This is a genomic window from Pseudomonas fluorescens, from assembly GCF_000968015.1.
Lineage (GTDB): Bacteria > Pseudomonadota > Gammaproteobacteria > Pseudomonadales > Pseudomonadaceae > Aquipseudomonas > Aquipseudomonas fluorescens_W.
Map to the genome: position 1 here is coordinate 3,124 of NZ_LACH01000037.1, position 47,815 is coordinate 50,938.

Annotated in this window: 48 protein-coding genes and 1 pseudogene; 20 read left to right on the top strand and 29 right to left on the bottom strand. The window is 59.8% G+C overall.

What is annotated here, in order from left to right:
• The first annotated feature begins 172 nt into the window (after positions 1–172).
• From VD17_RS17215 to VD17_RS32220, 7 genes and pseudogenes are all read left to right on the top strand, one after another.
• Complete coding sequence (locus VD17_RS17215) at positions 173–688, top strand: flavin reductase family protein (RefSeq protein ID WP_046054826.1); 516 nt, start codon at positions 173–175, stop codon at positions 686–688.
• 11 nt (positions 689–699) lie between these two features.
• Positions 700–2,379, top strand: a complete 1,680-nt coding sequence (locus VD17_RS17220; protein ID WP_046054827.1) for an FAD-binding protein — start codon at positions 700–702, stop codon at positions 2,377–2,379.
• On the top strand, positions 2,367–3,122 hold the full coding sequence (locus VD17_RS17225) for a glucose 1-dehydrogenase (RefSeq protein ID WP_046054828.1): 756 nt from the start codon (positions 2,367–2,369) through the stop codon (positions 3,120–3,122). The genes VD17_RS17220 and VD17_RS17225 overlap by 13 nt, the downstream gene beginning before the upstream one ends.
• A gap of 13 nt (positions 3,123–3,135) precedes the next feature.
• A complete protein-coding gene (locus VD17_RS17230; protein ID WP_046054829.1) occupies positions 3,136–4,218 on the top strand; it encodes a ferredoxin--NADP reductase in 1,083 nt (360 codons plus the stop codon).
• A gap of 225 nt (positions 4,219–4,443) precedes the next feature.
• Positions 4,444–5,190, top strand: coding sequence for an SDR family NAD(P)-dependent oxidoreductase (locus tag VD17_RS17235; protein ID WP_046054830.1), 747 nt, complete (start codon positions 4,444–4,446; stop codon positions 5,188–5,190).
• 72 nt (positions 5,191–5,262) lie between these two features.
• On the top strand, positions 5,263–6,843 hold the full coding sequence (locus tag VD17_RS17240; protein ID WP_046054831.1) for a FadD3 family acyl-CoA ligase: 1,581 nt from the start codon (positions 5,263–5,265) through the stop codon (positions 6,841–6,843).
• 153 nt (positions 6,844–6,996) lie between these two features.
• Positions 6,997–7,248, top strand: a pseudogene (locus VD17_RS32220) (AMP-binding enzyme); the annotation flags it as partial.
• A gap of 154 nt (positions 7,249–7,402) precedes the next feature.
• Here VD17_RS32220 and VD17_RS17250 read toward each other — a convergent pair.
• Both VD17_RS17250 and VD17_RS17255 read right to left on the bottom strand, forming a co-directional pair.
• Positions 7,403–8,314, bottom strand: a complete 912-nt coding sequence (locus VD17_RS17250; RefSeq protein ID WP_046054833.1) for an SDR family NAD(P)-dependent oxidoreductase — start codon at positions 8,312–8,314, stop codon at positions 7,403–7,405.
• Positions 8,311–10,053, bottom strand: a complete 1,743-nt coding sequence (locus VD17_RS17255) for an FAD-dependent oxidoreductase (protein WP_046054834.1) — start codon at positions 10,051–10,053, stop codon at positions 8,311–8,313. The genes VD17_RS17250 and VD17_RS17255 overlap by 4 nt, the downstream gene beginning before the upstream one ends.
• A gap of 265 nt (positions 10,054–10,318) precedes the next feature.
• Here VD17_RS17255 and VD17_RS17260 point away from each other — a divergent pair, with 265 nt between their 5' ends.
• From VD17_RS17260 to VD17_RS17270, 3 genes are all read left to right on the top strand, one after another.
• On the top strand, positions 10,319–11,896 hold the full coding sequence (locus VD17_RS17260) for a DUF1302 domain-containing protein (RefSeq protein WP_046054835.1): 1,578 nt from the start codon (positions 10,319–10,321) through the stop codon (positions 11,894–11,896).
• A 23-nt stretch (positions 11,897–11,919) separates the two neighbouring features.
• Positions 11,920–13,299 (top strand): DUF1329 domain-containing protein, encoded by a 1,380-nt coding sequence (locus VD17_RS17265; protein WP_046054836.1) that lies wholly within the window; start codon positions 11,920–11,922, stop codon positions 13,297–13,299.
• 78 nt (positions 13,300–13,377) lie between these two features.
• Complete coding sequence (locus tag VD17_RS17270) at positions 13,378–14,355, top strand: 5'/3'-nucleotidase SurE (RefSeq protein WP_046054837.1); 978 nt, start codon at positions 13,378–13,380, stop codon at positions 14,353–14,355.
• Between the two features lie 207 nt (positions 14,356–14,562).
• Here VD17_RS17270 and VD17_RS17275 read toward each other — a convergent pair whose 3' ends face one another.
• From VD17_RS17275 to VD17_RS17285, 3 genes are all read right to left on the bottom strand, one after another.
• On the bottom strand, positions 14,563–15,021 hold the full coding sequence (locus tag VD17_RS17275; RefSeq protein ID WP_046054838.1) for an REP-associated tyrosine transposase: 459 nt from the start codon (positions 15,019–15,021) through the stop codon (positions 14,563–14,565).
• A gap of 233 nt (positions 15,022–15,254) precedes the next feature.
• Positions 15,255–16,193, bottom strand: coding sequence for an alpha/beta hydrolase (locus VD17_RS17280; protein WP_046054839.1), 939 nt, complete (start codon positions 16,191–16,193; stop codon positions 15,255–15,257).
• Entirely contained in the window at positions 16,180–17,019 is an 840-nt protein-coding gene (locus VD17_RS17285; RefSeq protein ID WP_046054840.1) for an SDR family NAD(P)-dependent oxidoreductase, read from the bottom strand. Before VD17_RS17285 ends, VD17_RS17280 begins: the two co-directional genes overlap by 14 nt.
• A 145-nt stretch (positions 17,020–17,164) precedes the next feature.
• Between VD17_RS17285 and VD17_RS17290 the strand changes: the two genes are divergently transcribed.
• The 4 genes from VD17_RS17290 to VD17_RS32225 all read left to right on the top strand — a co-directional run bounded on the left by VD17_RS17290 (position 17,165) and on the right by VD17_RS32225 (position 20,920).
• Positions 17,165–18,208, top strand: a complete 1,044-nt coding sequence (locus VD17_RS17290; RefSeq protein ID WP_046054841.1) for a Rieske 2Fe-2S domain-containing protein — start codon at positions 17,165–17,167, stop codon at positions 18,206–18,208.
• A gap of 135 nt (positions 18,209–18,343) precedes the next feature.
• Positions 18,344–19,474 (top strand): helix-turn-helix transcriptional regulator, encoded by a 1,131-nt coding sequence (locus VD17_RS17295; protein ID WP_046054842.1) that lies wholly within the window; start codon positions 18,344–18,346, stop codon positions 19,472–19,474.
• Positions 19,475–19,561: 87 nt separating this feature from the next.
• The gene (nudE, locus tag VD17_RS17300; RefSeq protein WP_046054843.1) at positions 19,562–20,167 is read left to right on the top strand and encodes an ADP compounds hydrolase NudE; all 606 of its coding nucleotides are present in this window, start codon (positions 19,562–19,564) and stop codon (positions 20,165–20,167) included.
• A gap of 585 nt (positions 20,168–20,752) precedes the next feature.
• Positions 20,753–20,920 (top strand): hypothetical protein, encoded by a 168-nt coding sequence (locus VD17_RS32225; protein ID WP_185753171.1) that lies wholly within the window; start codon positions 20,753–20,755, stop codon positions 20,918–20,920.
• A 54-nt stretch (positions 20,921–20,974) separates the two neighbouring features.
• Here the strand turns inward: VD17_RS32225 and dmpG are convergent, their stop codons facing one another.
• From dmpG to VD17_RS17320, 4 genes are read right to left on the bottom strand one after another with little or no spacing between them, the layout of a single operon-like run.
• Positions 20,975–22,009 carry a 4-hydroxy-2-oxovalerate aldolase gene (gene dmpG, locus VD17_RS17305; RefSeq protein ID WP_046054844.1) on the bottom strand — a complete coding sequence of 345 codons (1,035 nt, stop codon included), beginning with the start codon at positions 22,007–22,009 and terminating at the stop codon, positions 20,975–20,977.
• Positions 22,010–22,022: 13 nt separating this feature from the next.
• Positions 22,023–22,931 carry an acetaldehyde dehydrogenase (acetylating) gene (locus VD17_RS17310; protein WP_046054845.1) on the bottom strand — a complete coding sequence of 303 codons (909 nt, stop codon included), beginning with the start codon at positions 22,929–22,931 and terminating at the stop codon, positions 22,023–22,025.
• A gap of 18 nt (positions 22,932–22,949) precedes the next feature.
• The gene (locus VD17_RS17315) at positions 22,950–23,741 is read right to left on the bottom strand and encodes a fumarylacetoacetate hydrolase family protein (protein WP_046054846.1); all 792 of its coding nucleotides are present in this window, start codon (positions 23,739–23,741) and stop codon (positions 22,950–22,952) included.
• Positions 23,738–24,580, bottom strand: a complete 843-nt coding sequence (locus VD17_RS17320; RefSeq protein WP_046054847.1) for an alpha/beta fold hydrolase — start codon at positions 24,578–24,580, stop codon at positions 23,738–23,740. The genes VD17_RS17315 and VD17_RS17320 overlap by 4 nt, the downstream gene beginning before the upstream one ends.
• 162 nt (positions 24,581–24,742) lie before the next feature.
• Between VD17_RS17320 and VD17_RS17325 the strand changes: the two genes are divergently transcribed.
• Both VD17_RS17325 and VD17_RS17330 read left to right on the top strand, forming a co-directional pair.
• A complete protein-coding gene (locus tag VD17_RS17325; protein ID WP_046054848.1) occupies positions 24,743–25,516 on the top strand; it encodes an SDR family oxidoreductase in 774 nt (257 codons plus the stop codon).
• Positions 25,517–25,533: 17 nt separating this feature from the next.
• Positions 25,534–26,019, top strand: a complete 486-nt coding sequence (locus tag VD17_RS17330; protein WP_046054849.1) for an SRPBCC family protein — start codon at positions 25,534–25,536, stop codon at positions 26,017–26,019.
• A 262-nt stretch (positions 26,020–26,281) separates the two neighbouring features.
• On the opposite strand, the gene VD17_RS17335 is transcribed toward VD17_RS17330, so the two are convergent.
• Genes VD17_RS17335 through VD17_RS17360 form a run of 6 tightly spaced genes read right to left on the bottom strand, consistent with a single transcriptional unit; the run spans position 26,282 to position 31,526 of the window.
• Positions 26,282–26,671 (bottom strand): steroid Delta-isomerase, encoded by a 390-nt coding sequence (locus VD17_RS17335; protein WP_046054850.1) that lies wholly within the window; start codon positions 26,669–26,671, stop codon positions 26,282–26,284.
• On the bottom strand, positions 26,672–27,874 hold the full coding sequence (locus tag VD17_RS17340) for an acetyl-CoA C-acyltransferase (RefSeq protein ID WP_046054851.1): 1,203 nt from the start codon (positions 27,872–27,874) through the stop codon (positions 26,672–26,674).
• Positions 27,875–27,905: 31 nt separating this feature from the next.
• Positions 27,906–28,364, bottom strand: a complete 459-nt coding sequence (locus VD17_RS17345) for a MaoC family dehydratase (protein ID WP_046054852.1) — start codon at positions 28,362–28,364, stop codon at positions 27,906–27,908.
• A gap of 2 nt (positions 28,365–28,366) precedes the next feature.
• Positions 28,367–29,149 carry an SDR family oxidoreductase gene (locus tag VD17_RS17350; protein ID WP_046054853.1) on the bottom strand — a complete coding sequence of 261 codons (783 nt, stop codon included), beginning with the start codon at positions 29,147–29,149 and terminating at the stop codon, positions 28,367–28,369.
• 14 nt (positions 29,150–29,163) lie between these two features.
• Positions 29,164–30,357, bottom strand: a complete 1,194-nt coding sequence (locus VD17_RS17355; protein ID WP_046054854.1) for an acyl-CoA dehydrogenase family protein — start codon at positions 30,355–30,357, stop codon at positions 29,164–29,166.
• Positions 30,354–31,526, bottom strand: a complete 1,173-nt coding sequence (locus tag VD17_RS17360; RefSeq protein WP_046054855.1) for an acyl-CoA dehydrogenase family protein — start codon at positions 31,524–31,526, stop codon at positions 30,354–30,356. Before VD17_RS17360 ends, VD17_RS17355 begins: the two co-directional genes overlap by 4 nt.
• 415 nt (positions 31,527–31,941) lie before the next feature.
• Here VD17_RS17360 and VD17_RS17365 point away from each other — a divergent pair, with 415 nt between their 5' ends.
• Together VD17_RS17365 and VD17_RS17370 are read left to right on the top strand one after the other, a co-directional pair.
• Positions 31,942–32,226, top strand: a complete 285-nt coding sequence (locus VD17_RS17365; RefSeq protein ID WP_046054856.1) for a hypothetical protein — start codon at positions 31,942–31,944, stop codon at positions 32,224–32,226.
• A gap of 135 nt (positions 32,227–32,361) precedes the next feature.
• Positions 32,362–33,255, top strand: a complete 894-nt coding sequence (locus tag VD17_RS17370; RefSeq protein ID WP_046054857.1) for a LysR family transcriptional regulator — start codon at positions 32,362–32,364, stop codon at positions 33,253–33,255.
• Between the two features lie 36 nt (positions 33,256–33,291).
• On the opposite strand, the gene VD17_RS17375 is transcribed toward VD17_RS17370, so the two are convergent.
• From VD17_RS17375 to VD17_RS17425, 11 genes are all read right to left on the bottom strand, one after another.
• Positions 33,292–34,470 (bottom strand): (R)-mandelonitrile lyase, encoded by a 1,179-nt coding sequence (locus tag VD17_RS17375; protein ID WP_046054858.1) that lies wholly within the window; start codon positions 34,468–34,470, stop codon positions 33,292–33,294.
• Positions 34,471–34,488: 18 nt separating this feature from the next.
• The gene (locus VD17_RS17380) at positions 34,489–35,544 is read right to left on the bottom strand and encodes an alpha/beta hydrolase (RefSeq protein WP_046054859.1); all 1,056 of its coding nucleotides are present in this window, start codon (positions 35,542–35,544) and stop codon (positions 34,489–34,491) included.
• Positions 35,545–35,604: 60 nt separating this feature from the next.
• Positions 35,605–36,699 carry an alpha/beta hydrolase gene (locus tag VD17_RS17385; RefSeq protein WP_046054860.1) on the bottom strand — a complete coding sequence of 365 codons (1,095 nt, stop codon included), beginning with the start codon at positions 36,697–36,699 and terminating at the stop codon, positions 35,605–35,607.
• Positions 36,700–36,847: 148 nt separating this feature from the next.
• A complete protein-coding gene (locus VD17_RS17390; protein ID WP_046054861.1) occupies positions 36,848–37,285 on the bottom strand; it encodes an SRPBCC family protein in 438 nt (145 codons plus the stop codon).
• A gap of 111 nt (positions 37,286–37,396) precedes the next feature.
• A complete protein-coding gene (locus VD17_RS17395) occupies positions 37,397–37,783 on the bottom strand; it encodes a nuclear transport factor 2 family protein (RefSeq protein WP_046054862.1) in 387 nt (128 codons plus the stop codon).
• A 60-nt stretch (positions 37,784–37,843) separates the two neighbouring features.
• Positions 37,844–38,224, bottom strand: a complete 381-nt coding sequence (locus VD17_RS17400; protein WP_046054863.1) for a nuclear transport factor 2 family protein — start codon at positions 38,222–38,224, stop codon at positions 37,844–37,846.
• Positions 38,225–38,297: 73 nt separating this feature from the next.
• Positions 38,298–39,041 (bottom strand): SDR family oxidoreductase, encoded by a 744-nt coding sequence (locus tag VD17_RS17405; protein ID WP_046054864.1) that lies wholly within the window; start codon positions 39,039–39,041, stop codon positions 38,298–38,300.
• A 79-nt stretch (positions 39,042–39,120) separates the two neighbouring features.
• Positions 39,121–40,227 carry an alkene reductase gene (locus VD17_RS17410; RefSeq protein ID WP_046054865.1) on the bottom strand — a complete coding sequence of 369 codons (1,107 nt, stop codon included), beginning with the start codon at positions 40,225–40,227 and terminating at the stop codon, positions 39,121–39,123.
• A 57-nt stretch (positions 40,228–40,284) separates the two neighbouring features.
• Positions 40,285–40,866, bottom strand: a complete 582-nt coding sequence (locus VD17_RS17415; RefSeq protein WP_046054866.1) for a TetR/AcrR family transcriptional regulator — start codon at positions 40,864–40,866, stop codon at positions 40,285–40,287.
• A gap of 109 nt (positions 40,867–40,975) precedes the next feature.
• Positions 40,976–42,235: a cation:dicarboxylate symporter family transporter gene (locus VD17_RS17420; RefSeq protein WP_046054867.1), complete on the bottom strand. Its 1,260-nt coding sequence runs from the start codon at positions 42,233–42,235 to the stop codon at positions 40,976–40,978.
• 113 nt (positions 42,236–42,348) lie between these two features.
• Positions 42,349–42,774 (bottom strand): VOC family protein, encoded by a 426-nt coding sequence (locus VD17_RS17425; RefSeq protein WP_046054868.1) that lies wholly within the window; start codon positions 42,772–42,774, stop codon positions 42,349–42,351.
• A 206-nt stretch (positions 42,775–42,980) separates the two neighbouring features.
• On the opposite strand from VD17_RS17425, the gene VD17_RS17430 reads away from it, so the two are divergent.
• Complete coding sequence (locus tag VD17_RS17430) at positions 42,981–43,856, top strand: LysR substrate-binding domain-containing protein (protein WP_046054869.1); 876 nt, start codon at positions 42,981–42,983, stop codon at positions 43,854–43,856.
• A gap of 85 nt (positions 43,857–43,941) precedes the next feature.
• Here the strand turns inward: VD17_RS17430 and VD17_RS17435 are convergent, their stop codons facing one another.
• Positions 43,942–44,505, bottom strand: a complete 564-nt coding sequence (locus VD17_RS17435; RefSeq protein ID WP_046054870.1) for a TetR/AcrR family transcriptional regulator — start codon at positions 44,503–44,505, stop codon at positions 43,942–43,944.
• Between the two features lie 150 nt (positions 44,506–44,655).
• Between VD17_RS17435 and VD17_RS17440 the strand changes: the two genes are divergently transcribed.
• Positions 44,656–45,357, top strand: a complete 702-nt coding sequence (locus tag VD17_RS17440; protein ID WP_046054871.1) for a glutathione S-transferase — start codon at positions 44,656–44,658, stop codon at positions 45,355–45,357.
• 107 nt (positions 45,358–45,464) lie between these two features.
• Here VD17_RS17440 and VD17_RS17445 read toward each other — a convergent pair whose 3' ends face one another.
• Together VD17_RS17445 and VD17_RS32625 are read right to left on the bottom strand one after the other, a co-directional pair.
• Positions 45,465–45,815, bottom strand: coding sequence for a copper-binding protein (locus VD17_RS17445; RefSeq protein WP_046054872.1), 351 nt, complete (start codon positions 45,813–45,815; stop codon positions 45,465–45,467).
• Positions 45,812–47,815, bottom strand: a 2,004-nt coding sequence (locus VD17_RS32625; RefSeq protein ID WP_259674566.1) for an efflux RND transporter permease subunit, incomplete at its 5' end; no start/stop codon positions are given. The genes VD17_RS32625 and VD17_RS17445, both read right to left, overlap by 4 nt.

Consider the following 47,815-nt stretch of genomic DNA (forward strand, 5'->3'; position numbering starts at 1 on the left):
CGTAAGGGCGAAACCCTAAGTGGCCGTTACCGCAGGAATGGATATGTACCCAGACAACCAACAACCTGGTCGGCCCAAAGGCCGCCAAGGCCTAGTCCCCTCGGACGATGTTACGGAAGGGCGTCAGAGCAAGAATCCATCGCACTCCATGCACAACGAAAGGGCTAGTGCGATGAACGACATCAATTTGAAAGCCGACATGCTCCAGGCCATGCGCCGCTTGGCCAAGTCAGTCACCATAATCAGCACCAGCAACGGCACCGAGCGCTTCGCCATGGCCGCCACGGCAGTCGACTCCCTCAGCACCGAACCACCCTCGCTACTCATCTGCATCAACAAAACCGCCTCCCCCCATGCCGCACTGGCGACCGGCGCAGACTTCTGCGTCAACATCCTCGGCGTCGAACAGCAAGACCTCGCCCACCTGTGCAGCGGCGCAATCAAAGGCGAAGCACGATTCGACCGAGGCAACTGGCTCACCAGCGCCGGCGGCATTCCCTACCTGGGCGACGCCCAATCGGCAATCCTCTGCCGGCAAGACGGCCACTTCAGCTACGGCACCCACACCGTCTTCATCGGGCGCATCCTGCAAATCCACACCAGCGAAGCGATCACCCCGCTGGTCTACCTCGACGGCACCTACACCACCACCGCCAAACCCGTCCCCTCCTTCGCTGTCGCCGGCTGAGGCCTGAAAAAATGGACAGCCTGAACGGGTTGACGGCGTTGCGAGTGAGCAGCGCCGACCAGCTGAACTGGGATGACCGCTGCGACTTGCTGGTGGTCGGTTTCGGCGGTGCCGGCGCCTGTGCCGCCATCGAAGCGGCCAGTCGCGGATTGACGGTGCTGGCGCTGGATCGCTTTGAAGGTGGCGGCGCCACCGCGCTCAGTGGCGGAGTGGTGTATGCCGGTGGCGGCACGCCGTATCAGCGCCAGGCCGGCTATGACGACAGCAGCGAAGCGATGTTCAACTACCTGCGTCGGGAAGTCGGCGAGGCTGTCAGTAGCCAAACTTTGCGGGAATTCTGCGAAGGCAGTTGTGAACAACTGGCGTGGCTTGAGCGTCAGGGTGTCGCGTTCGAATCCAGCGTGCCGCCGCATAAAACCTCGTACCCGAGCGATCAGTACTACCTTTATTACTCCGGCAACGAAGCCGTGCCGGCCTATGCCGCCATTGCCAAACCGGCACCTCGCGGTCACCGCACCAAAGGCCCCGGCATGTCCGGCGCCAGCCTGTTCGCCCCGCTCAAGGCCAGCGCCTTGCGTCACGGTGCGCGCCTGCGCAGCCAGTGCGAAGTGCGGCGGCTGGTGCTCGATACCAGCGATCAAGTGCTGGGGGTCGAAGCCTGGCAGCTGCCGCCTGGTAGTCGCGCAGCCCGTCAACATGCCCGGCTTTCGCGCTGGGCCAGCGCCATCCACATGTACGCCCCGGCATTGGCCGACCGTTTGCGCGCTCGCTTGCGACGCATCGAACAAACCAGTGCCGAACGCCAGCTGATTCGCGCCGAACAAGGTGTGTTACTGAGCAGCGGCGGTTTTATCTTCAATCGCGGGTGGGTCCGCCAGCATGCGCCGCAGTATCTGGCCGGTTTGCCGCTGGGGACCACTGGCTGTAACGGCAGCGGAATCGCCCTGGGACAGAGTGCCGGTGGCAGCGTGGCGCGGATGGACAAGGTCAGCGCCTGGCGTTTTATCAATCCACCACTGGCCTGGGCCCGAGGGCTGATCGTCAATGCTCGGGGTCAGCGTTACGCCAACGAAGAAATCTACGGTGCGACTCTCGGCCACGCGATGGTCGAAGAGCAGGACGGTCGCGCGATTCTAATTCTCAACCGGGCACTGGTGCGCGAGGCATTGCGTCAGGTCGGGCCGGGCAAGGTCTGGCAATTCCAGCGCCTGCCGGTGCTGCTCAATTTGCTGTTCAACGCCCGGCGTAGCAACAGCTTGACGACGCTGGCCAAGCGTTGCGGATTGCCCGTCGAGGCCCTGCGACAGAACCTGGAAACCTATAGCCGCGCCGCGCGAAGCGAAGTCGTTGATACCTTCGGCAAGTCGCAAGCCATGCTCGCCGACATGGACCAGGGGCCGTGGTACGGCCTCGATCTGTCCTTCGCCAGCCGCCTGTTTCCCTGCCCGGTCATCACCCTTGGCGGGCTGAAAGTCTGCGAGCACAGCGGTCAGGTGCTGGACCACGCCGGTCAGCCGATCCGTGGTCTTTACAGCGCCGGCCGCAATGCAGTCGGGGTCGCTTCCAACCTTTATGTCTCCGGCCTGTCGCTGGCCGATTGCATCTATTCCGGTCGCCGGACCGCTGCCCATCTGGCCGATCAAGTCGCACTTCAAACCACACGCTCAGGAGAACAACAATGCAACGTGTAGAAGGCAAAGTCTGCATCATCACCGGCGCCGCCAGCGGCATCGGTCGCGAAGACGCCCTGCTGCTGGCCCGCGAAGGTGCCAAAGTCGTGCTGACCGATCTCAACGAAGAAGCCGGACGCCAGGTCGCCGCAGAAATCGGCAGCAATGCGCTGTTCATTCGCCATGACATCGCCAGCGAAAGCGATTGGCAACACGTGATCAAAACCACCCTGGAACACTTCGGGCGCCTCGACGTTCTGGTGAACAACGCTGCGATTCTGGCCTTGGGCAGCATCGAAGACACCACGCTGGAACTGTGGCAGAAGGTGCAAAAGATCAATGGTGACGGGTACTTCCTGGGCTGCAAATACGCGATCCAGGCCATGAAGGAAACCGGCGGCGGCTCGATCATCAATATGTCGTCGGTGGCGGCGCTGGGCGCGATGCCGATGTTCTGTGCCTACTCGGCGTCCAAGGGCGCGGTGGCGGCAATGACTCGCTCGATTGCCTTGCATTGCAAGCAACAGGGCTACCGCATTCGCTGCAACAGCGTGCACCCGGATGGTGTCAACACGCCGATGACCCAAGCCTTGACCGGCGGCCAGCCGATCCCTCAGGAAGCCCTCGACCAAGACCCGATGAATCGTATGTGCGCGCCCCGGGACATTGCCAATGTGGTGCTGTTCCTCGCCACTGACGAGTCACGTTTCGTCAACGGTGCCGAGATCCGCGTCGACAACGCCCAATTGATCAGCGGGCTCTGAGGCCGAGGTGAACATGGGCACGCAACAGCAGAACCTGACTCCGGCCGAATCAGCGACGGGAAGCTACTCATTGCAAGTGTGCGCGGTGATCGACGAGACCTTTGATGCGCGCTCGCTGGTGCTGGATATACCGCCGCCACTGCGTGAGCGCTTTCGTTACAAACCGGGCCAGTTCCTGACCTTTCGCGTGCCCTGCGCTGGCAAGCTGTTGACCCGCTGTTACTCCATGGCCAGCTCGCCGCTGTCGGATGCGCTGCCCAAGGTCACGGTCAAACGGGTCGAGGGCGGCCGGGTGTCGAACTGGATGAACGAGGTACAGGTCGGTGACTGGCTGGAGGTGTTGCCGCCGGCGGGGCATTTCTGCCTGAACCAGGAGCAATCGGTTGATAGACCGCTGGTCCTGTTCGGTGGAGGGTCGGGCATCACTCCGGTGTTTTCCATTCTCAAATCGACGCTGCGCAGCAGCCTGCGGCCGATCAAGTTGATCTACGCCAACCGTGATGAAGCCTCAGTGATTTTCAAGGATGAGCTGCGTCAGTTGATCAAGGCGCATCCTGATCAACTGCACGTGGTGCACGTCCTCGACTCGGTCCAGGGTTTCCTGACCGAGGCCCAGGTGCGTCATCTGCTGCGTGGCTCGGCTGGCGGTGACCACTACATCTGCGGACCGGGGCCATTCATGGACACCGTGGAGCGCACGCTGCTGGAACAGGGCGAAGCCGCCGAACGCATCCATGTCGAGCGCTTTGTCTCGCCTCCGGATCCCGACGTACTACTCGCCGAAGAAACCCTGGCCCGGGTGGCCGCCCTCGAATCACTGTGCGAGGCGCTGATTGTCGAGCTCGACGGTCAGCAACACGAGATTGCCTGCCGCCCCGGCGACACCCTGCTGCAAAGTTGCAAAGCGGCAGGCCTGGACGTGCCCTCTTCTTGCGAAGAAGGTTTTTGTGGAGCCTGCATGTGCGTCGTCCAGGAAGGTGAGATCCAGCTGGCACGCAACGATGTGCTCAGCCCCAAAGAACTGGCCGAAGGCTGGACGCTGGCCTGCCAGAGCCGTCCAACCGGCGCCCGGGTACGGTTGAAATTCCCTGACTGATGTCGAACACCTGTGGCGAGGGAGCTTGCTCCCGCTCGGCTGCGAAGCAGTCGTTGCTTTCAAATCTTTGGGGCCGCTTCGCAGCCCAGCGGGAGCAAGCTCCCTCGCCACAGGGGTACTGATGACTGACCAATACGCCTTAGTCTCAATGGACGATCACCCGGGCGCGGTCTGCGGTTAGACTCGGCCACAGCATTAGCCCACAACAATAAAAGAGGTGCAGTTATGGCTCGTTTGCAGAACAAGGTCGCGGTGGTTACCGGCGGCGCTTCAGGGATCGGTCTGGCCTGTGTGCGCCGCTTCGCCGCTGAAGGCGCGCAAGTGGTGGGGCTGGACATCGGCACTGCACCGGCGGATTTCCCTGGCCTGTTCATGACCCTCGATGTGCGCGATGAAGCGCAGGTCCAGCAGGTCATGCAAGAAGTCATCGGCCACTTCGGGCGCATCGACGTGCTGGTCAACGCGGCCGGCGTCGCCGACCAGGGCAGCGTCACTCAGACCACCACCGCCAACTGGCAACGGGTGATGGACATCAACCTGACGGGCAGCATGCTCACCAGCAAATACGCGCTGGAATCGATGGTGTCGCAACGCAGCGGTTCGATCATCAATGTCGGCTCGATCTTCGGTTTGCAGGGCTGCGACGGCAACGTTGCGTACAACGTCTCCAAGGGCGGCATCAACCAGCTGACGCGCTCGATGGCCATTGATTACGGCTACGCCAACATCCGCGTCAACGGCTTGTGCCCCGGCCTGATCGAAACGCCGATGACCAGCATGGTCCGCGAGCAGGAAGCCTTCCACGCCTTCTTCGCCTCGCAGCACATGCTCAATCGCTCCGGGCAACCGGAAGAAGTGGCCAACGTCGCGCTGTTCCTGGCTTCAGACGAAGCGTCCTTTGTCAGCGGTCAGATGATCGCCGTGGACGGTGGTTTCTCCGCCGGTCGCCGCTTCGCCCCGCCTGCCCAGTAATTCGCTATCCGGCCGGGCGCCCTGCCCGGCCTACTCCCTTTTTCGCCACTGTCTTCTAACCGGGGAGGCCCCATGCCGCCTGTCGCAACCGCACTGACCATCGCCCAACTGTTCGCCAACGCTGCCCAGGCCTACGGCGACCGCCCGGCCATCGAGGATGACGGGCGCTCGATCAGCTACCGAGAACTCGACCAACTGCGCCGCCAAGCCGCCCGCGCGCTGCTGGCAATAGACGTTCAAGCCGGGGATCGGGTGGCGATCTGGGCGCCTAATGTGTGGGAATGGATCGTGGCCGCCGGTGCGCTACACAGTGTCGGTGCAGCACTGGTGCCACTCAACACCCGCATGAAGGGCAGCGAGGCGGGTTACATCCTTCGCGAAAGCGGTGCCTGCGTGTTGTTTGCCATCGGTGAGTTTCTGGGTGCCGATTACCCGCGCATGCTGGCGTCTGAAGACCTGCCGGCGCTGCGCCAGATCGTCACCTTGCGCGACGGTGGGTCGGGCACCCTGAACTGGGATGACTTCCTCGACCTGGGTGCAGACGTTTCGCAATTGTCCCTGCGAACCCGCGAACAAAGCGTTGGCCCGCAAGCGCTGTCCGACCTGCTGTTCACCTCGGGCACCACCGGTAAGCCCAAAGGCGTGATGACTAACCACGGGCAAAACCTGCGGGTGGTGCGCGACTGGAGCGAGGTGGTCGGTTTGCGTGAGGGCGATCGCTACCTGATCGTCAATCCGTTCTTCCATTCCTTCGGTTACAAGGCCGGTTGGCTGGCGGCGCTGATGCGCGGCTGCACCATCGTGCCGCAGCAGGTGTTCGATGTGCAGGCGGTGCTTGAATGCGTCGAGCGCGAACGGATCACCGTGCTGCCCGGCCCGCCGACGCTCTATCAGTCATTGCTTGCCCATCCGCAACGCAGCGAATTTGACCTGACGTCATTGCGAGTGGCGGTGACCGGTGCCGCGGCGATTCCGGTGGAAATGATCCGGCGTATGCGCGACGAACTGGGGTTTGCCACCATCGTCACCGCCTACGGTCTTACCGAAGTCTGCGGTTTTGCGACGATCTGCCGTCCTGGTGATTCGCCGGAATTGGTCGCCAACACTAGCGGCCGGGCCATGCCTGGCGTGGAAATCCGCTGCGTTGGCAACACGGGCCGCAACCAGCCGGCCAACGTTCCCGGCGAGGTTCAGGTGCGCGGCTATAACCTGATGCAGGGTTATTTCAATGATCCGCAGGCCAGCCGGGAAGTCCTCGATGCCGACGGCTGGCTGCACACCGGGGACATCGGCGTGCTCGACGAACAGGGTTACCTGCGCATCACCGACCGCCTCAAGGACATGTTCATCACGGGAGGTTTCAACGTGTACCCGGCGGAGATCGAACACTGCTTGCTGACCTACCCCGGCGTGGCCCAGGTCGCGGTGATCGGCATCCCCGATGAACGCCTTGGTGAAGTGGCAATGGCCTTCCTGCTGCCGGCTCCAGGCATCGAGATCGAGCAGGCCCGATTCCTCGCCTGGTGCCGCGAGCAAATGGCCAACTACAAAGTCCCGCGCCGGGTGCGGGTGCTTGAGAGCATGCCGCTCAACGCAGCGGGCAAAGTGACCAAGAATGTGTTGCGCGAGTGGGCCGGGATTGGCGCTGAGTGACTGGTCACTTCATTTCTCCAGTCGAACACAATCCCTGTGGGAGCGAGCTTGCTCGCGATATCGGTGTGTCAGTCGCAGCAGTTCTGACTGAACAGGCGCCATCGCGAGCAAGCTCGCTCCCACAGGGTTTTGTGTTTGACCTGCCGAGTGTCGACTAGACCACCCGTGCCGGATGCTGCTGGCGCGGGTCGCCGAGCATGGCGCGGTGAAGTGGCAATGGCCTTCCTGCTGCCGGCTCCAGGCATCGAGATCGAGCAGGCCCGATTCCTCGCCTGGTGCCGCGAGCAAATGGCCAACTACAAAGTCCCGCGCCGGGTGCGGGTGCTTGAGAGCATGCCGCTCAACGCAGCGGGCAAAGTGACCAAGAATGTGTTGCGCGAGTGGGCCGGGATTGGCGCTGAGTGACTGGTCACTTCATTTCTCCAGTCGAACACAATCCCTGTGGGAGCGAGCTTGCTCGCGATATCGGTGTGTCAGTCGCAGCAGTTCTGACTGAACAGGCGCCATCGCGAGCAAGCTCGCTCCCACAGGGTTTTGTGTTTGACCTGCCGAATGAGGACTAGACCACCCGTGCCGGATGTTGCTGACGCGGGTCGCCGAGCATGGCGCGGTGGGAAGGTGGCTGGCGGCCGCCGGCTTCGCTGATGCCGTAACCGGCGGCTATTTCGGCGGTGATTAATGTCTGCCCGGAGAACGTCATCAACTGCGGGTCATTGAGCAGCGCGTGAATCACCCGGCCATTGAATTGCGGGGTTTCGGCATCCGCCAGAAAGGCCTTGTATTGCTCGCCATGCTGCTGGCCGGCTATCCGGGTGCGTTCGGTCAGTTGCGGGCCGGCTATCCGGGTGCGTTCGGTCAGTTGCGGGCCGAGCCATAGCGATAACGCCGCCACACCACGCCCCTCGAAGTCGATGGCCATGTCGGCCGCCAGTTTGTCGCAACCCGCTTTTTGCGCGCCGTACGCGGGGCCATGCATGTAACACCCGGCACCGAATGACGAGGTGAAGCAAATAAGCCCTCGACCGCTGCGCAGCAACAACGGCGCAGCATGATAACTGGCGATATAAGCCGAACGCAGACCAACGTCGAGGATCCGTACCAGGTCCAGCGGCTTCTCCCAGAAAGGCCCCGGTTCGATCAACTGGTCATGAATGAACGCGGCATTGTTCACCAGCAAATCCAGTTGCCCGCATTCCTTTTCAACCCGGGCGAACAGTGCCTGGACCTGCGCATCGTCGGCATGATCGCAGACCACCGCGATACCCCGCCCACCCGCCGCAGTAATCGCCGCCGCCGTATCCTCCAGCGAGCCGAGCAATGCATGCCCATACAAATTCGATCCGCCCGTTTCTGGAGATCGCCCGGTGACAAACACCGTCATGCCCGCAGCGCCAAGGGCCAGGGCGATGCCCTGACCGACCCCGCGACTGGCGCCCGTCACCACCGCGACTTGTTTAAGTGGCTGATTCATTCGACGCTCCTGAACAGGCTTTTGGCCGAGCTGGTTTCGCTCTGACACTTGATGTGATTGGCCGCCACGTAACCGAAGGTCATTGCCGGGCCGATGGTCGAGCCGGCGCCCGGGTACGTGCGCCCCATCATCGAAGCGGCGCTGTTGCCGATGGCATACAAACCGTTGATGGGTTGGCCGTCCTCATGCAATACGCGGGCGTGAACATCGGTCAGCAAACCACCCTTGGTGCCGATATCCCCGGCATCAATGCGCACGGCGTAGAACGGACCTTTGAGCAACGGTGCCAGGCAAGGATTGGGCTGCACATTCGGATCACCGTAGTAGCGATCGAACAGCGATTCACCTTTATGGAAATCGGCGTCGACACCCTGCACGGCCATACCGTTGAAACGTTGCAACGTACGGACCAGACCGGCACCGTCGACGCCGATTTTTTCTGCCAGCGCCTGCAAACTCGCAGCCTTGTAAAAGTACTCGCGCAGGTGCTCGGGCAGTTGCCAATCGGGCTGGGCGTAGCCGGGCAGTAACGCGCCGCAGGGGTACTTGCGGCGGAATTCGGCGTCGAACACCATCCAGCACGGCACACTCACCGCGCCTTCGCGATTGTTGGCATACATCGCGTAAACGATATCGGTATAGGGCGCGGCTTCGTTGACGAAGCGTTCGCCGGCGGAGTTGACCAGCACGCAGCCCGGCAAAGTCCGTTCGACGAACAACGCGCGCTGTTTTTCCTCACCCTGGACATGGGTGGTCGGCGCCCACCAGCTATGGTCCATCAGCGCAGTGCGAGCACCGATTGCCTGGCCGGCGCGAATGCCGTCACCGGTATTGTGCGGCGGCGTGGCACTCCAGGTGGCCTGGGTCGGCTGTGGCAGATACTGCGTACGCATCGCCTGATTACGCTCGAAACCACCGGCCGCGATGATCACGCCGTAGCGTGCCTTGACGTTGAGTAACTGCCCGTCGCGACAGACGCGAGCGCCGCCAACCCGATCACCCACGAGCAGCAGTTCTTCCAGGGCACAGTTCAGCCAAAGGGATTTGCCGCGGTCCTGCAACGAACAGCGCAAGGCGCCAATCAAGGCATTGCCAAGGGTCAGGAAGCGGTCGCGGCGTGACAACCGCCGGCCCTCGCGGTCACGCCAGTAACGCCACATCACCCGCAGCGTCAGTCGCAACCAGCCAGGGCCACGGCACAGCAGAACCTGTGCCTCTTTCATGGTCATCGCCATGCGTCCCATCATCAGGGTTCCGGGAGATGGCGCACGCATGCGCAGAAATTCCTCACCCAGTTCGGCGGCGTCAAACGGTTGCGGGTCCATGGAGCGATAGCCCGGTTTTCCGCCTTCGACTTCCGGGTAGTAATCGGCATAGCGAGGCTGTGCCTCGAAACGCACGCGAGTCTGTTGTTCAAGGTATTCGACCATCTCGCGACCGTGCTCGACATAGGCTTCGATACGCCCATCATCGATCTCGCCGTGGGTCACCGCGCGAATATAGGCGATCGCTTCTTCCGCTGAATCACTACCGCCCAGGGCTTTGATCCGATGGTTGTCCGGTATCCAGATGCCGCCGCCGGACACCGCCGAGGTGCCGCCGTATTCGGCGCTCTTCTCGATCAATAGCGCATTGAGCCCCAGATCGTGGGCACGCAGCGCCGCAGTCATTCCCCCCGCTCCGGAGCCAATCACCAGTACATCGCAGCACTCATCCCATTTGATCCCGGCAGCTTTCATGCGATCACCCTTGCTCAGCGCCCATCAGGCAGAAACCGCCGCCGCCAGATCTTCGCCCGGTGCAGTCGGTCTCGGGATTGTTCGCCGCGTGTCCTGAACGGTCATCGTCCGATGGGACTAAGGCGATGGGCGCGCCAGCCCTGTGCAAATCGCTTAGTCCGCTTGGACGATGTTGCGCTCGAAAGCTGACTCCATAGTCGCCCACAGCACCAATCACCCCCCTGAAATGCAGGTCGGGCAGGTCTGACCTGGGCATGAGGACGACATGATAAAAACAATAATCGCCCCACAATCGCTGCACCCTCGCGTACAGCTGGCCATGCTCTTGCTGGCTGGTGGACTGGGTAGTCAAGCCAGCGCCATGAGTTTCCAGCCGAACGAGGATTTGAGCGTCGACTGGGATACCACACTGACGTACAGCCTGGCTTGGCGGACCGAGTCTCGCGATCACAAGCTGACGGCCAATGCCAACGGCAACGATGGCGACAACGCATTCGACAAAGGCAGCCTGATCAACAACCGCAGCGGTTTTCTCACCGAGGCCAACATCAAATGGCGTGAGGACTACGGCGTATTCCTGCGTGGGACGGGCTTCTACGACAACGTTTACGATCAAGGCAACGACAACGACACAGGCACCTCGAACTGCTTCGCCGGCGGTCATTGCAACCGTCCCGACCGGTTTTCCCAGGACACCATCGACCAACACCGCAATGAACTGCGCATGCTCGATTACTACGCGTATGGCACCTGGGACATCGGCGGCCACAACTTCAACGCACGGCTCGGCAATCAGGTGGTGAGCTGGGGTGAAAGCCTGTTCTACCCCGGCATTTCCGCCGCCCAGAGCCCGGTGGATGCGACCAAGTCGACCACCCCGGGGGTTGAGGTCAAGGAGATCCTGCTGCCCGTCGGCCAATTGTTCACGCAGTTCAGCCTGACCGACAGCCTCGATCTGCAGGCCTACTACCAATACAAATGGGAAAAGACCGAGCTGTTCGGCGTGGGTAGCTACTTCTCCACCACCGACTTCATCGACGAGGGTGGCTTCAACGACGCCAGCGGTTTCCTGACACGCCTGGGTGACGACAAGCCGAGCGACAGCGGCCAATACGGTGTGGCCCTGACCTATGCGGCAGAGTCGCTGAACAACACCGAGTTCGGCCTCTACTACTCGCGCTACCACGACAAGACCCCGTCGCTGGATTTCCAGACAGACCTGGGGCACTACCGGGTGCGCTACTTCGACAACATCGACCTGTTTGGCGCGAGTTTCTCCACGGTGCTGGGCAGCGTGAGCTGGGCCGGTGAAGTCAGCTACCGCGACGGTCAGCCAGTGATGGTCGACAACGGTTTCTCAAGCCCGGTGCGCGGCAAAACCCTGCAGGCGCAGACGTCGATGATCTACGTGCTCGGCCCTACATCATGGGCCGACAACACCACCCTGACCGGTGAGCTGGTCTACAACACCGTGCTCAGCAACGACAAGTCGGAACCTGTGACATTCGCCCCTGGATTCTCGCAGCCGGGCACCGACAGTCTGGTCTATGACCGCGACGCCTTCGGCTACACGGTTCAGGCGAACTTCGATTACAACAACGTGTTCAGCGGCTGGGACATGTCGGTGCCCGTCACCTACAGCACCGCCGCCCAGCATGACAGCGCACTGGTGGGCTCGATCAACTCGGGCCAGGGCGACGACCGCGCGAGCATCGGCAGCTCGTGGCGCTATCTGGGCAACTTCACCGTCGAAGCCCGTTACAACGCCTACCTGGGCAACGCCAACAACGCCCCGTTGGCCGACCGCGACAACGTCGCCCTCAACTTCAAATACCGGTTCTGAATCCCCTGATGGAGGAGCACAGCATGTCTAGATTTACCCACACATTGTTGGGCACGGCGTTGGCCGTCAGCCTGCTCGGCAGTGGCCTGGTTCAGGCCAAAATCAGCAATGAAGAAGCCGCACGCCTGGGTCAGGACCTGACCCCGATGGGTGCCGAGAAGGCCGGCAACGCCGACGGCAGCATCCCGGCCTGGACCGGAAAATGGCGCGGCTTGCCGCCGCAGCTCAAATACGCGGGCCCTGGCACGCCGTACCCGGACCCGTACGCGGCAGAAAAGCCGCTGTTCGTGATCAATGCGCAGAACATGGACAAGTACGCCGACAACCTCACCGATGGCCAAAAAGCGTTGCTAAAACGCTACCCCGCGACCTTCAACATTCCGGTGTACCCGAGCCATCGCGACTTCCGTTTCGATCAGCGCCTGGAAGACCTGGTCAAGAAAAACGCGGTCAGTGCCGAGCTGGCCAACGACAACAACGACACGCAAAACGCCTGGGGTGCCTCGCCGTTCCCGATTCCAAAGAACGGTAGCGAGTTGATGTTCAACCATACGCTGGCCGGACGCGCCAATACCGAAGAGGCCAACTACGGGCAGGCGGTGGTCTATTCCAACAAGGAACGTGTGCTCGAAGAGGTCAATTACAAGATCTTCTCGATCTGGTCCAGCCCGGATAAAACCCTGGAGAGCGCCAACGGTATTCTCACCAACTTCCTGATCACCACCCTGGAGCCGGTGCGCAAGAAAGGCGAGATTGTCGTCGGTCACGAGTTCATCAACCCGACCGCCTCCCCTCGTCAGGCCTGGCAGTACAGCCCGGGGCAACGTCGGGTACGTCGTGCGCCAACCGTAGGCTATGACTCACCGAGCGGCGCCGGCGGTTTTCGAGTGTATGACGAAGACCGTTTGTTCAACGGTGCACCGGATCGCTACAACTGGACCATCGTCGGCAAGAAAGAAATCTTCATCCCGTACCACAACTACAAGATCGACGAACCTGGTGTGACCACCGACCAGATTCTGGCCACCACCGGCCACATCGATCCGCAGTACATGCGCTATGAAAAACACCGCGTCTGGGTCTTGCAGGCCACCCTCAAGGAAGGCGCCCGCCATGTTTACGCCAAACGTGTGTTGTACCTGGACGAAGACTCCTGGGCCGCGACCCTGGCCGACAACTACGACAGCCGCGGCGTACTCTGGCGCACCAACATGCAAACTTCGATCTACGCCTACGAACTGCAGCGCTACCACGCTCGCCTCGGGATCTACCATGACCTGATCGCCGGTTCGTATCTGGTTGACCGGATGTTGATCGATCAAAAGCCCGCCAAGCTCAACGCCACCGCCTTCACTGAAGACGAATTCACCCCCGGCAACCTGCGCAAACTCGGCACCCGCTAAACCCTCTGCGCCCTGACCGATTTACTCGGTCGGGGCGTTGTGCTTTTTTGAACTCGCTCATGTCACGGAAAACTCCCCATGAATAAATTGCTCACTGGCGTCATCGCCATGGCCAGTGTCAGCCTGTCGATGCAGGCCAACGCACTGAATATCTTGCTGACCAACGACGACGGTTGTCGGGCGCCCGGCATCGATGCGATGTACCGGGCGCTGACGGCCGCCGGGCATCAGGTGACCCTCGTTGGTCCGTTAAACGACAGCAGTGGCATCAGTGCGGCCAGCGTGGTCGTGCCCGGGCAGACGTTGGCAGTGACCGAGTTGGCGCCAGGCAAATTTTGCGTCGGTCCTCCCGAGGGCTACTCCCCGCCCCCGGGCAAGACGTCCGCCATCGGCACCCCGGTAGACGCGGTCAATGTTGGCCTGGACGTGCTGCTCAAAGGCAATCCGCCAGACCTGGTGGTGTCGGGCAGTAATTTTGGTGAAAACGTCGGCCCGCTGACGCAAATGTCCGGCACCTTGAACGCAGCGGTCCGCGCGATGTTCAAGGGCATTCCGGCGGTGGCGGTGTCGACGGCCATCGACATGGACCTGATCATCCGCGACCAACAGGCCGGCTACCGCAAAACCCTCGGCGCCATGGATGACACTGCCCGGTTTGCGGTGAAGGTTATCGAGCAGGCAAGCCTCGCGGGTGCTCACGCCAAACAGTCCTGCGAAAAAGACAACTTCGGCTGCGAGTTGAATGTGCTCGGTTTGCCGGGTGTCAGCGGGTTGAATATCAATTACCCGGCGCTGGCGGCCAATGACGTCAAAGGCGTGAGTTTTGCCCCGATCGGCAATTGGGACCGGGTGAACTTCACCTCCCAGCGCGGCGCCGACGGTGTGGTTCACGTCAACCTGGTCGCCCCGCCGACACCGACAGCCGCCCAGCAACAGGCCGATGCGTATCAGTTATGGCAAGGGCATGCGGTGATCACCGTGATCGACGGCAACATGAGTGCGCCGGGTGCGGTGCAGGATCAGGCGAAGGAAATGTTGCGAGACATTAAACCTTAAGGCACGCAGAACCTCCCTGTGGGAGCGGGCTTGCTCCGGGCGGCGTTCCGACGATTGCGGTTTGACATTCAGCATTGATGTCTCTGACATACCGCCATCGCGAGCAAGCTCGCTCCCACAGGGTTACTGGGTGTACACAAAATCTGCGAACACCACGAACTATTGTGGGAGCGAGCTTGCTCGCGATTGCGGCGACACGGTTTCTGATCAAACCCAAATCGCGTCCCACAGCGGATACTCGCCCAGCTTCTCTACCAACCCTGCCCGCAATGGGTTTGCAACGACATAACGGGCAAGCTTCACCAAGTCCTCATCTCGCCGCAACGCACGATCGTGATAACCCTGTTGCCAAAGGCTGCCTCTTCGCCCCGTAGACATGTTCACGGCCCGCGTACTCAACGATTTGGTTTTTTGCATCAGTTCACTCAGTGAACACTGCTGCAATTGGATCAACCAATGAAAATGATCGGGCATGACGACCCAGGCCAAAGAGTTCGCCCAGCCTTGTTCCTGTGCACTTCGAAATTGGTCAACGACCAGCCTGCCCAAGCCGAAATCCTTGAAAACGGGGTTTCGGTCAAGTGTGTTGGTGGTCAGCAGATAAATCCGGTTGGGTTCGGGATAGCGGCCAATGCGAAGACGACGTGAAGCGGGTAAATCAGGCATTCCTTTGCCCTATTCGATGAAGTCATGAGGAAGACTAGACCGGCGAACACATGAGTGCGGAGTCACTTTTTAGCTGGATGTGTCTGGTATATAGCTATCGCGAGCAAGCTCGCTCCCACAGGGGATTTCTGTCGTCCGCATGTTTGGTGTTCACTGAAGATCAAACTGTGGGAGCGAGCTTGCTCGCGATGACGGCAGCACATTCAACATCGGAGCAAGCTCATTCCCACAAGTTATGTGTTCACTCCAGATAGCGCTCTGCGCAGGTCGGCCGCGGCATCGGACAAGGCTTGCGCAGCGCGCTCGACAAACGGCGCCATGCTGATAAACCCGTGAATCATGCCCTCGCAGCGCTGCACGCGCACTGGCACGCCAGCTTCCCGCAGACGCAAGGCAAACGCCTCGCCCTCGTCGCGCAAAGGATCAAACTCGGCGCTGATCAGGGTGGTCGGCGGCAAGTCCGCCAACCGGTCGGCGCGCAATGGCGAGGCCAAGGGATCATCCCCCTGATCGGCATCCTGCAGGTACTGCTGCCAAAACCAGTACATCATTGCACCGGTGAGGAAATAGCCCTCGGCAAAATCCTCATAGGACTGACTGTCGCAACGTGCATCGGTGACCGGGTAAAACAGGCACTGATAACTGATTTTCGGCCCCTGACGTTGCACCGCCAGCCGACTCACGGCGAGCGCCAGGTTGCCCCCGGCGCTGTCCCCGGCCAAGCCCAGCCGGTTGCCATCGACGCCCAGTTCAGACGCGTGCTCGACCAGCCAGCACGTGGCCGCATAACAATCGAGCGGTGCCGCCGGGAAATGGTTTTCTGGCGCCAGTCGGTAGGCGACCGACACCACCACCGCCTCCGTCAAACTGGCGAGTGAGCGGCAGAGGTTGTCATGGGTGTCGAGGTTGCCCATGACAAAACCGCCTCCGTGGAAGAACACCAACAGCGGCAGGTTGTCCTGCTCCAGTGGCCGATACAGCCGCGCATCCAGCTCGCCCGCCGCGCCGGCGACCCGCAGATTACGCACTTCGATCATCGGGTCGCCGGGGATGGCGGGCAGCAGGTTGTCGGAAAGCTGCCGATATTGCTTGGCATCGAGCTGGCTGAAGTCGGGCTCCGGCAGGTCGCGAAATTGCTGGAGCACTGCGGCGATCTGCTTATCGAGCGGCATGGGCATTTCCCTCTACATCGGTCATTTGAAACTGCGGATTGGTTTCTTCCAGGATGCTTTGCACACGTCGCTCCAACGCTGGTTTGAAACCTTTGTGAGGGAAGACCCAGAAGCGTTTTTCAGCGATGGCGGCGAACACTTGCTCCGCCAGCTCGCTCGGCGTCATGCCTTGGCGGATGCTGCTATCGAGCAGTTGACTGAATGACGAACCGGCCGCATCCACCCCTTGATTCGACGCCATGATTTCGCTGGCCACCGGCCCTGGGCACACCACCGAGACAGAGACCGGCACACCGAGCATGCTCAATTCGTAGTGCAGGGTTTCCGAGAGTGCGACCACTGCCTGCTTGGTCACGTTGTACGGCGCCATCAACGGGCTGCTGAGCAAGCCCGCGAGGGACGCCGTGTTGATCACATGGGCCGCCCGCCCCTGGCGCAAAAACAGCGGGACGAAACTGCGAATGCCATTGATCACACCGCTGAGGTTGACGTTGAGCATCCGTTGCCATTGCTGCGCAGTGATTTCCCAGCTGTAGCCGGTCTGCATCACTCCGGCATTGTTGAACAGCAGATCAACCCCGCCAAAGTGCTCGAGGGCGACATCGCGCAAGCGCTCGACTTGCGCCAGATCGCCAACATCCGTGACGCAAGCAATCGCCTGTGCACCGCCCGTCCGCAGTTCATCGCACAGCGCTTGCAACCCCGGTCCATCGAGATCGGCCAGCACCAGGCGCATCCCCAGCCTTGCCGCATGCTCGGCCAAACCCCGGCCAATACCACTGGCGGCCCCGGTAATCACCGCGACCGGCCCTTGTTCATTGCTCATCGCCAACTCCTGCACTGGGTCCAATGGCGTCAGTAGAGCGGGCGGGCGTAAACCGGCCATCGTCCATTCAGACGATGCCCGCTTCTACAGGGGCGGCAGAATCCGTGACAGGCGCCAACCCCGTGAACCCTGGGAGAATAATAAGATGAGTACCTTGCACCGCATCGAAGCCAAACTGCTGGAAGACCGCTACGCCCGTGGCTGGCACTGCCTTGGTCTGGCCGCCCAATACCGCGACGGCAAAGCCCATCGTCTGGAGGTGTTCGGCACCCGGCTGGTGGCCTTTCAGGGCGAAGACGGCGAGCTGCATATTCTGGATGGCTACTGCCCGCACATGGGCGCCGACCTCAGTACCGGTTGTGTTGAAGGCAACTCGATTCGCTGCCCGTTCCACGCCTGGCGCTGGGGTGCCGATGGTGTCTGCGATGACATTCCTTACGCCAAACGCATTCCGCCACGGGCCCGGCTCAAGAGCTGGCCGCTCATGGAAGAAAACCAGTTGCTGTTCGTCTGGAATGACCCGGAAGGCAACCCGCCGCTCCCTGAGCAACGCATCCCGCGCATTGACGCTTGCTTCAGTGACGAGTGGGCCGCGTGGGAAGTCGCCGAATTGCAGATCGGCACCAATTGCCGCGAACTGATCGACAACGTCGCCGACATGGCGCACTTCGGCACGGTACATGGCGCCCCCGTCGAGGAATTCAGTAACGTCTTCGAAGGCCATCTGGCCACTCAGATCATGAGCGCCCGCAGTGAGCGCTTGTCCGGCGACAGCGCGTTGAGCACCGTGGCCACCTACTTCGGCCCGGCCTACCAGATCACCGAAATGACCGGCGCGATGAACGGCCAACCGATCCATTCGATCCTGCTCAACTGCCATGTACCGATCGACCTCGACAGCTTCACCCTGCGCTACGGCGTGCTGGTGAAAAAGATTCCGGGGCTGAGCGAAGAACAGAATCAGGCGATGGCCAAGGCCTACGTGCAACAGGCCCAGGAAGCCTTCTACGAAGACGTGACGATCTGGCACAGCAAGACCCGCGTCGACAACCCGTTGCTGTGTGATGGCGATGGCCCGGTCTATCAACTGCGCCGCTGGTACGAGCAGTTCTACACCGACGTCGCGGCGCTCTCGGCCGACGTGCTGGAGCAAAAACGGTTCGTCGTGCGCGCCAGCGAACGGGCCTGAACACAGCGGCCTTTTGCGCGCCCTGCGCCTGACCGGCAGCCGCCCGTCAGGCCTTGAGCCCGAGCGTTGCAAGGAGTCGATATCGGCGCTTATTCTCGGCCACCGCCAACGCTAATAATAAAAACGGTTTTCCCTATGCAGCAGAGCCTCAGCCTCGATACGTTCAGTGATTTGATCGGCAACCTCTATCAGGGACCGCTGGAAACCATTCCCTGGGCGACCTTTCTCAACCAGCTCAACGTGTACCTGGAAAGCAAGTACGTGACCTTCATCCTGCGTCCGCCCAGCGCGCATGTGGATGGCTTGATGGTCAACACCACCGGTACGTCGACCGAGGCGACCGCGTCGTACAACAAACACTTTTTCACCCTCGACCCGTTTGTCGACCTGCCCAACCGCCAGGTGGTGACCCTCGCCGAGTTCGTGTCCAACGACGATTGGCAGCACTCGGAGTTCTATAAGAATTTCCTCGAGCCGGTGGATGTTTTCCACATCCTCGGCGCCGACATCAACACCTGCGATGGCGCCCAGTGCCGTATCCGCATCAGTCGCGGACGCGATGACAAGGCCTTCGGCAACGAAGAGAAAGCCTTGCTGACGCACTTCATCCCGCACCTGGAACGCTCGATCAAGATCCACATGCAGCTCAATCGCATCGAAGCCGAGCGTAACCTCTACGCCGGCGCGGTGAATCAGTTGGCGGTCGGAACGATCATCCTCGACGAGGCCGGCAAAGTGCTGCAAACCAACCAGGTCGCCGATCGGCTGATCCAGGAAAAGGACGGCATCAAACTGGTCAACGACGGCCTGCAAGTCGGCACCGCGCGAGACACTCAAGAGTTCCGGCGGTTGGTGAAACAATCGCTGCTCTCGCAAAAAAGCAGCAACCCGTCGGTGGTCGAAGCCCTGCGCGTGCAACGGCCTTCCGGGCGAGCGGACCTGGGGATCATCGTGCGCTCGGTGCCGTTGTCGGACTGGAGCGAAGGCAAGCAATGCCCCACCGTGGTGATTTTCATCAGCGACCCGGAGCAACAATCCACCGCACCACAGGAGATCGTCCGCGCGCTGTTCGACTTCACCCCGGCCGAAACTCAACTGGCCATGTTGTTGGCCAACGGCTTAACCCTCGACGAAGCCTCCGAAGAGCTGGGTATCAGCCGCAACACCTCGCGGGCGCACCTGCGGTCAACCTTCTCCAAGACCGGCGTGACCCGCCAGACCATGCTCGTGCGGCTGATCCTGCGCAGCGTGGCGACCCTCGGTTAGCGTTCAACCTCCGCCCTCGTCCGCTCGGACGATGGCGGCCATCCCGGCACGGCGCACAGTGGCGTTATCCCAACCAGGGGCCTGACCATGCGCAACTGTCCGACCATCCTCAAGACTGAATTGCTGGCTGAAAGCGGCTATTTTCAGATCGAAGCCTTGCACCTGCAATTCAGCAACGGCCAGCAGCGGGTTTACGAGCGTCTGCGCGGCACCGGTTATCGCTCGGTGATGCTGGTGGCGATGCCCGATCCGCTGCATGTGTTGCTGGTGCGTGAATATGCGGTCGGTGTCGAAAAAACCGTACTAGGCCTGCCCAAGGGCGGCGCGGAGCCTGATGAAGACTATCTGCAGGCGGCGCAACGCGAACTCTGCGAAGAAGTCGGGATGCGCGCCGCACGCCTCAGCGAACTGGGCGAACTGACCCTGGCACCGGGTCACCTGTGCCATCGCTACCGCGTGGTGCTGGCCGAACAGTTGAGTCCTTGCCAACTGGTCGGCGACGAGCCCGAACCGCTGGAATGCCTGCGCGTGCCGCTGGCGCAGATCCCCGACCTGGTGGCCCGCGGCGAACTCAACGAAGCGCGGGCCATTGCAGCTCTGTTCATGGCCATGGGCGCATTGGCCGCACGCAAAACCTGTGGGAGCGAGCTTGCTCGCGATGAGGCCGGCACATTCAACATCGATGTCGCCTGACACACCGCCATCGTCGGAACGCCGCCCGGAGCAAGCTCACTCCCACAGGGGATTCGGGGCGCACACAACTCCCAGGCAACACACAAAAACCTGTGGGAGCGAGCTTGCTCGCGATGAGGCCGGCACATTCAACATCGATGTCGCCTGACACACCGCTATCGCGAGCAGGCTCACTCCCACAAGGGATTCGGGTCGTACGCAAATCCCAGGCAACACACAAAAACCTGTAGGAGTGAGCCTGCTCGCGATGGGGCCGGCACATTCAACATCGATGTCGCCTGACACACCGCTATCGCGAGCAAGCTCGCTCCCACAGGGGATTCGGGGGCGCACGCAAATCCAAGGCAACACACAAAAACCTGTGGGAGCGAGCCTGCTCGCCAATAGGCCGGTACATTCAATATTGATGTCGCCTGACACTCCGCCATCGCGAGCAAGCTCGCTCCCACAGGTGATCGAGGTCGTACGCAATTACCCGGGGCGGCCCTCCCACAAGGGACCTGTGTAGTCCATTCGGACGAAGCCACATTCCGCCAGCCGCAATACCTTGCCTCTACAACAATAAAACCCGTGTAGAGGCTCGCTATGCGAAAAGCCACCTGTGCCCTGTTCATCATCGTCTGCGCCGGCAGCACCGCCAGCCTGTGTCAGCGCTTCAAAAATGAAGCCTACCGACCGACCGCGGCGTTCATCAGTTGCTCGGCCAGTGCCATCAATTGCTATCCCCCGCTGGTGCGTAATCTGCTCCCATAAAAAAACCACCGGGCCTGCAAGCAAGGCCGGTGGCTTTTTTGTGCTGTCGCCCGATCAGGTTGGCAAGACACCCCGCGACCGTGACAGGGTCAGCGCCAGGTCTTCAATCATGTCTTCCTGACCGCCGACAGTGCCGCGTCGACCCAATTCCACCAGCAGCTCACGTGCGGCAATACCGTACTTTTGCTCGGCACGTTTAGCGAACAACAGGAACGAACTGTAGACCCCGGCGTAACCCAGGGTCAGCGCATCGCGGTCGAGGCGGATCGGCTGGTCCATCATCGGCACGACCAGGTCCTCGGCAACGTCCATGATCCGGTACAAATCGATGCCACTGTTGACGCCCATCCGCTCAAGCACTGCGACAAACACTTCGAGCGGCGTATTGCCGGCCCCTGCGCCCAGCCCCGCCACCGAACCGTCGATACGTGCGGCGCCCGCCTCGATCGCGGCAAGGGAATTGGCAATCGCCATGCCCATGTTGTGGTGACCGTGAAAACCGACTTCGGTCCCGGCACTCAGCCCGGCTCGCAATGCAGCGATTTTCTCAGTGACTTCATCAGGCAGCATGTAGCCCGCCGAGTCAGTGCAGTAAATGCAGTTGGCCCCATAACTCTCCATCAACCGCGCCTGCTCCAGCAGTTTTTCCGCGCTGACCATATGCGCCATCATCAGAAAGCCGACGGTATCCAGGCCCATTTTCGCTGACATGCCGATGTGCTGGCCGGAGACGTCCGCCTCGGTGCAGTGGGTGGCCACACGAATGGTCGACACCCCGTGTTCATGGGCCATTCTCAAATGATCGAGGGTGCCGATACCCGGCAACAACAGCGCCGAGACCTTGGCCTGTTTCATACGCGGGATCACCGCCGCGAAGTATTCCTCGTCACTGTGGGCGGGGAAACCGTAGTTCAGCGACGCACCGCCCAGGCCATCGCCGTGGGTGATTTCGATCAGCGGCACGCCGGCCGCATCGAGGCCGGTCGCCACCGAGATCATCTGTTCCAGGCTGATTTGATGCTGTTTGGCATGCATGCCGTCGCGCAGGCTCATGTCGTGCAGACGGACGCTCTTACCTTGCAAATTCATGGCAATTCTCCACTCAACGGACGGGCAGTTGCAGGGTGCCCTTGTGGGCTTCTTCGGCGAACATCTCGGCGGTACGCAGCCCCGCAGCGGTCATGATGTCGAGGTTGCCGGCGGACTTGGGCAGGAAGTCGCCGAGGCCTTCGACTTCGATGAAAATCGACACCTTGCGCCCATCGAACACCGGGCCATTGATCAGCTTGTAGCCGGGAACATAGCGCTGCACTTCCTTGACCATCTGCAACACCGAGGTGCGAATGGCGTCCTGATTCGGTTCGTCATCCGTCAGGCAGTGGATGGTATCGCGCATCATCAGCGGTGGCTCGGCCGGGTTGATGACGATGATTGCCTTGCCGCTTCGGGCGCCGCCGATCTTCTCCACCGCACCGGCCGTGGTGCGGGTGAATTCGTCGATGTTCTGGCGAGTGCCCGGGCCGACCGAACCGGAGGACACGGTGGCGACGATCTCGCCGTACCTCACCGACTGGACCCGCGACACTGCCGCGACCATCGGAATGGTCGCCTGGCCGCCGCACGTCACCATGTTGACGTTCATCGCCAACGTCGCCGCATGCTCCTTGAGATTGACCGGCGGCACGCAGAACGGGCCGATGGCCGCTGGCGTGAGATCAATCATGATCACCCCCAGTTCGTTGAGCTTGCGGCTGTTTTCCGCGTGCACATAAGCCGACGTGGCATCGAAGGCGATGCGAATATCATCGTCGAGCACATGGGGCAGCAACCCGTCGACGCCCTCGGCCGTGGTTTTCACGCCCAGTTCACGAGCGCGTTTAAGGCCTTCGGATTGCGGGTCGACGCCGACCATCCAGACCGGCTCGATCCATTCCGATCGATACATTTTCATCAGCAGGTCAGTGCCGATATTGCCCGGGCCGATAATGGCCGCTCTGAGTTTCTTGCTCATCCGGTTAAACCCCACAGGTCAGGCGCAGAAGGACACCTGGGCACTGCCCAGGCCATCGATAGTCAGAGAAAAAAGGTCGCCCGCACGCGCAGGCTCCAGCGGCACCAAAGAGCCGGAGAGAATGATTTCCCCGGCCTTGAATGGAATACCGAAAGCACCCAGGGTGTTGGCCAGCCAGGCCACGGCCGTCAGCGGATTACCCTGCACCGCCGAGCCCAAACCTTCGCTGAGAGGCTCGCCGTTCTTGAACACACGCATGCGCAAATTGGGCAAATCCAGCGTCCGTGGATCGACCTGAACATCGCCCAGCACGAACACACCGCAAGAGGCGTTGTCGGCGACGGTGTCTTGTATGCGGATCCGCCAGTCGTGAATCCGTGAGTCGACTATCTCGAAGCAAGGCGTCACATACTCGGTCGCTTCCAACACGTCGGCTTCGGTAACACCGGGGCCGATCAGATCGTGCTTGAGCTTGAAGGCAATCTCTCCCTCGGCGCGGGGCTGGATCAGTTTGTTCGCGGCGAGGGAGATTTGCGCGTCATTGGCGAACGACATCTGTCGGGTGATGAAGCCGAAATCCGGCTGATGCACGTTGAGCATTTGCTGGACTGCTACGGAGGTCACGCCGATTTTCTTGCCGACAATCCGGTCACCGGCGGCCACCCGGCGTTCGATGCTGTAGACGGAAATATGGTAGGCGTCTTCGATGCTGATCGATGGCCAGCGCTCGGTCAGCGGCGCCAGGGTGGTGCCGCTCAGTAGCGCCTGATAAAGCTCTTCGCCGAATTGATGGCGCAGTTGTTCACTCATGAGCGAGCCTCCTGAAAAAATTCCAGGCACTCGCGATTGAACAGTTCACGGTGCTCGACCATCACCCAATGCCCGCATTCGCTGAGCAGTACAAAGCGAATGTTCTGGCAGTGCTGCATCATCGTTTGCGCGCCAGACACCGGGCAAAATTTGTCGTTCATGCCCCAGAAACCGAGGATCGGACACTGCAACTCGCCGAGGCGCGAGGTCATGTTCGGCACTTGCATAGTCGACAACACGCAAACCGGTTGCTGGCGCACCACTGCGACCCGCTCATTGACCGTCTCGTCGCTGATCAAGGATTCATCGAACAGTTGCAGCGCCAGCAGCCGGCGCATTCCGCCCGCATCGTGCAGTTCACCCTTGGCGAAGGCCGCACCCATTTTCTGGATGCCTTCCATCTGCAGGTAATACTGTTCTTTTTCCATCAGGCCACCGGGTGCCATCAGCACCAGCCGGCTGACCCGCTGCGGTTGGTCGAGGGCCAGTTTGATCGCGATCGCACCGCCCAGAGAATTGCCGACCAGCACGCATCGCTGGATGTCCAGGGCATCGAGCAAATCGCTCAAGGCGTCGACAAAGAAGTCCAGGGTATAGAGGGTGTCTGGCTTATCAGAAGCGCCATAACCTGGCAGGTCCGGGACGATGGTTCGGTAGCCTGCCGCGGCAAACACCGGATAGTTCTGCTTGAAGTTGCTGTGGCCGCTGGCGCCCGGCCCGCTGCCGTGAATGAAAATCACCGGCTCGCCGCTGCCGCTGTCCTGCCCGCCGATATCCAAGTAATGCAGCTGCAAACCTTCCGGCAGCGTGACGAAGTGCCCTTGCGCTGATGCGTCCATAAGGTGTCCTCCCGGCCTGTTGTTGTCGCCGGATTATTCCGAGCGCCCGGGCAAACAACATCGTCCGACAGGACTACGCCGCCCTAGTCTTTTCGGACGTTGGCCGGCGGGCGCCACAGACCTAGCATCGGCTGCATTCCCCAGCGACAGAACGAGGCAACCATGCTTGATCCGATGGACTTTCGCGGCAAAGTGGTACTGGTCACCGGCGGTGGCAAGGGTGTCGGTCGCGGTATCAGTCAGCGTTTTCTCGACGGTGGTGCCGAAGTGGTGATCTGCGGTCGCGAAGCACCGGACACCCTGCCAGCCAGCGCCGGGCGCGAGGCGCTGTTTCTGCCCTGCGACCTGCGGGATGTCGAACAGTCCGGGCGGTTGATCGACAGTATCGTCGAGCGTTTCGGTCGCCTCGATGTATTGGTCAACAATGCCGGCGGTTCACCGAATGCCGACGCGGCCAGTGCCTCGCCGCGTTTTAGCGAAGCGATCATCCGCCTCAACCTGTTGGCTCCGCTGAATCTCTGTCAGCAGGCCAATCAGGTGATGCAGGCGCAAGCCGACGGTGGCGCAATCATCAATATTTGCAGCGTCAGCGCCACCCGCCCCTCGCCGGGCACTGCCGCTTATGGCGCGGCCAAGGCCGGGCTGCTGAACCTGACCGGTTCGCTGGCGGTGGAATGGGCGCCGAAGGTGCGGGTCAACGCTGTGACGGCCGGGTTGATTCTCACCGAGCAGGCGGCCATGCATTATGGCGATCAGGCGGGCCTTGCCCGGGTGGCGGCCACCATCCCGCTGCAACGCCTGGCGGCTCCGGAAGACATCGGCGATACCTGTCTGTATCTGGCATCAACACTGGCACGTTATGTCAGCGGCGCGGACATCACCGTGCACGGCGGTGGCGAACGTCCGGCGTTTCTCGATGCGGCACAATCCAATTGAACAAGAGGAATTCCAGCATGCCCGCGATTGCCAGCCACAGCGTCCTGCTCGACCTCACCCCACAAGCCGCATGGGCCAAACTGCGCGACCTGAGCCTCGCCCCGCACTATGTGCCAGGTCTGACCGGTTGCCAGTTTCATCTTGGTGCACGCGAAGGGCTTGGCGCCAGTCGCCGGGTGTTTCGCAAGGGGGGTCAGTGGCTGGATGAGAGCGTGGTGCAATGGCAGGAAGGTGTCGGTTTCGTGCTGATCCTGCACAAGGCCAGCGGCGGCGCGCCCTTCCCGTTCCGCGAAGCCAGCTTCAGTTATGCCTTGCAGGCCGAGGGTGACGCGACACGCATCACCACCCAAATGAGCTACAGCCTGCGCGGTGGCAGGCTGATGGAAATGCTGCTGGCCAAGGCGTTCAACAACGTCGTGCGCCAGATTGCCGAGAATCTCAAGGCGTACTACGAAACCGGGCAGACGCAGAATGCGGAATATTCCCAAGCCCTCAGGGTGTAACCGGTCAATGTAGGAGTTGCCGCAGGCTGCGATCTTGGCGATATCTGCGTCGCCGACCAGATCAAGATCAAAAGATCGCAGGCTGCGCCAGCTCCTACAGGGGATAACTGTCGAACACCAATCCAGTGTCTTCTGAGGATCGAATGTGGGAGCGAGCTTGCTCGCGATAGCGGTGAGTCAGGCAACCATTTCGTCGACTGATACGCCCTCATCGCGAGCAAGCTCGCTCCCACAGGCCTCGCAGGCTCGGCAGCTGCAAGGTTTATGCGTGGCTTTGGGCGGTCAGGTTGATCTCGCTCCAATAGGCTTTCATCGAACGGATCTTGCCGTCGGCATCGAACTCCATCACATCGATCACATGAAGCGAGCACGGTTGCCCGGCCCATTCCATATCGACCCGAAACGGCATCGCCCCACAACCATTCAACGTCGCCCGAACCGGGCCGGTCAGGGTCGCAGAGACTTTGCTCGCGCCCAGCCCTTCGCGGTAGAAACGCTCAATGGCGACAAGCCCCTGAACCGGCGGCTTGCCGACCGGGTCTTCGACCACTGCATCTTCGCTGTAAAGCGCGACAATCCCGTCGATGTCACCGGCGTCCACCAATTCCACATAACGCGCCATGGTCGCTTGAATCTGTTGTGCACTGACCATTCAGACCACCTCGAACAGTGCGGCGGCACCCATGCCGCCGCCGATGCACATGCTCACCACCACGTAACGCAAACCGCGGCGCTGCCCCTCGACCAACGCGTGACCGACCATCCGCGCACCGGACATGCCGAACGGATGGCCCACCGAAATCGCACCGCCGTTGACGTTCATGCGTTCAGCAGGAATGCCCAGGGTGTCGCGGCAATACAGCACCTGACAGGCAAACGCCTCGTTCAACTCCCAGAGGCCAATGTGGTCCACGGTCAGGCCATGGCGCTTGAGCAGTTTCGGGATGGCGTAGACCGGGCCGACGCCCATCTCGTCGGAGTTACAGCCAGCGACCGCCATCCCGCGATAAATCCCCAGCGGCTCCAGGCCACGCTTCTCGGCCAATTTGGCACTCATCAACACCGAGGCCGAAGCACCGTCGGACAGCTGCGAGGCGTTGCCAGCCGTGATGAAGCGGCCCTTTTCACTCCACTGACCGCCCGGCCACACCGGTTCCAGCGCACTCAGGCTTTCGCGGGTGGTGTCAATGCGGTTGCACTCGTCGCGCAGCAAGGTGACGGTCTCAAAGCGGGTTTCGCCACTGGCCTTGTCGAAGATCGACTTGCGGCTGGTCAGCGGCGCGAGTTCACGGTCGAACAACCCATTACTCTGGGCCAGCGCGGTGCGCACCTGGCTCTGATAGCTGTATTCATCCTGTTCCTCGCGGGAAATACCGTAGCGCGCGGAGACGATCTCGGCGGTTTCGATCATCGGAATGTAGGCGTACGGATCCAGCTCAATCACCGAGCCTGACTGATTGCGGTACAGGTTCTTGTGCTTGTTCTGCACCAGCGAAATCGACTCCAGGCCACCGGCCACGGCGATGTCGATTTCATCGCACATGATGCCTTTGGCGGCCATGGCAATGCTCATCAGTCCCGATGAACACTGGCGCTCGACCGCCATCCCGGCGACCGAGGTCGGCAAGCCGCCGGCAATCGCGCAGAGACGACCGAGGTTATAGGACTGCGTGCCCTGCTGCGCCGCCGCGCCGATGATCACATCGTCCACTTCACCCGGCTCGATGCCAGCGCGACGCACGGCTTCGCGCACCACATGGCCGCCGAGCTGCGGGGCGTCGGTGTCATTGAATGCACCGCGAAAGGCTTTGCCGATTGGGGTACGGGCGGTCGAAACGATGACGGCTTCTTTCATGCTGGATTCCTCGAATGTTCTGCTAATGGGTTCACGCGGGGTAGTAACGGCTGATGGTGTCGACCACACAGCCGGGACGCTCCTCGCCGTCGATTTCGACGCTGACGCGAATGGTCGCCTGCACGCAGCCCTTGACCTCCTCGACCGCCATCAATTGCGCACTGCCACGCACCCGCGAGCCAACACGCACTACCGTGGGAAAGCGCACCCGCTCACAGCCATAATTGACCCCCATGGCAATGCCGCGCACCTCGACGATCTGCGGTAAAAACAGATTGACCAACGCCAGGCTCAGATAGCCATGGGCGATGCAGGTGCCGAAGGGACCGCTGGCGGCCTTGAGCGGATCTACGTGAATCCACTGGTGATCACCGGTCGCCTCGGCGAACCGGTCGATGCGCTCCTGAGCAAGAACCAGCCAGTCGCTGACGCCCAGCACTTCTCCCACGGCATCGTGCAAGGCCAGTGGCGTGTCGAAAATACGTGACATGTTCACGCCCTCTGACTGGACACCGACAACACTTCGCCGGTCATGTAGGAACTGTAGTCGCTGGCCAGAAACATCATCACATTGGCCACTTCCCAGACCTCGGCGGCACGGCCAAACGCTTCGTTGGCGGCAAGTTGATCGAGCACCGCCTGAGGGGCGGACTTACGCAGGAAATCGTGCAACGCAATGCTCGGGCTTACCGCGTTGATGCGGATCCCGTAGTCAGCCGCCTCGACCGCGGCGCAACGGGTCAACGCCATGACCCCAGCCTTGGCCGCCGCGTAGTGCGACTGCTCTTTCTGCGCCCGCCAGCCCAGCACCGAGGCGTTGTTGACGATGACCCCGGCACGCCGCTCGATCATCTTCGGCAACATGGCGCGGGTCATGCGCATGGTGCCGGTGAGCGTCACGTCGAGGACCCGGTTCCACTCCTCATCCGTCATGTCCACCAGCAGCCGCGAACCACCAAGACCAGCGTTGTTGATCAGCACATCGACACCCTGCAGATCGCGCTCGGCGCAGGCAATCAGCTGTTGAACCTGAGCTTCATCAGCGACGTTACAGACCTGACCGAAGACCTGTTGCAGACCGGTCGTTTCGCGGATTTTCGACACCGCTTCTGCCAGTCGGCCTTCATGGATATCGCTGATCATCAAGGCGCGGCAACCCTCCTCGGCGGCACGCACCGCGGCGGAAAAACCAATACCGGCCCCGGCCGCAGCCGTGATCAGCACCGACTTGTCACGCAGCAGGCCGTGACCTGCAACATAGTGAGGAACAGACATGGAAAACTCCTTGGTCAGGTGCGCAGGCGCGGTTCTTTGGGCATTCCCAGGGCGCGCTCGGCGATGATGTTGCGCTGGATCTCGTTGCTGCCGCCGTAGAGGGTGTCGGCGCGACTGAACAGGTACAGCGATTGCAAACGGGTGAGTTGGTAAGGCGCGGCCTCCAGCACTTCGGCCTCGGCACCGAGGACGTCCATTGCCAGCTTGCCGAGGCTGGCGTGCCAGGTGGACCAGAACAGTTTGTAGATGGTCGCTTCCTTGCGCAGCGAACCGTCCTGCGCCCCGGACAGCATGCGCAGCGAGTTGTAGCGCATGATCCGCAACCCACTCCAGGCTTCGGCCAGGCGCTGGCGCAGGATCGGGTCACGCGCGGCACCATTGGCCCGGGCGATGGCGATGATTTCGTTCAGTTCATTGTGAAATTGCATCTGCTGGCCGAGGGTCGATACCCCGCGCTCGAAACCGAGCAAGGCCATGGCGATCTTCCAGCCCTCACCCGGCGCCCCAACTATGTTCGCGGCGTCGGTGCAGGCATCATCGAAGAACACTTCGTTGAACTCGGAAGTGCCGGTCAATTGCTCGATCGGCCGCACGGTAATTTCCGTCTGGGCCATGGGCACCAGCAAGAAGGACAAGCCGCGATGGCCAACGCTGCCCGGTTCAGTGCGGGCGATCACAAAACACCAGTCCGACTCATGGGCCAGGGAGGTCCAGACTTTTTGTCCGTTGATCACCCAGGTGCCGCGGGCTTCATCAAGCACCGCGCGGGTCTTGACGTTGGCCAGGTCGGACCCGGCCCCCGGCTCGGAATAGCCCTGGCACCAGAAGGACGTGCCGTTGACGATGCCCGGCAGAAAGCGCTGTTGCTGCTCGGCCGTGCCGAACGCGGCAATGGTCGGTCCGGCCAGCCCTTCGCCGATATGCCCCATGCGTCCCGGGCCGCCAGCGCGGGCGTACTCTTCGTGGAAAATCACCTGCTGGCTGATCGACAGACCACGCCCACCGTGCTCCGGCGCCCAGCCGACACACGTCCAGCCGCCCTCGGCGAGTTTGCGTTCCCAAGCTTTGCGTTCCTCGGGAAACATATGTTCGTCACCCGGGCCACCGCGAAAACGCAGAGGCTCGAACTCACCGCACAGGTTCACGCTCAACCAGTCGGCCACTTCCTGACGGAAGCATTCGTCCTGCTCGCTGAAACTGATTTTCATGCTTGCTCCCCAAGAATCGCCACGGCAATGCGCTCTCGATGCCAGGCCGGTGCGCCGAGAAAGCTTTCGCTGGCGCGAGCGCGTTTGAAGTAGAGGTGCGGATCGTATTCCCAGGTGAAACCAACGCCGCCGTGTAACTGGATCGACTCGGACGCGCAATGGAAATAGGTTTCAGAGCACTGCGCCTTGGCCAGCGCCGCCGCCAGCGGCAGCTCGGCGGCTACCTGCGGGTCGCCTTCGGGATCGAGGACTTCCTGGGCCACGCAGGCCGCGTAATAACTGGCCGAACGTGCGCATTCAACCTGCAGCATCATGTCGGCGGCACGGTGTTTGAGCGCCTGGAAACTGGCGATGGGTCGACCGAACTGCTGGCGTTCCTGCATATAGGCAACGCTCAGGTCGAGCACCTGCTGCGCGCCACCGGTCTGTTCGGCAGCCAGGCCGATGCACGCCAGTTGCAGCACCCGCTCCAGGTGCGGCCAGCCCGCACCGAACTCACCGAGCAGGCAGTCAGCGCTGAGGTACAACCCCTTGAGCTGAACCCGTGCCTGACGACGGGTCTGGTCCATGGTCGGCAACATTTGACGCTCGATGCCTGTCCGGTCTGCGTCCACGGCGAACAGGCTGATGCCCACCTCGCCGGTCGATCCGGGAACCCGAGCGGCGATGATCAAGAGCTCAGCGCTGTGCCCGTCCAGCACATGATTGAGGGCTCCATCAAGCACAAAACCCTCGCCATCGGTCACCACCGTGGCCTGAACATCCTTGGCCGCCCAGCCGTTGGCGCTGCTGAAGGCCAGCGTAGCGGTGAGGCTGCCGTCGGCGATCAACGGCAGCCAGCATTGTTTTTGTTGTTCGTTGGCGGCCAGCAACAGCGCGGGTGTGGCCATGCAGGCGGTGGCGAAGAACGGCGAACACAGCAAGCGCCGGCCCATCTGTTCCAGCAAAATCGACAGCTCGACAAAGCCCAGCCCCAGGCCGCCGTACGCTTCGGGAATATGAATCGCCGGCCAGTACATTTCACGGCACAGGCGCTGCCAGAGCGCCTCGTCAAAACCCCGTTCGCTGACCATCGCCGCTCGCACGGCGGCAGAATCCGAGACATCGGAGAGGAAGCCCTCGGCCGATGCGCGGATCATTTCCTGTTCGTCGCTGAATGCAAACTCCATCGCGGCGCCTTCTGCTCGTTAGGCGGGGCACGCATGAAGCGACACCCCTCTGGCCTTCGAGTTTGGTGCCAGGGGAGCACGAGAGAATCGTCAGGGCTGCCTAGTCTGAATGGGCGATGCCTCAGCTCAAATACCAGCCCCCGGCCCCGCCGTTGTATCGGGTGATCGGCTTGGTTTCGAGGTAGTTGTTGAAGCCCCACTCACCCAGCTCGCGGCCAATACCGCCCCGGTAAGGGTTTTGAGAGAAACCCCTCGGGTTCGCGAAGAAGTCCGTATGTCGCACAAAGAAGCGTCAGGTGTCGATATTGCTTTTTTACGACTACCGTTATCCGTCAGCACTACCTCTGGATCCATAGACAAGCAACTAGCAGCACGAGTGCATACGAATACATGCTCCCCACTTTGAGGATCAGACATGCATCCATCCTTTCTGCAGCGCATCGATGAGCTCGGCGATCTGCTCGTCCACTCCAATGCAACACGCATCGAACTCGTCCGGCGCACTAATCGACAGAAGTCGCGCCGCGGTGTTCGCTACCAGGTGGTGACCCTGCAGCTCGGTATTTTCCAGGTCATCGAGCGATACACGGGCACGACCTGGGCCTACCGTTTCAACTACCGCGAGGCCATGGATTTCGCCATCCAACTCGAGGAGAAGTCCAACCGTCGCAAGGGAGTTGCGCGGTGTTCGGCGGGCTGATGCCGCATCCGCGAGACGCGGTCGACGCATTGCGGGTTGACCGCCACCGCAGTTGATAGCTGCCACAAGTTAGATCCGGGCGATTGGCGATGCTGGATGGCATAATCGCGAACGGTTCATAACAGGGGCGTATCAATGACCGCTGAAAGCTACGACCAACTCGCGATCTTTTCGGCCGTGGCACAGGAGCGCAGTTTCACCCGCGCCGCTGCCAAACTGGGCATGTCACAGCCGGCCTTGAGCCGGGCCATGCGTCAGTTGGAGGAACGACTGGGCGTCAGGTTACTTGCTCGCACCACTCGCAGCGTATCCCCCACGGAAGCGGGCGAACATCTGCTGCGAGTGATCGCCCCAAGATTCGAAGAGATCGACAACGAGCTGGCATTGCTCAGCGAATTCCGTGACAAGCCTTCAGGCAAACTGCGTATCACGGCCGGCGAGCATTCTGCGATTACGATCCTGCATCCCGTGCTCGCAAAGCTGCTGCCCGACAATCCCGATCTCAAGATCGAGATCATCGTCGACTACGGCCTGACCGACATCGTGGCTGAAGGCTTCGACGCTGGCGTCCGGCTGGGTGAGCAGGTCGCCAAGGACATGATCGCGATGCGTATCGGTCCCGACATGCGCATGGCAGTGGTCAGTTCCCCAGAGTATTTCGTTCGGTATCCGAAGCCAAAAATCCCGAGCGATCTCATGCAGCACAACTGCATCACACTGCGCATGCCGACTTATGGTGGCCTCTTCCTCTGGGAGTTCGAGAAGAACGGGCAAGAATTGAAAGTACGCGTCGAAGGCCAATTGGTGTTCAACAACATTGCCATGCGCCTGGAGGCCGCCCTCCAGGGGTTGGGGCTGGCTTATATGCCAGAAGACCTGGTGCAGGAGCATGTCGCACAGGGTCGGTTGATTCGCGTACTCGCGGATTGGTGCGAGCCATTCTCGGGATACCACCTCTACTATCCAAGTCGACGCCAGAGTTCACCCGCCTTTACGTTGCTGCGTGAAGCCCTGCGCTATTCCAGCTGACGGGCCTGCGCGCTTGACGGGTGGCCGATCCCTGACTCACGGCCGCCCGGCCGTTTCAGCCAGATACTTGTCCAGCGCCTCGCCGGCACGCTTGGCCGCATCAGCGTCACCTTGGTCGGCCAGTACCTGAACGAGTTGACGCAATTGCGCAGTGCTCAGACCTACCCTCATGCTGGCGGCCATGTGCGAACGCAGTTGCGGCTCCACGCCGGGCGTGGCGGCCAGCGCTGCGACCGTCGCCAGTTCACGACTTTGCCAATCCAGGTTGTCTCGTTCGAAGATGTCGCCAAACAAATGCGCCTGCAAATATTGGTTGATGACAGGTGCGAAGTCGAACAGCGGGCCTTGGACGGGCGCACCGGAAATGCGGGTCTGGTTGACCTTGCCCACTGCTATTAATTCGTCGCCGGTGGGAATGACACGACCGGGCTCGCGCCCCGGATCATCCTGAATGCCGCGTTGTTTGCGCGCCTCCGCTACTTTCATCAGCTCGCCGAGTGCGTTGAGACTGCGAGGAAAGCCGGTGTAAGCGTAGAGCTGCACCAGGATTTCCTTCGCCTCGCTGACGGTCAACCCAGCATCCAGCCCCTGGTTCAAGGCAGCATTGAGCCTGGGCATGTTGCTTGTGGCCATGGAGGCTGCAATCAACGGGATAGCCTGCTGCCTGGCCGACAGCACCTCGGAAACGGCATGTTCGGCAGACATTGCTGGCGGCGTCGCCGGACTTTGTGCGTTGTTTGGGTAATCGATAACTTTCTCCAGCCATTGCACACTTTTGCCATCCACCACGCCGGTCACGGCCAGGTGGGTCATGGCGCTTGTCGGTGCGGCACCGTGCCAGTGCTTGACGCCCGGTGGGCAGACGATCACGTCTCCTGGATGGATTTCCTGCACGGGCTTGCCCCATTCCTGAGTCAGGCCCACTCCCGCGATCACCACCAATCGCTGGCCTGCTGGATGGGTATGCCAAGCCGAACGCGCGCCCGGCTCGAAGGTGACGTAGGCGCCTGACGCATTGATTTCGCCAGTGGCGGGAAACAAGGGATCGACGCGCACCCGCCCGGAGAAATAATCCGCCGGCCCCGCTGCCGAAGCCTGTGTATCTGCACGGCGGATCTGCTGGGCAGTCAGGGATTCACTGGTATTGTCTGGTCCGGCGGCGCTGGCGAAGGGCGTCGCGGCGCACATCGCGATCCCCAAAAGGGTCTTGTTCATGATGACGGCTCCTTGAATTCAGAGCGTTCTGGCGTAAAACGCGGTCAACTGATCCATTGCCACGTCCACATAGGCAGGCACCCAGTAGGTTTCGATATGGGTCGCGCCATCGATCAAAAACAGTTTTTTATCCTTCGTACCTGTGGCCTTGGCAAACGCCTGCTCCGACATGTACAGGCTGTCAGCCTTGCTGCCCGCGATCATCAGCAATGGCTTGTCGATCAGTTCGATCTGGTCCGTTGCATCGAAGCTCATCAAGTCCAGCAAACTGCTCAAGGTGTATCTGAAGGTCGAATTAGGGTGGGCATGGGTTTTGCCGTAATACTCAAAACCCTGCCGATACAGTTCAAACGGCAATTTGGCAATCTGCTCGTCCGTCAGCTTGGCATCACCGATGTAGAGAATTTCCCCGCCGGCCGCTTCTTGGGCGCGGGCAGCGGAAGCTTGCTGCAAGCGCTCCTGGACCGTGGACAGTTGCGAATCCCGGTAGCCATTACGGCGAACCAGCCCTGAGTTGAACATGCTCAAGGTTGCGATCGACTGGAATCGTTTGTCGGTTTGCGCCGCCTTCAATGAATAGCCGCCACCGCCGCAGATGCCGAGCAAGCCCAAACGCGTACTGTCGACGCCGGGGTAGCGGGCGATGAAATCCGCCATGCCGTGGATGTCTTCGACGCGGTACGCGGGTTTATCGACGTTACGCGGCTGACCGCCACTGGCCCCCTGATACGCCGCATCCGCAGTGATCGTAATGTAGCCCTGATCTGCCAGGCGCTGGGCATACAGACCTGCGACCTGCTCCTTCACCCCGCCATTGGGATGCGCCACCACGACAACCGGATATTTCTTCGCCGAGTCATAGTTCGCGGGGGTGTAAACGTTGGCGGAAATGTCCAGGCCATTGAGCTTGTAGGTGACCGGATGGAGGTTGACCTTGCCCGGCTCGTTCTTCGTCAGCGCGCCACCGTAGGTCAATGTGAAGGGATTCTGCTGGTAGTCCGCGGCCTCAACTTCGGCTGCCGACATACCGATCATGGCGGCCAGAACGGTGGCCTTTATCGTGGTTCGCGTCATATGAATAATCCTGCCTATTGCGACTTCTGATGGGCTCGGCGGCCATCGCCGGGCTCGTTTTCAATCCAGGTCTTTCTCTGCGAGAAACGTCGAAACCAGATCCGCGATCTCGATGTTGTTGAGGTCCGAGAAGGGAAAGTGGGAATTGCCGTTGATCCCGATCTCCGGCAAATGGATCAGCCTTACATCACCGCCATGCCGGTTCACGGTATCTCGCCACAGGCGCGCCATCTCAAGCCGGGCGCGCCAGCTGTCTTGCGCGGGCAGACGCACCGGTTTTTCGGGGATGTTGTCGCCATAGAAGATGACGATGGGGATGCGGGTCAGCGCTTCGAACTGCGCCTTGGATACGACCTGCGCCGAGAGTGTGTCGAACGCACTGGGGATCGGCACCGGGGCTTCATCCTCAGGAAACACGAAGCTACTGCCCGGCTCAAACGCCACGATGGCTCGCACATTGTGGCTCTTGATCGACGTCAGCCAACCGGGCCCGCCACCTTGCGAGTGAGTAAACAGAATGGCGGGGCCAGTCTTTTCCAGCAGCGCAGACACGCCATCGGAAACCACATCAATGTCGTAAGGACCGGTGTTGGGCGTCATCGAACGGAAGAATTGCTCCAGCGCCTCCTGCCCGCGTGGAAACTGACTGCCCTCGAAGCTGTTTGGCCACACACCAATGCGGAACTGGTTAAACCACAGCTGCTCGTCCGCCACCGGTTTGATTGTGCTTTCAACCAGACTGCGTCCCGCATCGCCACGGCGCGGCTGGTCGATCAGATAGGTGGAAAAGCCGCGACGCAGAAAGATGTTCTGGAACCCTTCTCGACCATCGGCCGTCGTTTCCCAGGACTTCGCGGACTGCCCGGCACCATGCAACATGACAATCGGGAGCGGGCGAGCGTCGACCGGAACCTGGTAGAACGCATACACGTGATCGCCATGAAAGGTTTGGCCATCCGGCTTCATCGGTGTGTACGGATCAAAGACACCCGGTTGGGTCATCAGCCCGCCGCCAGCCATCAGGCTTCCCTGTTTCTCGATGATCAGCGGACTGCGATCGGCCGCCTCCACGACCGCAGCGGTGCACAAAGCGAAACAAAGCGTACCCGCCTTCGCTACGGCGGGCATGCACTTGCGGATAATGTGCTGGGTCATGGATTGCTCTCGGCTTGAATTCGCGAGAAGCAACTTACCCTTCAACTATTGATTGATAAACAGCACTAATCGGATAGCACTAATATCAAAATCACATAAATGTGATTTATGAGCCAAGGATCATCAAGCCGCAATTGTGCTTCGTGCTTTACCGGGCCAGAAATGACTTGAGACCATTGTGGCCGTCCACGATCAGGTTTCGAATGAGCTCCTGATAGTGCTCAGTGGTATTCGGATCTTGCAAATCGAAACCTGCAGACCAATTGATGAACGTCTTGGACTGTCCAGTCAAAGCGACCAACTTCACGGTGGCCACATAGTTATCCAGAGGTAAGGGAGCCTGCTCAAAGCAGTAAGAAAGCGTCAAGTTGCGGTCATCCACTGACATCAAACGCTCCCTGACGATTGCGCCATCGGCCAGCGTGAGTTTGCGAATACAGCCAACCAGACCATCAGGCTGATTGTCCTCAATGCTGCTTTCGACAATTGAGGGATGCCATTTTTGAATCTCACCAAATTTCTTCAATACGCCCCAGGCGCGTCCTGCATCGCTATCCAGGACAGCGGAAAACTCAACCATCGGCATCGTGTTTACACCTTGAAATTATCAACTTTTAAAACACCTGGCCTTGGCTCAAACGCAGCGCTCGGAGGTGACTCCGATCCCGGAATGGACTTAACCGGGATCGGTGGACGCTCAACCTTCGAACTGGTGATAAACCTTGGCGATGACCTTCCAGGCGCCGTCGATTTTGATCAGGGTCAGGTAGTCGTTGTAGTCGGCACCGATCGCATCCTGCTCCATATCGACACGGACTACGGCGGTCGTGGGTGTGATCGCCAGCACGTCGAGTCGGGTAGTGATCTGAGGGGCACTGCCGTTCTTCTGAACGAAATCAAATAGATTCTTGATCGGGCCGCCAAGCAGCTCACCATTCGTGAAACCGTACATCACGGCATCTTTGTGAAAAGCTTGCGCTACGTCCTCTGCGCTGCCCGCACGCAGACCTTCGACGTACTGATTGGCGGTGGCGATGACCGAGTTGTACTCGGCGGTTGATACTGCCTTCACGTTCTTCGACATGGTTCTCTCCAATGATTCAAGGGCGAGGTAAATAGCACCCCGCCGGCGGCGATCAAGGGATCACGCGCTCGGGTGGGTGTGGTAAATCTTGCTGACGATCGTCCACTGGCCTTCCACCTTCAGCAAGTTGAAGAAGTCGGTGAAGCGAAACCCCGAAACGTTGTCGGTATCGACGCGAGCACTGGCGGCAGTGCCCACGATGTCGATGCGAATGATCGCGGCTTTGGCTTCCGGAGATGGACGGAAGGAGTTGTCGATCACGTCATACAGATTCTGGATCGCGCCGCCGACGAGCTTGTCGCCGTCGACCCCAAACATGGTGGCGTGCTCGTTGAACGCTGGTTTCATCAAGGTGCTGTCAGCCTTGGCGCCACCTTCGTTGTACTGGCTAAGCACGTCGACGATCGCGTTGTATTCCTGGACGTAAGTTGGATTGCTCATGATGTACTCCTGATTGAAAGATTTTCCGATTACCCATCAGGTCTGGATGGGCGCGGCTATAGCCAACCAACGATCACCAATCCTGGCGAGTCGGCGAAATGATTAGATCGTTGACCGTGACGTTTTCCGGTTGGTTGAGCGCATAAATCACGGCACGACCGATATCGTCGGGCGCAATGGCAATTCGGTTTAGTTCCTGAGCCGCCTTACGCCCTTCAGGATCGCTGACCTTGTCCGCCCAGCCGGTATTGATGACGCCAGGGCTGACGGTGTTGACGCGGATGCCATGCTGCACGCCCAACTCCTTTCGCATGGACTCGGTCATGGCCTGGACGAAAAACTTGGTAGCGCTGTAAACACCCGCCGCCGGCCCGACCTGGTGACCTGCGACAGAGTCCATGTTGAGAATCTGCCCGGACTTCTGTTCCAGCATGAACGGCAGTACCGCAGCAGTAGCGTTGAGGTAGCCCTTGACGTTCACATCGATCATCTTTTCCCAATCCTGCACGGCCAGATCGACCCAGTTGGAAAAGAGCATCAAACCGGCGTTGTTGACCAAGATGTCCACGGCGCCGTAGGTGTCGTGTGCAAATTTCGCGAGAGCCTTGGTTTGATCCAGATGGGTAACGTCTGTGGTGAAAGCAACCACGTCGCTGCCTGACTCGCGCAACTCTGCAACAAACGCTTCCAGCCCTTTCTGATCGAGTGCTGCCGCTACCACGCGGACGCCCTGTGCAGCGAGTGCACGAGTGGTGGCAGCGCCAATGCCGGATGATGCGCCAGTGACGATGGCAACCTTGTTTTGCAGATAATTCATACCTGAGTACCTCTTGTGCGGCGAAATGCTTTCGCGACGGAGCCTCCCCACGCCTAGCTGACGCAAGGGGAACCTCTCATTAGTTGGAGTTGGCCGTTGGCCAATCGGTGTAGCCCCTGGCGCCTCCGCCGTAGTAACTCTCACGTGGCGCGATGGTCAGTTCGGCACCACGACGCAGGCGCTCTACCAGGTCTGGATTGGCAATGAACAAACGACCAAACGCAACCGCGTCGATCCGGCCTTGCGCCCGGCGTTCCAGCGCCATATCCAGGTCATAGTTGTTATTACCTATGAATGGCCCTTCGAACTGCGCACTCAGCGCGTCCAGATTCACTCCATCAGGAACGGTGCGAGAAGTGGCGGTTGCGCCTTCGACGAAGTGCAGATAGGCCAGGTTGAACCTGTTGAGCTGTTGAATCAGGTAACCGTAAGTCCCCATGACGTTGCTGTCGGGAGGCGTGTTACCAGCATCAGGTGTCACTGGCGAAAGGCGGATGCCAACCCGGTCACTGCCCCAAATCGAAACGACGGCTTCGGTGACTTCAAGCGTCAATCGAGCCCGGTTCTCGATAGAACCGCCATAGCGGTCGGTGCGCTGATTGGTGGAATCGCGCAGAAACTGGTCGAGCAAATAGCTGTTGGCGGAATGAACTTCCACGCCGTCGAAACCGGCGCGTTTTGCATTTTCTGCCGCCCGTTTGTATTGCTCGATGATTCCCGGAATCTCTGAAGTCTCCAGCGCGCGAGGCATCGACACTTCGACAAAGCCGTTCTCGGTGTAAGTGCTGCCTTCGGCCTTGATCGCCGAGGGAGCGACTGGCGCTTCGCCGTTTTGCTGCAACTCGACGCTGGAGAAGCGGCCTACGTGCCATAGCTGACTGACAATCTTGCCGCCTGACGCGTGTACCGCGTCAGTGACTTTTTTCCAGCCTGCCACCTGTTCTTCCGACCAGATACCAGGCGTCATGGCATAGCCACGGCCCTGAGCAGAAATGTTCGTGGCCTCGGCGATGATCAGGCCTGCGCCGGCACGCTGGGCGTAGTAAGTGGCGTGCAGCCCATTCGGCACGCCATCTTCCGCCATCCGGCTGCGTGTTACTGGAGCCATGACAATACGGTTGGCCAGTTGCAAGGCCCCCATCTGCACGGGCGAAAAAAGGTCGGTGCCAAGACTATTATCAATCATGCTCAATACCTGAAATATTAGACCGGTCGTCTAGTTAGAAGATTAAAAAAAACGCCCCTATGCCAGCAGGCGTTTACTCGTGATCAATGCGGTTTCAAATGGGGCCGTGGTCTTCTTGACCTTGACCAACAGCGAGGCGCCAAGCCATAGCTGATATAGCGATTCGGCCAATATCGCCGCGTCCTGGATCGGCGAAATGGAACCATCTGCCATGCCCTGCTCAACACAGCGCGTGATGCGCTGGATGATCAGCGCTGTGCCTTCTTCCAGCACCGTGCGCATGTCTTCCGACAGGTCGCAGACTTCAGCGCCCAGTTTCACCACCAGGCATTTCTCCTCGGGATGATCGAACGCTTGCGTCTTTGCCCAGTAGTGCAGATAGCACAGCAGCCGCTCGGCTCCGGTTCCTTCTGCGGCCATCACGATATCGACGCGTCCGATGTACTCTTGAAAGTACTCTTCGAGCAGCGCTTGGCCGAATTCTTCTTTCGAGCGGAAGTAGTGATAGAACGACCCTTTAGGTACGCCAGCGGTTGTCAGCACTTCCGACAGCCCCACGGCTGTATAACCCTTGTTGGTCATCAGCGACTTGGCCACATCGATGATGTGCTGTCGCATATCTTGGATAGGTTTCTTCATAGGGAAGGCAGCCTACACAAAACTAGACCGGTCGTCTAGAAGCTCTCACCCCACCTGATGAACTGACTGAGCCGTTAGCGTTTCCTGTCGGACGTCTACTCGTGGATTGCTATGCTTTTTGCGCTACCGGATTGACTCGTGAAGGCTCAAGGGCCGCCCTCTCCCATTTAGCGATAACCAACGGCGCAATGGCATTCCCCAACACGTTCAATGTGGTGGTACCACTATCGATAATCCTGAAGATGCCCGCGATCAGTGCAACCCCTTCCAATGGAAGACCGGCAGAGGCCAACGTAGCTGACAAGATAATGATGGCAAATCCAGGCACCCCGGCAGCACCTTTGGAGGTCAGCACCATCGTCACTACCAGCAAAATCTGCTGAGACAGCGAAAGATCGATTCCATAAAGCTGAGCGACAAAAATCGTCGCCACGCCCAGGAAAATCGACGCGCCATCCAGATTGAATGCATACCCCACCGGCACCACAAAACTGACGATCCGTCGCGGGACACCGTAGCTCTCTAACTTGCTCATCAACTGCGGCATGACCGCTGCGGATGCTGCACTCGAAAATGCAAGAATCAACTCATTCCGGAAAAACTTGATCAGCTTGAAAATGTTCTCGCCGATCAAATAGCAGATCCCCCCGAGCACCACCAATGCGAAGACAATCAGGGCCAGATAAACCACACCAATCAACTTGAGCAGGGGTAATAGCGAGGCAAAGCCAAAGGTCGCAACGGTGGCGCCGATCATGCCAAATACGCCGATTGGCGCGTAAGCCATGACGATTGAGACGACTTTGAACATCGCATCGGAAATACCCTGAACCACCGCGACCACTGGCGCGCTTTTCTCTCTAGGTAGCGAGTTCAATGCCATGCCGAACAGGACAGCGAAGAACAGCACCGACAGCAGCTTCGCTTCCGACATCGCCACAAAGACGTTGTCCGGGACGATGTTCTGCACAATCACGAGAGCGCCCTTCGAAGGCTCCATCGTGATGGACGCAGCGCTATGCGTAATGCCGGAAATATCAGTGCCTGTGCCAGGCTCGAAGATATTCGCGAAACAAAGACCCATCACAATCGCCAGGCCGGTGATCGCAAAAAAATACCCCAGCGACTTTATGCCCATACGACCAAATGACTTGTTATCTCCGCCTCCTGCGATGCCCAGGATCATGCAACAAAACACAATCGGAACAACCACCATCTTCATCATCTTGATGAAGATGTCGCCAAGCGGTTTCAGGATTTCAGCACTGACCCACGATTGATACTGCGGATGAGTATTGAAATACCAACCGACGAGCACGCCAAGCAACAGCCCGGCAATTATTTGCCACACCAAGGGAATACGTTTCATGTCTAGCCTTCTTGTTGGAATGAAAGGACTGCGTTAACTGGCAGTTGCTAGAGTCATGAGCTTCCAGCTCACTTGAGTTCAAATGGCACAACGCCGTTGTGCCAACAATTTTCTTATTTTGCGAAGAGCTGGCTCATATCCTTGAAGGCCTTGAATTCCAGGGCATTTCCGCAAGGGTCGAACAAAAACATGGTGGCTTGCTCGCCAACCTGTCCTTTGAAACGAATGTAGGGTTCGATTACAAACTCAGTGCCAAAGGACTTCAGGCGCTCCGCCAGCGCTTCCCATTCTTCCCAGCCCAGAATGATGCCGAAGTGCGGAACAGGTACGTCGTGGCCGTCTACCGGGTTGCTATGGACGCTTTCCTGGGAAGCGGTTTTTGGGTGTTCGTGAATAACCAGTTGGTGGCCATAAAAGTTGAAGTCGACCCATTGGTTGCTGGAACGACCTTCTTCCAGGCCGAACACTTCGCCGTAAAATGTGCGTGCGCCAGCAAGGTTGTAAACGGGGATTGCGAGGTGGAAAGGCGAGAGGCTCATCAGAACTCCAATACAATTTTTTTGTTGGTAAAGGACGGAGCGTATGAATGCTGTCCGTTGGTTTTTCGCGACGCTTCACGTTCCGCCGTCTCACCGACATCGGCTTATAGGTTCGGGCAGTTGCCGGGGGACAGGCACATCGTAGGGCGGCCAACAAAACAAAAAAATCAATATAATTTTCTTAGAAACACAATTAATATTTGTGAATGATCAAAGAACTCAAAACACTCATCGCCGTTGCACGGGAAGGTACGTTTGCCGCTGCCGGGAATAAAATCGGCCTCACCCAAGCAGCGGTGAGCGCCCAGATTCAGCGTCTGGAGGCCGAGCTCGGCTTTGAGATATTCGACAGGAAGGGACGCTCAGCCCACCTAAACAGGATGGGCCATCAAATACTCCTGCAAGCGCAAGAGCTGCTTCGGCTTTACGATAATCTGGGCTCCACCACGGTCGGACTTCCCAGCGTTCTGGTGAACATCGGTGCCATCGCTTCCGTACAGCGCTCCTATCTTCCAGATGCACTAGCCAAGTTTCACCAACAATGCCCGCAATGCCGAACCCGCGTAATCCCGGGGCTATCGATGGAGTTGGTGAACCTCGTGGATGCCGGTGAGATCGACATGGCCGCAATCATTCGCCCACCCTTCTCGCTCCAGAGCGATCTGCGCTGGACAACGCTCGCACTTGAACCTTACCGATTGATCGTTCCGCGCGAAGTACCGGGAGAAGACTGGTCAGAACTACTTTCCAGCCAACCGTTTATTCGGTATGACCGATCATCATTTGGGGGAAGGCAGGTGGATCGCTTCCTGCGCCAGATGCATTTCACGTTGCGTGAAGTTTGCGAACTGGATGAGCTGGAGGCGATCATCAAGCTAGTGGAAAATGGCGTTGGTGTAGCGCTGGTGCCGCAGACAGCGATACATCAGGAATGGCCAGCGGCTGTAAGAGTACTCGACCTCGGACAACACACCTTTCATCGTGATATTGGGCTGGTACACAGGTCTCGCCAAAGCTTTACCGAACCTGTGCGGATACTGGCCCAACTTATTAGTGACCAGGTAAAGACCGGCGCCGAATAAAACCCGGATTAGTAGCCATTCGTGACGTACTGCTTTCACTGCTTCGGTCAGGCTGGAAACGGCCAGCCATGACGCGCCAAGCCAGTTATGTCGGAAGGAGTCCCGCCTCTTGATAGCTCTGAACAAGTTCGTCGAATAAACCGATATCGAAGCGCGTTCGGGCAATCATTTGAGCGCCAGCAACGGCGGTGTAAATGGCGCGGGCACGTCGCTCGCACACTTCAACGCTTCCCAGGCCGCTATCAGAGAGTAATTTCGTCAGCCATGCCACATTGATGTCTGCAAACGCCAGCACTTCACTTTTCACCTCCTCGGGCAGGTCCTGGTATTCCGCAGCCATGAAGCTGAACAAACACAGCCTGTTGCCGTCTTCCAGGGATGTTCGAAAGATGCTCGGGTACGCCTTCAAGCAGCGAATCGGATCAGGGTTTTCACCGCGCAGGGCTTCCAGGACACTGACTGTGTCCTCCCGGTATCGCCTGGCTACTGCGGCGCCGAGGTCGGCTTTGCTCGAGAAATGGTAGTAGATGCTTGCGTTCTTGATCCCCACCGCATCAGCAATGCTTCGGAAATTGATCCCACCGTAGCCGTGGGTTTGAGCGGCCCCTTTGGCGGCTTCCAATATCGCTTCCCGGGCATTTTCGCTCACGTTTTCATTCCTCGAATCGTTGATTGGTGTGGTCATCTGGCGCGATGTTACTCGCATACTTCATCACCTGCCAATTGGTAGGTAGTTGTTGACAGCACAGAAACAAGCGCCCAATCTTTACCTACCACTTGATAGGTAGGTAAATAAATCATGACTTTTCAGCAGCAACACTCCGACGCGTCGAAATTCCCGATGATGAAAATTTACGACTGGTACAACGGCCCCTACCCGGCGCGGGTCAGAATCGCGTTAGCAGAGAAAGGCCTGCTGTCCCGGATCGAGTTTGTACCGGTCAATCTATGGACAGGCGAGCACAAGAAACCAGCATTTCTAGCCATCAACTACTCCGGAACACTTCCCGTCCTGGAGCTGGCCGACGGCACGCTCATCGCGGAGTGCACCGCTATCACACAGTACCTGGATGCTCTGGATGACAGCCCTGTACTCACCGGTAAAACGCCCACTGAGAAAGGCATCATCCATATGATGACCAAGCGTGCGGAAATTGAGTTTCTGGACGCTGTCAGCACGTACTTCCATCACGCAACGCCGGGGCTTGGGCCAGATATCGAGCTTTCTCAGAACCCTGAATGGGGTGAGCGCATGCGGGACAAGGCCGTAAGGGGGATGCACTATTTCAACAGCGTCCTGAAAAATCAGCCTTTTGTGGCGGGTAACGCATTTTCGATGGCCGACATTGCGGTTCTGGGCGGCATGATTTTCGCCTCACTGGTGAATCTGCCTGTCCCTGATGAATGTGAAGCATTGCATGCATGGCATGCCAGGATGAACGAACGATCAAGCGTCCAGGACTGGCGCGCCATGGTGAAACAAGGCGAGCCAAAAAACTGAGAACGAATGCATCTGGGTATGGCTCACCCACCTAGGTGACAGTTTTTAACTGGCACTGGTAATGACCGGCGCGACATAGTGCGCCGGTCACTTCCACCACCGCTAACTCACTTTTTTATTGAAACAATCGTCGCTCTGCCACCCTCGACTCGAAATGAAAACGACACTCGGTCTCCAGCCGTCAGCCCTGTCAGCTGCTCTTCCGTCACGGAAAAGGCCATGGTCATCGGCGGCCATTGCACAGCCGGGACAGCACCGTGAGAGAGGGTCACCGTATGCTTCGTAGTATCGATAGCCTTGATCGTACCGTCGGCGGTGGCGACTGAAGCCTGCGTTGTTTCCTGCTTCATCTGCATGCCCTCCATTCCGTCCATTTTCATGCCCGGCATATCCTCTGCGTGGGCCGAAAGAGACAGCGTGAATACGGTGCTTGCAACTGCAATCAGGGTCAGTTTCATACGACTTTTCCTAGAGGGGTGATGGGTTCAGCTGAGAGGTGCCGGCGACGCATCAGGCGATACGCTGCCGGAATGACAAACAGGGAAAGCAAGGGTGCCGTGACCATGCCGCCGACCATGGGTGCAGCAATTCGGCTCATCACCTCGCTGCCGGTCCCGCTACCCAGCATGATGGGTAACAAGCCCGCAATGATGACGGCCACGGTCATGGCCTTGGGTCGAACACGCTGCACGGCGCCTTCACGAATCGCCGCAACCAGACCGCGCTCAGTGCTGTCGCCGAGGTCTTCACGTTCGGCCCAGGCGTTCTTCAGGTAGAGCAGCATGATCACGCCAAACTCGGCAGAAACACCGGCCAATGCGATAAAACCGACCCCGGTGGCGACTGACAGGTTGAACCCCAACAGATAGAGGAACCATGCCCCGCCAGTCAGGGCGAATGGCAGAGTGGCCATGATCAGCAAGGCCTCATCGAAGCGGGCGAAGGTCAGGTAGAGCAACACGAAGATGATCAACAGCGTGGCAGGCACCACCAGTTTGAGTCGTGCGTTGGCCCTTTCGAGAAACTCGAACTGCCCCGAGTAACTCAGGCTCATGCCGGGCTGCAACTTGACCTGCTCATTGACGACCCGTCGTAGATCAGCGACCACAGACGCAATGTCCCTACCACGCACATCGATGTACACCCAACCTGAAGGTCGAGCGTTCTCGCTTTTGAGCATCGGCGGACCGTCCGTGACGTTGACCTTCGCCACTGTGCCGAGGGTGATCTGGCTACCTAGCGGGGTATAGATCGGCAATTGCTCCAAGGCACCGAGCGAGTCACGCCACTCCCGTGGGTAACGCACGTTGATCGGGAAGCGGGCGAGCCCTTCAATGGTTTCACCGACGTTTTCACCGCCGATAGCGCCGGCCACGATGGATTGCACATCGGCGATGTTCAGTCCGTAGCGGGCGGCGGCTTTGCGGTCGATATCCACATCGATATAGCGGCCACCGGTCAGTCGCTCGGCCAGAGCCGAACTGACACCGGGTACACCCTTGGCCACTCGCTCGACGGCCTGAGTCGCGGCATCGATCTCCGTCAGGTTGGTGCCGGCAACTTTCACACCGATGGGACTCTTGATCCCCGTAGCCAGCATGTCGATACGGTTACGAATCGGCGGTATCCAGATATTCGTCAGCCCAGGGACTCGTACCACTCGATCCAGTTCTTCCACCAGTTTTTCCTGGGTCATGCCTGGACGCCATTGCTCGTGCGGCTTGAACTGGATGGTGGTTTCGAACATCTCCAGCGGTGCGGGGTCGGTGGCGGTTTCAGCGCGTCCCGCTTTACCGAAGACGTGTTCGACCTCTGGCACGGTCTTGATCAGACGGTCGGTCTGTTGCAGCAGTTGCGCCGCTTTCTGCGCCGACAGCCCCGGCAGAGCCGAAGGCATATAGAGCAGATCACCCTCGTCCAACGGGGGGAGAAACTCACCCCCCAGGCGCGACATTGGCCATAGCGCACTGACAAAAACCACCAGCGCCACCAACAGCGTGATCTTTGGTCGACGCAAGACTGCGTCCAGGGCTGGCTGATAGATCCGAATCAACCAGCGGTTCAACGGGTTCTGATGTTCACTGGGAATTCGTCCTCGAATCCAGTAGCCCATCAGCACCGGCACCAACGTCACTGACAATCCCGCCGCTGCCGCCATGGCGTAGGTTTTGGTGAAAGCCAAAGGGCCGAACAGCCGTCCTTCCTGAGCTTCCAGCGTGAACACCGGAATGAACGACAGGGTGATGATCAACAAACAGAAGAACAACGCGGGGCCTACCTCTGCCGCCGCTTCGGTCATTACATGCCAATGACGTTCACCCTTCAGTTCTTCCCCCGGATTGGCCGCGTGCCATGCCTCAATCTTCTTGTGGGCGTTCTCGATCATCACCACGGCGGCATCGACCATGGCGCCGATGGCGATGGCAATCCCACCCAAGGACATGATGTTGGCGTTGAT

Excerpts from the sequence above, each read along its gene's own strand:
- VD17_RS17215 (WP_046054826.1), top strand. The coding sequence starts at position 173 with ATGAACGACATCAATTTGAAAGCCGACATGCTCCAGGCCATGCGCCGC.
- VD17_RS17220 (WP_046054827.1), top strand. The coding sequence starts at position 700 with ATGGACAGCCTGAACGGGTTGACGGCGTTGCGAGTGAGCAGCGCCGAC.
- VD17_RS17225 (WP_046054828.1), top strand. The coding sequence starts at position 2,367 with ATGCAACGTGTAGAAGGCAAAGTCTGCATCATCACCGGCGCCGCCAGC.
- VD17_RS17230 (WP_046054829.1), top strand. The coding sequence starts at position 3,136 with ATGGGCACGCAACAGCAGAACCTGACTCCGGCCGAATCAGCGACGGGA.
- VD17_RS17235 (WP_046054830.1), top strand. The coding sequence starts at position 4,444 with ATGGCTCGTTTGCAGAACAAGGTCGCGGTGGTTACCGGCGGCGCTTCA.
- VD17_RS17240 (WP_046054831.1), top strand. The coding sequence starts at position 5,263 with ATGCCGCCTGTCGCAACCGCACTGACCATCGCCCAACTGTTCGCCAAC.
- VD17_RS17250 (WP_046054833.1), bottom strand. The coding sequence starts at position 8,314 with ATGAATCAGCCACTTAAACAAGTCGCGGTGGTGACGGGCGCCAGTCGC.
- VD17_RS17255 (WP_046054834.1), bottom strand. The coding sequence starts at position 10,053 with ATGAAAGCTGCCGGGATCAAATGGGATGAGTGCTGCGATGTACTGGTG.
- VD17_RS17260 (WP_046054835.1), top strand. The coding sequence starts at position 10,319 with ATGATAAAAACAATAATCGCCCCACAATCGCTGCACCCTCGCGTACAG.
- VD17_RS17265 (WP_046054836.1), top strand. The coding sequence starts at position 11,920 with ATGTCTAGATTTACCCACACATTGTTGGGCACGGCGTTGGCCGTCAGC.
- VD17_RS17270 (WP_046054837.1), top strand. The coding sequence starts at position 13,378 with ATGAATAAATTGCTCACTGGCGTCATCGCCATGGCCAGTGTCAGCCTG.
- VD17_RS17275 (WP_046054838.1), bottom strand. The coding sequence starts at position 15,021 with ATGCCTGATTTACCCGCTTCACGTCGTCTTCGCATTGGCCGCTATCCC.
- VD17_RS17280 (WP_046054839.1), bottom strand. The coding sequence starts at position 16,193 with ATGCCGCTCGATAAGCAGATCGCCGCAGTGCTCCAGCAATTTCGCGAC.
- VD17_RS17285 (WP_046054840.1), bottom strand. The coding sequence starts at position 17,019 with ATGAGCAATGAACAAGGGCCGGTCGCGGTGATTACCGGGGCCGCCAGT.
- VD17_RS17290 (WP_046054841.1), top strand. The coding sequence starts at position 17,165 with ATGAGTACCTTGCACCGCATCGAAGCCAAACTGCTGGAAGACCGCTAC.
- VD17_RS17295 (WP_046054842.1), top strand. The coding sequence starts at position 18,344 with ATGCAGCAGAGCCTCAGCCTCGATACGTTCAGTGATTTGATCGGCAAC.
- nudE (WP_046054843.1), top strand. The coding sequence starts at position 19,562 with ATGCGCAACTGTCCGACCATCCTCAAGACTGAATTGCTGGCTGAAAGC.
- VD17_RS32225 (WP_185753171.1), top strand. The coding sequence starts at position 20,753 with ATGCGAAAAGCCACCTGTGCCCTGTTCATCATCGTCTGCGCCGGCAGC.
- dmpG (WP_046054844.1), bottom strand. The coding sequence starts at position 22,009 with ATGAATTTGCAAGGTAAGAGCGTCCGTCTGCACGACATGAGCCTGCGC.
- VD17_RS17310 (WP_046054845.1), bottom strand. The coding sequence starts at position 22,931 with ATGAGCAAGAAACTCAGAGCGGCCATTATCGGCCCGGGCAATATCGGC.
- VD17_RS17315 (WP_046054846.1), bottom strand. The coding sequence starts at position 23,741 with ATGAGTGAACAACTGCGCCATCAATTCGGCGAAGAGCTTTATCAGGCG.
- VD17_RS17320 (WP_046054847.1), bottom strand. The coding sequence starts at position 24,580 with ATGGACGCATCAGCGCAAGGGCACTTCGTCACGCTGCCGGAAGGTTTG.
- VD17_RS17325 (WP_046054848.1), top strand. The coding sequence starts at position 24,743 with ATGCTTGATCCGATGGACTTTCGCGGCAAAGTGGTACTGGTCACCGGC.
- VD17_RS17330 (WP_046054849.1), top strand. The coding sequence starts at position 25,534 with ATGCCCGCGATTGCCAGCCACAGCGTCCTGCTCGACCTCACCCCACAA.
- VD17_RS17335 (WP_046054850.1), bottom strand. The coding sequence starts at position 26,671 with ATGGTCAGTGCACAACAGATTCAAGCGACCATGGCGCGTTATGTGGAA.
- VD17_RS17340 (WP_046054851.1), bottom strand. The coding sequence starts at position 27,874 with ATGAAAGAAGCCGTCATCGTTTCGACCGCCCGTACCCCAATCGGCAAA.
- VD17_RS17345 (WP_046054852.1), bottom strand. The coding sequence starts at position 28,364 with ATGTCACGTATTTTCGACACGCCACTGGCCTTGCACGATGCCGTGGGA.
- VD17_RS17350 (WP_046054853.1), bottom strand. The coding sequence starts at position 29,149 with ATGTCTGTTCCTCACTATGTTGCAGGTCACGGCCTGCTGCGTGACAAG.
- VD17_RS17355 (WP_046054854.1), bottom strand. The coding sequence starts at position 30,357 with ATGAAAATCAGTTTCAGCGAGCAGGACGAATGCTTCCGTCAGGAAGTG.
- VD17_RS17360 (WP_046054855.1), bottom strand. The coding sequence starts at position 31,526 with ATGGAGTTTGCATTCAGCGACGAACAGGAAATGATCCGCGCATCGGCC.
- VD17_RS17365 (WP_046054856.1), top strand. The coding sequence starts at position 31,942 with ATGCATCCATCCTTTCTGCAGCGCATCGATGAGCTCGGCGATCTGCTC.
- VD17_RS17370 (WP_046054857.1), top strand. The coding sequence starts at position 32,362 with ATGACCGCTGAAAGCTACGACCAACTCGCGATCTTTTCGGCCGTGGCA.
- VD17_RS17375 (WP_046054858.1), bottom strand. The coding sequence starts at position 34,470 with ATGAACAAGACCCTTTTGGGGATCGCGATGTGCGCCGCGACGCCCTTC.
- VD17_RS17380 (WP_046054859.1), bottom strand. The coding sequence starts at position 35,544 with ATGACGCGAACCACGATAAAGGCCACCGTTCTGGCCGCCATGATCGGT.
- VD17_RS17385 (WP_046054860.1), bottom strand. The coding sequence starts at position 36,699 with ATGACCCAGCACATTATCCGCAAGTGCATGCCCGCCGTAGCGAAGGCG.
- VD17_RS17390 (WP_046054861.1), bottom strand. The coding sequence starts at position 37,285 with ATGCCGATGGTTGAGTTTTCCGCTGTCCTGGATAGCGATGCAGGACGC.
- VD17_RS17395 (WP_046054862.1), bottom strand. The coding sequence starts at position 37,783 with ATGTCGAAGAACGTGAAGGCAGTATCAACCGCCGAGTACAACTCGGTC.
- VD17_RS17400 (WP_046054863.1), bottom strand. The coding sequence starts at position 38,224 with ATGAGCAATCCAACTTACGTCCAGGAATACAACGCGATCGTCGACGTG.
- VD17_RS17405 (WP_046054864.1), bottom strand. The coding sequence starts at position 39,041 with ATGAATTATCTGCAAAACAAGGTTGCCATCGTCACTGGCGCATCATCC.
- VD17_RS17410 (WP_046054865.1), bottom strand. The coding sequence starts at position 40,227 with ATGATTGATAATAGTCTTGGCACCGACCTTTTTTCGCCCGTGCAGATG.
- VD17_RS17415 (WP_046054866.1), bottom strand. The coding sequence starts at position 40,866 with ATGAAGAAACCTATCCAAGATATGCGACAGCACATCATCGATGTGGCC.
- VD17_RS17420 (WP_046054867.1), bottom strand. The coding sequence starts at position 42,235 with ATGAAACGTATTCCCTTGGTGTGGCAAATAATTGCCGGGCTGTTGCTT.
- VD17_RS17425 (WP_046054868.1), bottom strand. The coding sequence starts at position 42,774 with ATGAGCCTCTCGCCTTTCCACCTCGCAATCCCCGTTTACAACCTTGCT.
- VD17_RS17430 (WP_046054869.1), top strand. The coding sequence starts at position 42,981 with ATGATCAAAGAACTCAAAACACTCATCGCCGTTGCACGGGAAGGTACG.
- VD17_RS17440 (WP_046054871.1), top strand. The coding sequence starts at position 44,656 with ATGACTTTTCAGCAGCAACACTCCGACGCGTCGAAATTCCCGATGATG.
- VD17_RS17445 (WP_046054872.1), bottom strand. The coding sequence starts at position 45,815 with ATGAAACTGACCCTGATTGCAGTTGCAAGCACCGTATTCACGCTGTCT.